Source organism: Pseudomonas sp. S3E17, assembly GCF_024168685.1.
GTDB classification, from domain to species: Bacteria; Pseudomonadota; Gammaproteobacteria; order Pseudomonadales; family Pseudomonadaceae; genus Aquipseudomonas; species Aquipseudomonas marginalis.
In genome coordinates, this window is sequence record NZ_JALJWE010000001.1 from 4004591 (window position 1) to 4061225 (window position 56635).

At 55.6% G+C, this 56635-nt stretch carries 59 protein-coding genes, 6 tRNA genes and 3 rRNA genes (2 of these 68 cut by a window edge); 5 read left to right on the forward strand and 63 right to left on the reverse strand.

Annotation, left to right across the window (positions count from 1 at the left end; all coding sequences use genetic code 11):
• From J3D60_RS17945 to J3D60_RS17955, 3 genes are all read right to left on the reverse strand, one after another.
• Nucleotides 1–126, reverse strand: the start of a protein-coding gene (locus tag J3D60_RS17945) for a S9 family peptidase (RefSeq protein ID WP_027605173.1). 630 nt of this gene lie to the left of the window's left edge; 126 of the gene's 756 nt are visible here — the first part of the coding sequence; the start codon lies at nt 124–126; the stop codon falls past the left edge of the window.
• Nucleotides 116–1225: a DUF3182 family protein gene (locus tag J3D60_RS17950; protein ID WP_253492238.1), complete on the reverse strand. Its 1110-nt coding sequence runs from the start codon at nt 1223–1225 to the stop codon at nt 116–118. Before J3D60_RS17950 ends, J3D60_RS17945 begins: the two co-directional genes overlap by 11 nt.
• Nucleotides 1226–1396: 171 nt before the next feature.
• Nucleotides 1397–2356: a GlxA family transcriptional regulator gene (locus J3D60_RS17955; protein WP_253492240.1), complete on the reverse strand. Its 960-nt coding sequence runs from the start codon at nt 2354–2356 to the stop codon at nt 1397–1399.
• 96 nt (nt 2357–2452) lie between these two features.
• On the opposite strand from J3D60_RS17955, the gene J3D60_RS17960 reads away from it, so the two are divergent.
• Complete coding sequence (locus tag J3D60_RS17960) at nt 2453–3016, forward strand: cysteine hydrolase family protein (protein ID WP_253492243.1); 564 nt, start codon at nt 2453–2455, stop codon at nt 3014–3016.
• Nucleotides 3017–3037: 21 nt separating this feature from the next.
• Here J3D60_RS17960 and tam read toward each other — a convergent pair whose 3' ends face one another.
• Nucleotides 3038–3799 (reverse strand): trans-aconitate 2-methyltransferase, encoded by a 762-nt coding sequence (gene tam / locus J3D60_RS17965; protein ID WP_253492246.1) that lies wholly within the window; start codon nt 3797–3799, stop codon nt 3038–3040.
• A gap of 343 nt (nt 3800–4142) precedes the next feature.
• Between tam and J3D60_RS17970 the strand changes: the two genes are divergently transcribed.
• Nucleotides 4143–4967, forward strand: a complete 825-nt coding sequence (locus J3D60_RS17970) for an alpha/beta fold hydrolase (protein WP_065942261.1) — start codon at nt 4143–4145, stop codon at nt 4965–4967.
• An 81-nt stretch (nt 4968–5048) separates the two neighbouring features.
• On the opposite strand, the gene J3D60_RS17975 is transcribed toward J3D60_RS17970, so the two are convergent.
• On the reverse strand, nt 5049–5564 hold the full coding sequence (locus J3D60_RS17975; protein WP_003232445.1) for a single-stranded DNA-binding protein: 516 nt from the start codon (nt 5562–5564) through the stop codon (nt 5049–5051).
• Between the two features lie 9 nt (nt 5565–5573).
• Nucleotides 5574–6968: an MFS transporter gene (locus J3D60_RS17980; RefSeq protein WP_015886131.1), complete on the reverse strand. Its 1395-nt coding sequence runs from the start codon at nt 6966–6968 to the stop codon at nt 5574–5576.
• A 178-nt stretch (nt 6969–7146) separates the two neighbouring features.
• On the opposite strand from J3D60_RS17980, the gene uvrA reads away from it, so the two are divergent.
• Complete coding sequence (gene uvrA / locus J3D60_RS17985) at nt 7147–9981, forward strand: excinuclease ABC subunit UvrA (RefSeq protein WP_253492249.1); 2835 nt, start codon at nt 7147–7149, stop codon at nt 9979–9981.
• A 63-nt stretch (nt 9982–10044) separates the two neighbouring features.
• Here uvrA and bfr read toward each other — a convergent pair whose 3' ends face one another.
• The 55 genes from bfr to tyrS form a co-directional block, all read right to left on the reverse strand.
• Nucleotides 10045–10509 carry a bacterioferritin gene (gene bfr, locus J3D60_RS17990; protein WP_017525959.1) on the reverse strand — a complete coding sequence of 155 codons (465 nt, stop codon included), beginning with the start codon at nt 10507–10509 and terminating at the stop codon, nt 10045–10047.
• A gap of 155 nt (nt 10510–10664) precedes the next feature.
• Nucleotides 10665–12113 (reverse strand): catalase, encoded by a 1449-nt coding sequence (locus tag J3D60_RS17995; protein ID WP_253492251.1) that lies wholly within the window; start codon nt 12111–12113, stop codon nt 10665–10667.
• Nucleotides 12114–12358: 245 nt separating this feature from the next.
• Nucleotides 12359–12745, reverse strand: coding sequence for a 50S ribosomal protein L17 (gene rplQ, locus J3D60_RS18000; protein ID WP_003176402.1), 387 nt, complete (start codon nt 12743–12745; stop codon nt 12359–12361).
• Between the two features lie 41 nt (nt 12746–12786).
• Nucleotides 12787–13788, reverse strand: coding sequence for a DNA-directed RNA polymerase subunit alpha (gene rpoA, locus J3D60_RS18005; RefSeq protein WP_003176403.1), 1002 nt, complete (start codon nt 13786–13788; stop codon nt 12787–12789).
• Between the two features lie 22 nt (nt 13789–13810).
• On the reverse strand, nt 13811–14431 hold the full coding sequence (gene rpsD / locus J3D60_RS18010) for a 30S ribosomal protein S4 (protein WP_003176404.1): 621 nt from the start codon (nt 14429–14431) through the stop codon (nt 13811–13813).
• 18 nt (nt 14432–14449) lie between these two features.
• On the reverse strand, nt 14450–14839 hold the full coding sequence (rpsK, locus tag J3D60_RS18015) for a 30S ribosomal protein S11 (protein ID WP_002555466.1): 390 nt from the start codon (nt 14837–14839) through the stop codon (nt 14450–14452).
• Nucleotides 14840–14869: 30 nt separating this feature from the next.
• Entirely contained in the window at nt 14870–15226 is a 357-nt protein-coding gene (gene rpsM / locus J3D60_RS18020) for a 30S ribosomal protein S13 (protein ID WP_024077676.1), read from the reverse strand.
• 129 nt (nt 15227–15355) lie between these two features.
• Nucleotides 15356–15472 (reverse strand): 50S ribosomal protein L36, encoded by a 117-nt coding sequence (gene rpmJ / locus J3D60_RS18025; RefSeq protein ID WP_002555468.1) that lies wholly within the window; start codon nt 15470–15472, stop codon nt 15356–15358.
• Nucleotides 15473–15499: 27 nt separating this feature from the next.
• The gene (gene secY / locus J3D60_RS18030) at nt 15500–16828 is read right to left on the reverse strand and encodes a preprotein translocase subunit SecY (RefSeq protein WP_003194637.1); all 1329 of its coding nucleotides are present in this window, start codon (nt 16826–16828) and stop codon (nt 15500–15502) included.
• Nucleotides 16829–17266: a 50S ribosomal protein L15 gene (gene rplO / locus J3D60_RS18035; RefSeq protein WP_003176407.1), complete on the reverse strand. Its 438-nt coding sequence runs from the start codon at nt 17264–17266 to the stop codon at nt 16829–16831.
• Nucleotides 17267–17269: 3 nt separating this feature from the next.
• Nucleotides 17270–17446: a 50S ribosomal protein L30 gene (gene rpmD, locus J3D60_RS18040; protein WP_003176408.1), complete on the reverse strand. Its 177-nt coding sequence runs from the start codon at nt 17444–17446 to the stop codon at nt 17270–17272.
• Nucleotides 17447–17448: 2 nt separating this feature from the next.
• Nucleotides 17449–17949, reverse strand: coding sequence for a 30S ribosomal protein S5 (rpsE, locus tag J3D60_RS18045; protein ID WP_003186035.1), 501 nt, complete (start codon nt 17947–17949; stop codon nt 17449–17451).
• A 3-nt stretch (nt 17950–17952) separates the two neighbouring features.
• The gene (gene rplR / locus J3D60_RS18050) at nt 17953–18303 is read right to left on the reverse strand and encodes a 50S ribosomal protein L18 (protein ID WP_003186037.1); all 351 of its coding nucleotides are present in this window, start codon (nt 18301–18303) and stop codon (nt 17953–17955) included.
• Nucleotides 18304–18313: 10 nt separating this feature from the next.
• Nucleotides 18314–18847: a 50S ribosomal protein L6 gene (rplF, locus tag J3D60_RS18055; RefSeq protein WP_003176412.1), complete on the reverse strand. Its 534-nt coding sequence runs from the start codon at nt 18845–18847 to the stop codon at nt 18314–18316.
• A 12-nt stretch (nt 18848–18859) separates the two neighbouring features.
• A complete protein-coding gene (gene rpsH / locus J3D60_RS18060) occupies nt 18860–19252 on the reverse strand; it encodes a 30S ribosomal protein S8 (RefSeq protein ID WP_003176413.1) in 393 nt (130 codons plus the stop codon).
• Nucleotides 19253–19458: 206 nt separating this feature from the next.
• Nucleotides 19459–19764 (reverse strand): 30S ribosomal protein S14, encoded by a 306-nt coding sequence (rpsN, locus tag J3D60_RS18065; RefSeq protein ID WP_003176414.1) that lies wholly within the window; start codon nt 19762–19764, stop codon nt 19459–19461.
• Nucleotides 19765–19777: 13 nt separating this feature from the next.
• The gene (rplE, locus tag J3D60_RS18070; protein WP_003194642.1) at nt 19778–20317 is read right to left on the reverse strand and encodes a 50S ribosomal protein L5; all 540 of its coding nucleotides are present in this window, start codon (nt 20315–20317) and stop codon (nt 19778–19780) included.
• 22 nt (nt 20318–20339) lie between these two features.
• A complete protein-coding gene (gene rplX / locus J3D60_RS18075; RefSeq protein ID WP_003176416.1) occupies nt 20340–20654 on the reverse strand; it encodes a 50S ribosomal protein L24 in 315 nt (104 codons plus the stop codon).
• 11 nt (nt 20655–20665) lie between these two features.
• Nucleotides 20666–21034 (reverse strand): 50S ribosomal protein L14, encoded by a 369-nt coding sequence (gene rplN / locus J3D60_RS18080; protein ID WP_002555479.1) that lies wholly within the window; start codon nt 21032–21034, stop codon nt 20666–20668.
• A 23-nt stretch (nt 21035–21057) separates the two neighbouring features.
• Nucleotides 21058–21324 (reverse strand): 30S ribosomal protein S17, encoded by a 267-nt coding sequence (gene rpsQ, locus J3D60_RS18085; protein ID WP_003176419.1) that lies wholly within the window; start codon nt 21322–21324, stop codon nt 21058–21060.
• A 2-nt stretch (nt 21325–21326) separates the two neighbouring features.
• A complete protein-coding gene (gene rpmC, locus J3D60_RS18090; RefSeq protein ID WP_002555481.1) occupies nt 21327–21518 on the reverse strand; it encodes a 50S ribosomal protein L29 in 192 nt (63 codons plus the stop codon).
• A complete protein-coding gene (gene rplP / locus J3D60_RS18095; protein ID WP_003232424.1) occupies nt 21518–21931 on the reverse strand; it encodes a 50S ribosomal protein L16 in 414 nt (137 codons plus the stop codon). The genes rpmC and rplP overlap by 1 nt, the downstream gene beginning before the upstream one ends.
• Nucleotides 21932–21943: 12 nt before the next feature.
• The gene (rpsC, locus tag J3D60_RS18100; RefSeq protein ID WP_003176422.1) at nt 21944–22630 is read right to left on the reverse strand and encodes a 30S ribosomal protein S3; all 687 of its coding nucleotides are present in this window, start codon (nt 22628–22630) and stop codon (nt 21944–21946) included.
• A gap of 13 nt (nt 22631–22643) precedes the next feature.
• Nucleotides 22644–22976, reverse strand: coding sequence for a 50S ribosomal protein L22 (gene rplV / locus J3D60_RS18105; protein WP_003103908.1), 333 nt, complete (start codon nt 22974–22976; stop codon nt 22644–22646).
• Between the two features lie 11 nt (nt 22977–22987).
• A complete protein-coding gene (gene rpsS, locus J3D60_RS18110) occupies nt 22988–23263 on the reverse strand; it encodes a 30S ribosomal protein S19 (protein WP_003232420.1) in 276 nt (91 codons plus the stop codon).
• A 16-nt stretch (nt 23264–23279) separates the two neighbouring features.
• Nucleotides 23280–24104, reverse strand: a complete 825-nt coding sequence (gene rplB / locus J3D60_RS18115) for a 50S ribosomal protein L2 (RefSeq protein ID WP_003210080.1) — start codon at nt 24102–24104, stop codon at nt 23280–23282.
• A gap of 14 nt (nt 24105–24118) precedes the next feature.
• Nucleotides 24119–24418, reverse strand: coding sequence for a 50S ribosomal protein L23 (gene rplW, locus J3D60_RS18120; RefSeq protein WP_002555488.1), 300 nt, complete (start codon nt 24416–24418; stop codon nt 24119–24121).
• On the reverse strand, nt 24415–25017 hold the full coding sequence (gene rplD, locus J3D60_RS18125; protein WP_003176424.1) for a 50S ribosomal protein L4: 603 nt from the start codon (nt 25015–25017) through the stop codon (nt 24415–24417). Before rplD ends, rplW begins: the two co-directional genes overlap by 4 nt.
• Nucleotides 25018–25029: 12 nt before the next feature.
• Entirely contained in the window at nt 25030–25665 is a 636-nt protein-coding gene (gene rplC, locus J3D60_RS18130) for a 50S ribosomal protein L3 (RefSeq protein ID WP_007253310.1), read from the reverse strand.
• Nucleotides 25666–25746: 81 nt separating this feature from the next.
• Nucleotides 25747–26058 (reverse strand): 30S ribosomal protein S10, encoded by a 312-nt coding sequence (gene rpsJ / locus J3D60_RS18135; RefSeq protein WP_003186070.1) that lies wholly within the window; start codon nt 26056–26058, stop codon nt 25747–25749.
• A gap of 157 nt (nt 26059–26215) precedes the next feature.
• Complete coding sequence (gene tuf, locus J3D60_RS18140; protein WP_027605166.1) at nt 26216–27409, reverse strand: elongation factor Tu; 1194 nt, start codon at nt 27407–27409, stop codon at nt 26216–26218.
• 30 nt (nt 27410–27439) lie between these two features.
• On the reverse strand, nt 27440–29545 hold the full coding sequence (gene fusA, locus J3D60_RS18145) for an elongation factor G (protein WP_003210087.1): 2106 nt from the start codon (nt 29543–29545) through the stop codon (nt 27440–27442).
• Between the two features lie 30 nt (nt 29546–29575).
• The gene (rpsG, locus tag J3D60_RS18150) at nt 29576–30046 is read right to left on the reverse strand and encodes a 30S ribosomal protein S7 (protein WP_002555493.1); all 471 of its coding nucleotides are present in this window, start codon (nt 30044–30046) and stop codon (nt 29576–29578) included.
• Nucleotides 30047–30164: 118 nt separating this feature from the next.
• The gene (gene rpsL / locus J3D60_RS18155; RefSeq protein ID WP_002555494.1) at nt 30165–30536 is read right to left on the reverse strand and encodes a 30S ribosomal protein S12; all 372 of its coding nucleotides are present in this window, start codon (nt 30534–30536) and stop codon (nt 30165–30167) included.
• Between the two features lie 216 nt (nt 30537–30752).
• Nucleotides 30753–34952, reverse strand: coding sequence for a DNA-directed RNA polymerase subunit beta' (gene rpoC, locus J3D60_RS18160; protein WP_065942264.1), 4200 nt, complete (start codon nt 34950–34952; stop codon nt 30753–30755).
• A gap of 64 nt (nt 34953–35016) precedes the next feature.
• Nucleotides 35017–39090, reverse strand: coding sequence for a DNA-directed RNA polymerase subunit beta (gene rpoB, locus J3D60_RS18165; protein ID WP_027605164.1), 4074 nt, complete (start codon nt 39088–39090; stop codon nt 35017–35019).
• Nucleotides 39091–39309: 219 nt separating this feature from the next.
• Nucleotides 39310–39675, reverse strand: a complete 366-nt coding sequence (rplL, locus tag J3D60_RS18170; protein ID WP_027605163.1) for a 50S ribosomal protein L7/L12 — start codon at nt 39673–39675, stop codon at nt 39310–39312.
• A gap of 78 nt (nt 39676–39753) precedes the next feature.
• Nucleotides 39754–40254 (reverse strand): 50S ribosomal protein L10, encoded by a 501-nt coding sequence (gene rplJ / locus J3D60_RS18175; RefSeq protein ID WP_003176433.1) that lies wholly within the window; start codon nt 40252–40254, stop codon nt 39754–39756.
• A 199-nt stretch (nt 40255–40453) separates the two neighbouring features.
• Nucleotides 40454–41149 (reverse strand): 50S ribosomal protein L1, encoded by a 696-nt coding sequence (rplA, locus tag J3D60_RS18180; protein ID WP_003176434.1) that lies wholly within the window; start codon nt 41147–41149, stop codon nt 40454–40456.
• Complete coding sequence (rplK, locus tag J3D60_RS18185) at nt 41149–41580, reverse strand: 50S ribosomal protein L11 (RefSeq protein ID WP_003176435.1); 432 nt, start codon at nt 41578–41580, stop codon at nt 41149–41151. The genes rplA and rplK overlap by 1 nt, the downstream gene beginning before the upstream one ends.
• Nucleotides 41581–41697: 117 nt before the next feature.
• Nucleotides 41698–42231: a transcription termination/antitermination protein NusG gene (gene nusG / locus J3D60_RS18190; RefSeq protein WP_003176436.1), complete on the reverse strand. Its 534-nt coding sequence runs from the start codon at nt 42229–42231 to the stop codon at nt 41698–41700.
• Nucleotides 42232–42240: 9 nt separating this feature from the next.
• A complete protein-coding gene (gene secE, locus J3D60_RS18195; protein ID WP_027605162.1) occupies nt 42241–42609 on the reverse strand; it encodes a preprotein translocase subunit SecE in 369 nt (122 codons plus the stop codon).
• Between the two features lie 45 nt (nt 42610–42654).
• Nucleotides 42655–42730: transfer RNA gene (locus J3D60_RS18200), tRNA-Trp, on the reverse strand.
• A 159-nt stretch (nt 42731–42889) separates the two neighbouring features.
• Nucleotides 42890–42965, reverse strand: a tRNA-Thr gene (locus J3D60_RS18205).
• Between the two features lie 26 nt (nt 42966–42991).
• Nucleotides 42992–43065, reverse strand: a tRNA-Gly gene (locus J3D60_RS18210).
• Between the two features lie 23 nt (nt 43066–43088).
• Nucleotides 43089–43173, reverse strand: a tRNA-Tyr gene (locus tag J3D60_RS18215).
• Between the two features lie 142 nt (nt 43174–43315).
• Nucleotides 43316–43762 (reverse strand): hypothetical protein, encoded by a 447-nt coding sequence (locus J3D60_RS18220; RefSeq protein WP_253492253.1) that lies wholly within the window; start codon nt 43760–43762, stop codon nt 43316–43318.
• Nucleotides 43763–43769: 7 nt separating this feature from the next.
• On the reverse strand, nt 43770–44519 hold the full coding sequence (locus tag J3D60_RS18225) for a pantothenate kinase (protein ID WP_065942265.1): 750 nt from the start codon (nt 44517–44519) through the stop codon (nt 43770–43772).
• On the reverse strand, nt 44509–45468 hold the full coding sequence (gene birA / locus J3D60_RS18230; protein WP_253492255.1) for a bifunctional biotin--[acetyl-CoA-carboxylase] ligase/biotin operon repressor BirA: 960 nt from the start codon (nt 45466–45468) through the stop codon (nt 44509–44511). The genes J3D60_RS18225 and birA overlap by 11 nt, the downstream gene beginning before the upstream one ends.
• 166 nt (nt 45469–45634) lie before the next feature.
• A 5S ribosomal RNA gene (rrf, locus tag J3D60_RS18235) occupies nt 45635–45750 on the reverse strand.
• A 152-nt stretch (nt 45751–45902) separates the two neighbouring features.
• Nucleotides 45903–48794 (reverse strand): 23S ribosomal RNA (locus J3D60_RS18240).
• A gap of 249 nt (nt 48795–49043) precedes the next feature.
• Nucleotides 49044–49119: transfer RNA gene (locus tag J3D60_RS18245), tRNA-Ala, on the reverse strand.
• 30 nt (nt 49120–49149) lie between these two features.
• A tRNA-Ile gene (locus J3D60_RS18250) sits at nt 49150–49226 on the reverse strand.
• 82 nt (nt 49227–49308) lie between these two features.
• Nucleotides 49309–50845: ribosomal RNA gene (locus tag J3D60_RS18255) — 16S ribosomal RNA — on the reverse strand.
• Together the 16S, 23S and 5S rRNA genes with 2 tRNA genes alongside form the textbook arrangement of a ribosomal RNA operon.
• A 552-nt stretch (nt 50846–51397) precedes the next feature.
• Complete coding sequence (tyrS, locus tag J3D60_RS18260) at nt 51398–52597, reverse strand: tyrosine--tRNA ligase (protein WP_027605883.1); 1200 nt, start codon at nt 52595–52597, stop codon at nt 51398–51400.
• A gap of 208 nt (nt 52598–52805) precedes the next feature.
• Between tyrS and J3D60_RS18265 the strand changes: the two genes are divergently transcribed.
• On the forward strand, nt 52806–54224 hold the full coding sequence (locus tag J3D60_RS18265; protein WP_115485693.1) for a peptidoglycan DD-metalloendopeptidase family protein: 1419 nt from the start codon (nt 52806–52808) through the stop codon (nt 54222–54224).
• Nucleotides 54225–54227: 3 nt separating this feature from the next.
• Entirely contained in the window at nt 54228–55319 is a 1092-nt protein-coding gene (locus J3D60_RS18270; RefSeq protein ID WP_253492257.1) for an anhydro-N-acetylmuramic acid kinase, read from the forward strand.
• A 91-nt stretch (nt 55320–55410) separates the two neighbouring features.
• Here J3D60_RS18270 and erpA read toward each other — a convergent pair whose 3' ends face one another.
• Nucleotides 55411–55761: an iron-sulfur cluster insertion protein ErpA gene (gene erpA, locus J3D60_RS18275; protein WP_003176443.1), complete on the reverse strand. Its 351-nt coding sequence runs from the start codon at nt 55759–55761 to the stop codon at nt 55411–55413.
• Between the two features lie 165 nt (nt 55762–55926).
• Nucleotides 55927–56635, reverse strand: the 3' portion of a protein-coding gene (argC, locus tag J3D60_RS18280; RefSeq protein ID WP_253492259.1) for an N-acetyl-gamma-glutamyl-phosphate reductase. 326 nt of this gene lie beyond the right edge of the window; the window shows 709 of its 1035 coding nt (coding positions 327–1035); the start codon falls outside the window, past its right edge — the gene reads right to left on this strand; it ends in the stop codon at nt 55927–55929.

Genomic DNA, 56635 nt, shown 5'->3' on the forward strand with positions numbered 1-56635 from the left:
CTCCTGGCTACCGCCCCAGCCGTGCACGAATAACACCCCCGGCACCTTCGATTTGGGGCTGAGGAACGTGCCGCTCATCTGTTCGTCGTCGATGTCGATCGCAATGCTTTCGCTTCTAGCCGTCATAAGATTTAACCGTCACGTACTTGAGAAGAAAGTCGCTGTTTTCCGCCGGGCCTCGGTACACCTCGATAGCATCCGCGGGCAGCGCCTGGTCCACGTAGGTTTCTACCGAAGACACCTGAATGGCCTTGAGGCCCGGGTGGTTGATAAAGCTCTGCAGCGCCGCGACTTCCGCGCTGCTGGCGCCACCCATGCGCCAGGATTGTTCAAGCACACCACTGCGCCGCTGGCCGTCGCTGTCCAGGCCCTGGGCGATATCGTAGTTGCGCCGGGACGCGTAGAAACCCGGGTAAGCCTCATCGGCGGCCGCGTCGAAGACCTGGGCTTGCTCGATGGCTTGGCGCACGTCGCCGGGCAGCTCGAGCTTGAGCAAATCGTCATAACCGCCAGGCACCACCAGCAGGTTGGAGCCACCGTAGACCTCCTCGCCCTGTCCGTCCTGGGTCAGGTATTGCTCGCCGCAGTAGCTGATGACGTGATCGCCGATAAAACTCTGGCCCACACTATGGGTGACCACATCGTGCAGGTCTTGTTCCAGCACCACGCCTTCGCTGAACATCCGGGCCGCTTCGGGGCGCGCCAGCACGACCTCGAACTCATCCAGGCTGTGGATAACTTCCTGGCCGCGCCCGGCGCAGGCATGCACCGGCTTCAGGCGGATCGGCCCGCTGTAGAGCAGGCGTTTGGCGGCTTCCCGTGCATCGTTGAGCGCAAATACGCTCAGGCCGTCCAGCACAACGTCGCGCACGCGCTCGCAGAACAACGGCGACCAGCCTTCGGGGGCTGCGGCGTCCGGGCCCAGCAGGCCGTGACTGATGGCTTTGGTGCCGATGAAGTCATGCTCCACATAACCGCCCCACAGGTCTTCGGGGCCCTTGATATCAAGGGCCCGCGCCTGCGCAGGGCCAATCAGTGTTTGCGTGGGAAGCAGGTAACGTTCACGGCCGGCGTGTTTACGTGGATCGTAATCACCGCCGTACTTGAGCCCGAGGATTTGCGCCAGCCAGCGCGCAAGGGCTCGGTTGGTTTCGACTTCATGCCGGGGAGCGCCTTCTCGCGTGGAGTGAGCGACTACCCATTTCTTGCGTTGAGTCGGGGTCATGCATCCCCCTTGGCCATCCCGCCATGTGTGTGGGTGGAAGGTTGCAGGGATCAGGCCAAGGCAGGTTCAAAAGTGAGGGGTTTGAAATCAATCACTTGCGCAAAAAGCGATAGCAGTTGGCCTGTATTATTCTGCACGACACCCCCTTGACCGTGGGGCGTTCTGCACGATTCACACGCCAAAACGGCTGCGGTAATCACTGGGTGCCAAACCGGTGATCTTCTTGAAGGTGGCGCGAAACGCACCAGGGTCCTGATACCCCACGGTCCAGGCGATGTGGTCGATGGTGGCGGTGGTGAACTCCAGCATTTGCCGCGCCTTGCCGACGCGCAAATGCTGGCAGTATTCGGTGGGTTTCAACCCCGTGGCACTGCGAAAACGCCGTAGGAACGTACGCTCTTCCAGCCCCGCCTCTTGCGCCATGGCGGCCACGGACACATCCACCGCGCCACTGGCTTGCAACCAATGCTGGACCTTGAGGATGGCCGCATCGCCATGGCTGAGGATCGGCGCAAAGTTGCTGCCGCACTGGCTGGCACTGTCGCTGTGCTCGATCACCAGGAAACGCGCAGTAGCGGCGGCGACGCTGGGGCCCATCAGGCGGTCGACCAGGCGCAGGCCCAGTTCGGACCAGGCCATCAGCCCGGCGGTGGTGATCAGGTCGCCGTCATCGACGATCGGTTTATCCGCCTCAAGGCGTACGGCCGGATAACGGGTCGCGAAGGATTTGGCTGAGGACCAATGGGTGGTGGCGCTGCGCCCGTCCAACAGACCGCTGCGCGCCAGCAGGATCGAACCGATGCACACGCCACCGAGCACGGTGCCCGCAGCGTGTTGCTGGCGAATCCACTCGAGCAGTGCGGGCGGCGCCTGGTCTTCGGTGAACTCGCCGATTGAAGGCGGCACCAGCACCGCCATCATCGGTTGCTCAGGCCCTGGGTGGCTGTCGAATACCCGCGTGGGTGTGCCATCGCCATCCATCTGCCAGTGGCTCACCCGCAGCAACGGCAGCTGTGCGGATTGATGCTCGGCGGCGATCCGGTTGGCGACACCGAACAGATCGGTCAGCCCATGCACCGCTGCCAACTGCGCACCGTGGTAGATCAACACGCCCAGCTCAACAACCGCCATTGTCAGTTTTCCCCCTGTTATTGTCGGTGCAGCCAATCCCCCGCTGCGGCGCCAGCTAACATACTGGCCCCATCAACCCATCACGAGGCAATACCCATGGCCAAGCAAGCGCTCATCCTAATCGATATCCAGAACGACTACTTCCCTCAAGGCAAGTGGCCGCTCGATGGCGTGGAAGCTGCCGCGGACAAGGCTGCGCAGGTGCTCCAGGCGTTTCGCCAGAACGGGGATGCAGTGATTCATGTGCGCCATGAGTTCACATCCGAGGATGCACCGTTTTTCACGCCGAACTCTGAGGGTGCCTATTTGCACCCCAAGGTGCTGAACGAGGGCAGCGAGCCGGTGGTGCTTAAACATTTCGTGAATGCGTTCCGCGAAACCCCTCTACGCGCCCTGCTGGAGCAGCGCAGCATCACCGAACTGGTGGTGGTCGGCAGCATGAGCCATATGTGCATCGATGCGGTGGTGCGGGCCGCAGCGGACCTGGGCTACAAGGTCACGGTGATTCATGACGCGTGCGCCACCCGCGACCTGGAATTCAACGGGCAGGTGATTCCGGCGGCGCAGGTGCATAGCGCGTATATGGCGTCGTTGGCATTTGGCTACGCGGGCGTAGTGTCGGCGGATGAGTATTTGAAGGCGCAAGCAGCAGCGGCGTAAGCGCTGCTTGCTTCTGTGCCGTCAGCGGGTCGCGATGATAAAGAGGCGCGGGAAGGGCAGTAATACGGTGCCATCACCTAGTGCTGGATAAGCCTGTGTAATCCGCGCCTGGTATTCCTGTAGGAAGGCGGCTTTTTCGCTATCGCTCAGTGGCGCAAGAAAGGGTCGCAAGCCCGAGCCCTTGAACCACTCCACCACAGCGGCATGATCCGCCAGCGGGTGCTGGTACGTGGTGTGCCACACATCCACGGTACTGCAGTGTTGGCTCAGCAACTCGTAGTAGTAGCTCACCGAGTGGCGCTCATTGTGTTGGAACGCGCCGATCTTTGCCGCCCATGGGCCATCTGCCGCCACTTCGCGCGCCAGCCGGTGGGCGGGTTCATTGAGGTTGTCCGGGGTTTGTACGGCGAGCGTGCCGCCAGGCGCCAGCTGGTCGACCAGATGCGGATAGAGCGTGGAATGGTTTGGCAGCCATTGCAGCGAGGCGTTGGCGAGGATCACGTCGAATGTCTGCGACGGACTCCAGGCACCGATGTCCGCCAGCTCAAAGTTCAGCGCGGGCAGGCGTTTGCGGGCGTCGACCAGCATATCGTCGGAACTGTCCAGGCCAGTGACCTGCGCCTCTGGGAAACGCTCGGCCAATACTTGCGTGGAATTGCCGGGACCGCACCCCAGATCGACAGCAGTGCGCACATCGACATTGGGAATGGCCGCGACCAGATCACGCACAGGGCGCGTGCGCTGTCGTTCGAACATCGTGTACTGCTTGGCGGACCAGGTCATCACAGATTTCCTTCTTTTGAGAGGTTGGCCACAGCCTAAATCTTGTTAGTCATGAGAACAAATTCCAGGATTGCTGGCCTTCCCTGCCTGGAAAGTGTGGGGCACGAGAAACCTGCCATGGCGTCGACCACTATGCCCCTCAGTGGCGTTTAACTGTTGCAGGACGACCATCCGAAGACGGTTTTTTCCCGCAGTGCCGCTCGAAAAACCGAGCTAAACTCATTTTTGCCCCGTGCAGACTCGGCATCAAGGGGGCGTTAATGAAAATGCCAGCGTAGTGTCCACGGACGATTTTTCTGGCCATCACCAGCCAAATTCATCCGCATGTCCATGGAGCTATGCCATGTCTTATCTGAAAACTCGCGAAGGCAATGATCTTTATTACAAGGACTGGGGCAGCGGTCAGCCCGTTGTGTTCTGTCACGGGTGGCCACTGAGCAGCGACAGCTGGGAGTCGCAGATGCTGCATTTCGCCAATAACGGTTTTCGCGCCATTGCGCATGATCGCCGTGGGCATGGCCGTTCAAGCCAGCCCTGGGACGGCAACGACATGGACCATTACGCAGATGATTTGGCGGAGCTGATCGAACACCTGGATCTGACAGAGGTGATCCTTTTCGGATTTTCTACCGGCGGCGGCGAAGTCGCGCGGTATATCGCTCGCCATGGCACTGCGCGCGTGGCCAAGGCGGGTTTGATTTGCGCCGTTACGCCACTGATGCTCAAAACCGTCAGCAACCCCCAAGGGACACCCATTGAAGTTTTCGACGGCATGCGAGCCGACTCCATCGCCAACCGCTCGCAGCTCTACCTTGATCTGGCCAGCGGCCCATTTTTCGGATTCAACCGGGAGGGCGTCGAACCCTCTCAGGGCTTGATCAATTCATTCTGGATGCAGGGTGTCATGGGGGGGCATAAAAATACTTTTGATAGCATCAAAGCGTTTTCGGAAACCGACTTCCGAGAGGACTTGAAGCACTTCAATATGCCCACGCTCATCATCCACGGCAGCGACGATCAAATCGTGCCGATACAGGCTTCTGCGTTGCAGACTAACTTCTTGATCCCGCACTCCGAACTGCTGATCTACTCGCGCGCGCCTCATGGTTTGACGGACACTCACAAGCAGCGAGTCAACACAGATATGCTGGCCTTCGCCCTGCGTTAGGCGCCGTCAATACAAAAAAACCGCGCGGCCTTGTCGGCAGCGCGGTTTTTTTCAGCTTGCAGCGAATAGCTTTGGCACGGCTCAGAACGGGATATCGTCATCAAAGCTGTCGAAATCTGGAGCTGGCTGCGGCGCGGCCTGTTGTGGCGCTGGGCGCGACTCACGCTGTGGCTGCTGGCTTGGCTGTGGACGCGACTGCTGTGGGCGCGGTGCCGAGTTGGACATGCCACCCTGGCCTTGTTGGTCGCCCTGTGGACGGCCGCCCAGCAGTTGCATGGTGCCTTGCATGTCGACCACGATTTCAGTGGTGTAACGTTTGATGCCGTCTTTTTCCCACTCGCGGGTTTGCAGCTTGCCTTCGATGTAGACCTGCGAACCTTTGCGCAGGTACTCACCGGCGATCTCTGCCACCTTGCCGAACATCGACACACGGTGCCACTCGGTTTTCTCGACCTTCTGGCCGGTTTGCTTGTCGGTCCACTGTTCGCTGGTCGCCAGACTCAGGTTGGTCACGGCGTTACCGTTAGGCAAGTAGCGAACTTCGGGATCCTGGCCGCATGTACCGACCAATATGACTTTGTTAACCCCACGGGCCATAACGTTCTCCTATGCTGGGCGCGCTGTCGGCACTGGGTTGACCAGTTGCTCGAGCGTCGCGCGATCCAATAATTCGGTGTCCAATTTGATGTAAATGGCCGCCTCTTCCGCGACCACGACGGCATCCGTTACCCCTACGACGGCCTTCAGGCGCTCTACCAGGCCGCTTTCACGGATCGCCTCAGGCGATAGCGGCAAACGCAGACTTGTGACGTAGGGAGGTTCGCGCATGGTAACAGCAAAGGCCAACCAAAGTGCAGCCAGCCCGGCGCATCCGAGGAACACAACCGACAGACCGCCATGCTGGAACATCCAGCCGCCCATGATGCCGCCCAACGCCGAGCCCAGGAACTGGCTGGTGGAATACACCCCCATCGCCGTGCCTTTGCCACCGGCCGGTGAAACTTTACTGATCAGCGAAGGCAACGAAGCCTCCAGCAGGTTGAACGCGGTGAAGAACACCACCGTACCGATAACCAGCGCCCGTAGGCTGTCGCCGAACTGCCAGAAGAATAGTTCAGTGAGCATCAATGTCGCGACGGCGCCCAGCAAAACTCGTTTCATTTTGCGTTTCTTCTCGCCATAGATGATGAACGGGATCATGGCGAAGAACGAAATCAGCAGTGCGGTGAGGTAGACCCACCAGTGCTGTTCCTTGGGCAGCCCGGCTTTTTCCACAAGCGCCAGGGGCAAGGCGACGAAGCTGCACATCAGCATTGCGTGTAATACAAAGATACCTAAATCCAGGCGCAACAGATCCGGGTGCTTGAGCGTCGGCAACAGTGCCTTGCGTGCGACGCCCGACTCACGGTGCTGCAACGTACCAGTGGAGCGCGGCACCATAAAGGCCACGATCACGATCCCGAACAACGCCATGCCGCCGGTGGCAAGGAACAGGCCGTGCAAGCCAAAGGCACGCGTCAGCAACGGGCCCACGACCATGGCCACGGCGAACGACAGACCGATGGTCATGCCGATCATGGCCATGGCCTTGGTGCGGTGTTGCTCACGGGTCAGGTCGGACAGCAGCGCCATGACGGCAGCGGAAATCGCCCCGGCACCTTGCAGGATGCGTCCGGCGATCACGCCCCAGATCGAATCGGATTGTGCCGCGAGCACGCTGCCGAGGGCGAAGACAATCAGCCCGAGGTAAATCACCGGGCGCCGGCCAATGCGGTCGGAAATGATTCCGAACGGGATCTGAAAAATCGCCTGGGTCAGGCCATAGGCACCAATCGCCAGGCCGATCAGTGCGGGGGTCGCGCCTGCCAGATCCATTCCATAGGTCGCCAGTACCGGCAACACCATGAACATGCCAAGCATACGGAACGCGAACACCAGGGCCAGACCGCTTGCTGCTCGGGTCTCGCCGCTACTCATGCGTTCGCTGTGGGGATCGTGCATGGAAAAACCTCGTGTGAACCGGCGGCGATTCTACCAGTCCCATCGATTGAGAGGGTATATGCGGCGCTTTGCCGCGCAGCTTTCATGTAAGGCTGCACCCGGCACTTTGACAGTGTATATTCATCCAGTCTTTAGCCGTATACTCCTGCATTATTTACGCCCGCCGTGCGAGGCCATCTTGGACAAGATCCTGATTCGTGGGGCTAGAACCCACAACCTGAAGAACATCGACCTGACCCTGCCCCGGGACAAACTGATCGTCATCACCGGCTTGTCCGGCTCCGGCAAATCGTCCCTGGCGTTCGACACGCTGTATGCCGAAGGTCAGCGTCGCTATGTGGAATCGCTGTCGGCCTATGCCCGGCAGTTCCTGTCGATGATGGAAAAGCCCGACGTCGACACCATTGAAGGCCTGTCGCCGGCGATTTCCATCGAGCAGAAGTCGACCTCCCATAACCCACGCTCCACCGTGGGCACCATCACCGAAATCTACGACTACCTGCGCCTGCTCTACGCGCGGGTGGGTATCCCCCGCTGCCCGGACCACGACATTCCGCTGGAAGCCCAGACCGTCAGCCAGATGGTCGACCTGGTGCTGGCCCAACCGGAAGGTGCCAAGCTGATGCTGCTGGCGCCGGTGATTCGCGAGCGCAAGGGCGAACATCTCTCTGTATTCGAAGAGCTGCGTGCTCAAGGTTTCGTACGTGCGCGTATCAACGGCAAGCTGTATGAGCTGGACGAAGCGCCGAAACTCGACAAGCAGAAGAAGCACTCTATTGATGTAGTGGTCGATCGCTTCAAGGTGCGGTCCGACCTGCAGCAGCGTCTGGCGGAATCGTTCGAGACCGCGTTGAAGCTGGCGGATGGCATTGCCCTGGTGGCGCCGATGGATGACGAGCCGGGTGAAGAGATCATCTTCTCCGCGCGCTTTGCCTGCCCGATCTGTGGCCACGCCATCAGCGAGCTGGAGCCCAAGCTGTTCTCCTTCAACAACCCGGCCGGTGCCTGCCCGACCTGCGATGGCCTGGGCGTGAAGCAATTCTTCGACATCAAGCGCCTGGTCAACGGCGACCTGACATTGGCGGAGGGCGCGATACGCGGCTGGGACAGGCGTAACGTCTACTACTTCCAGATGCTCGGGTCGTTGGCGTCCCATTACAAGTTCAGCCTTGAAGTACCTTTCAACCAACTGCCGGCAGACCAGCAGAAAGTCATCCTCAATGGCAGCGGCTCGCAGAACGTCGACTTCAAGTACCTGAATGACCGTGGCGACATCGTCAAGCGCTCCCACCCGTTCGAAGGCATCGTGCCGAACCTGGAGCGGCGCTACCGCGAGACTGAATCGGCGAGTGTGCGCGAGGAACTGGCGAAATTCCTCAGCACCCAACCTTGCCCGGATTGCCGGGGCACTCGCCTGCGTCGTGAGGCGCGGCATGTATGGGTGGGTGAGAAGACGCTGCCGGCGGTGACCAACCTGCCGATCGGCGATGCCTGTGAATACTTTGGTGTACTGAAGCTCACCGGGCGCCGTGGGGAAATTGCCGACAAGATCCTCAAGGAGATCCGCGAGCGCCTGCAGTTCCTGGTTAACGTTGGCCTGGACTATCTGTCGCTGGATCGCAGCGCGGACACGTTGTCCGGTGGTGAGGCGCAGCGAATTCGCCTGGCCAGCCAGATTGGTGCCGGCCTGGTGGGAGTGTTGTATATCCTCGATGAACCGTCGATTGGCTTGCACCAGCGGGATAACGATCGTCTGCTGGGCACGCTGAAACATCTGCGGGATATCGGCAATACGGTGATCGTGGTCGAGCACGATGAAGATGCGATTCGCCTGGCGGACTATGTGGTCGATATTGGCCCAGGCGCCGGCGTGCATGGAGGACATATTGTCGCCGAGGGCACGCCTGCCGAGGTAATGGCACATCCCGACTCGTTGACCGGCAAGTACCTGTCCGGTCGCGTGAAGATCGCAGTGCCAACCAAGCGTACACCGCGCAACAAGAAGATGGCGTTGCACCTCAAGGGCGCGCGCGGCAACAATTTGCGCAATGTTGACCTGGAAATCCCACTGGGCCTGCTGACCTGCGTGACCGGTGTTTCCGGCTCAGGCAAGTCGACGCTGATCAACAACACGCTGTTCCCCTTGAGTGCCACCGCCTTGAACGGCGCCACCACCCTGGAAGCCGCCGCGCACGACAGCATCAAGGGCCTGGAACACCTGGACAAGGTGGTCGATATCGACCAAAGCCCGATTGGCCGCACACCGCGCTCCAACCCCGCGACCTACACCGGGCTGTTCACGCCTATTCGTGAGCTGTTTGCTGGCGTGCCGGAATCCCGTTCACGGGGCTACGGGCCAGGCCGCTTCTCGTTCAACGTCAAGGGCGGTCGCTGTGAAGCGTGCCAGGGCGATGGCCTGATCAAGGTGGAGATGCACTTCCTGCCGGACATCTACGTGCCGTGCGATGTATGCAAGAGCAAGCGCTACAACCGTGAAACCCTGGAAATCAAGTACAAGGGCAAGAACATCCACGAGACCCTGGAGATGACCATCGAGGAAGCGCGGGTGTTCTTTGATGCGGTTCCGGCGCTTGCGCGCAAGCTGCAGACGCTGATGGATGTGGGTCTGTCGTATATCAAGCTGGGGCAGTCGGCGACCACGCTGTCCGGTGGTGAGGCGCAGCGGGTTAAGCTGTCTCGCGAGCTGTCCAAACGCGATACGGGCAAGACCTTGTATATCCTGGACGAACCGACAACTGGCTTGCACTTTGCGGATATTCAGCAATTGCTGGATGTGTTGCACCGCTTGCGTGATCACGGCAACACCGTGGTGGTGATCGAGCACAACCTGGATGTGATCAAGACGGCCGACTGGCTGGTGGATTTAGGGCCGGAAGGCGGATCCAAGGGCGGCCAGATCATTGCGGTGGGTACGCCGGAGCAGGTCTCCGAGATGCCGCAATCGCATACGGGTTACTACTTGAAACCATTGCTGGCGCGCGATCGGGCCTGATTTATCAGGCTCAATAAAAAGCCCCTGTCACTGCTGAAGTGACAGGGGCTTTTTTGTAGGAAATCAGAACTGCGATTGCAGGTAGTTTTCCAGGCCAATCAGCTTGATCAAGCCCAACTGCTTTTCCAGCCAGTAGGTGTGATCTTCTTCGGTATCGTTCAACTGCACACGCAGGATTTCCCGCGTGACGAAGTCGCTGTGCTGTTCACAGAGCTCGATGCCCTTGCAGAGAGCGGCACGCACCTTGTATTCAAGACGAAGATCGGCTGCAAGCATGTCAGGTACGCTGGTGCCCACATCCAGATCGTCGGGACGCATACGTGGCGTGCCTTCGAGCATCAGGATACGGCGCATCAGTGCATCGGCGTGCTGCGCCTCTTCTTCCATTTCGTGGTTGATACGCTCGTAGAGCTCGGTAAAACCCCAGTCTTCGTACATGCGCGAGTGGATGAAATATTGATCACGAGCTGCCAGTTCGCCCGTCAGCAACGTGTTGAGGTAATCGATTACGTCGGGGTGACCTTGCATCGCCCTACATCTCCCTGCTTGAAAGTCTGTAGTTTGAACCATGCTGACTCGGAGGTCACGGGACTAACGGCAGAAAAGTGAAGATTTCCGCAGAAAAGTAGCTGAAATAACGCAAAAACCGCCCAAATGAGGGCGGTTCTGCTTATCGTTTAGAGTCAGTTCAGCGATACACCCAGTGCCTTTGCGATTGCGTCTCCATAAGCAGGATCTGCCTTATAGAAGTGCTGCAGTTGACGCTGGACCACATCACTGGAGACACCGCTCATTGCGCCGGCGATGTTATTGGTGAGCAGTGCTTTCTGCTCATCATTCATCAGGCGGAACAGCGCACCTGCGTGGCTGTAGTAGTCGGTATCTTCACGGTGATCGTAACGATCAGCCGCACCGCTCAAGGGCAATGCAGGCTCGGCGTACTGTGGCGCTTGCTTCGGAGCTTCGGCGTAGCTGTTCGGTTCGTAGTTCGGTGTCGCCCCACCATTGCTGCCAAACGCCATCGAGCCATCACGCTGGTAGCTGTTGACCGGACTGCGCGGAGCATTCACCGGCAATTGCTGGTGGTTGGTACCCACACGGTAGCGGTGAGCATCTGCGTAAGCGAAAACACGACCTTGGAGCATACGGTCTGGCGACAGGCCAACGCCTGGAACCATGTTGCTTGGGCCAAATGCAGCCTGCTCTACTTCAGCGAAGTAGTTCTGCGGGTTGCGGTTAAGTTCCAGCTCACCCACTTCAATCAACGGGAATTCTTTCTGCGACCAGGTTTTCGTCACATCAAACGGATTCTCGTAATGGGCGTTCGCCTGGGACTCGGTCATGATCTGGATGCAGACCCGCCATTTCGGGAAGTCACCACGCTCAATTGCACCAAACAGATCACGCTGGGCGTAATCAGGATCACTACCGGCCAGGCGGGCCGCTTCAGCCGGTGCCAGGTTCTTGATACCTTGCTTGGTTTTGTAGTGCCACTTCACCCAATGACGCTCGCCCTTGGCGTTGATCAGACTATAGGTGTGGCTGCCGAAGCCGTGCATGTGGCGATAGCCGTCAGGAATACCACGATCCGAAAACAGAATCGTAACTTGGTGCAGCGCTTCTGGGGAGTGGGACCAGAAGTCCCACATCATCTGCGCGCTTTTCAGATTGCTTTGCGGCAGGCGTTTCTGGGTGTGGATAAAGTCCGGGAATTTCAGGGGGTCACGGATGAAGAATACCGGCGTGTTGTTACCCACAATGTCCCAGTTGCCTTCTTCGGTGTAGAACTTCAAGGCGAAACCACGAGGATCACGCTCTGTGTCCGCTGACCCGCGCTCACCACCCACGGTTGAGAAACGCAGGAATGTAGGGGTTTGCTTACCAACAGACTCGAACAATTTGGCGCTGGTGTACTGCGTGATGTCCCGGGTAACCGTGAAAGTACCGTAAGCACCTGACCCCTTGGCGTGCACGCGACGCTCAGGGATATTTTCACGGTTAAAATGGGCAAGCTTCTCGATCAGGTGAAAATCGTCGAGCAGCAACGGACCACGGGGGCCGGCGGAACGGGAATTTTGATTGTCGGCAACGGGGGCACCGCTGGCGGTGGTAAGGATTTTATTCTGGCTCATGCTCAATTTTCCTCAGGTCAGACTTGGAACTGCCGGCTAATCGGCCTGGAGGAAGTATTGCCGATCAAGATGACACCATCAAATTCATTAAATCATGGCCTTTGATAGAGAATAACTAATCAACCACCAGCACAAATAATTGGGAGCTTAGGAAAGTCGGCAGCGACCTGAAAAATATAGATCGCTTTTGCTACGCCCACAAAAAACCGGGCACTGGGCCCGGTTCTTCGTTACAGCTTGTCGTCTTACTCGGCGCTTACAGCTTCGCCGGCAGTAGCACGATCAACCAACTCGACGTACGCCATAGGCGCGTTGTCGCCAGCGCGGAAACCGCACTTGAGGATGCGCAGGTAGCCACCCTCACGGGTAGCGTAACGCTTGCCCAGGTCGTTGAAGAGCTTACCAACGATAGCTTTCGAACGAGTACGGTCGAAAGCCAGACGGCGGTTAGCCAGGCTGTCTGTCTTGGCCAAAGTGATCAGCGGCTCAGCAACGCGACGCAGTTCTTTAGCTTTCGGCAGTGTAGTTTTGATCAGCTCGTGCTCGAACAGCGACACCGCCATGTTTTGAAACATGGCCTTGCGGTGCGAGCTGGTACGGCTCAGGTGACGACCACTTTTACGATGACGCATGGTTCATTCCTTACCAAACTCACGTTCGGTGATTACGACGATCAGGCAGTCGCCTTGTCGTCCTTCTTAAGACTTGCAGGCGGCCAGTTGTCGAGGCGCATGCCGAGGGACAGACCGCGGGAGGCCAGAACGTCCTTGATTTCAGTCAAGGATTTCTTGCCCAGGTTCGGAGTCTTCAACAGTTCTACTTCGGTACGCTGAATCAGGTCGCCGATGTAGTAAATGTTTTCCGCCTTAAGGCAGTTAGCCGAACGTACAGTCAGTTCCAGATCGTCAACCGGGCGAAGCAGGATCGGATCGATCTCGTCTTCCTGCTCGATTACCACTGGTTCACTGTCACCTTTGAGGTCGACGAACGCAGCCAACTGCTGTTGCAGAATGGTTGCAGCGCGGCGGATAGCCTCTTCAGGATCCAGAGTACCGTTGGTTTCCAGATCAATAACCAGCTTGTCCAGGTTAGTACGCTGCTCGACACGGGCGTTTTCCACCACGTATGCGATACGGCGAACCGGGCTGAACGAAGAGTCAAGCTGCAAGCGACCAATGCTGCGGCTTTCGTCTTCATCGCTCTGACGCGAGTCGGCCGGTTCATAACCACGACCACGAGCTACGGTGAGCTTCATGTTCAGGGCGCCGTTAGACGCCAGGTTAGCGATTACGTGATCGGGGTTAACGATCTCGACATCATGATCCAGCTGAATATCGGCAGCGGTAACCACCCCCGAACCCTTCTTCGACAAGGTCAGCGTAACTTCGTCACGGCCGTGCAGCTTGATAGCCAGACCTTTAAGGTTCAACAGGATTTCAATTACGTCTTCCTGTACACCTTCGATGGCGCTGTACTCGTGGAGCACACCGTCAATCTCGGCCTCGACTACTGCACAGCCGGGCATTGAGGACAACAGGATGCGGCGCAGCGCGTTGCCCAGGGTGTGGCCAAAACCACGCTCGAGAGGCTCGAGAGTGATCTTGGCGCGGGTTGGACTGACAACCTGCACATCAATGTGGCGGGGTGTCAGGAACTCATTTACCGAAATCTGCATGGATGCACCTATTTTCTAGCCCTTACTTGGAGTAGAGCTCGACAATCAGGCTTTCGTTGATGTCGGCGGACAGATCACTGCGAGCAGGAACGTTCTTGAAAACGCCCGACTTCTTCTCAGTGTCTACTTCTACCCATTCTACGCGGCCACGTTGGGCACACAGATCGAGAGCTTGGACAATGCGAAGTTGGTTTTTTGCTTTCTCGCGAACTGCGACCACGTCACCAGCACGAACCTGGTAGGACGGAACGTTTACGGTCTGACCGTTAACGCTGATCGACTTGTGCGATACCAGCTGACGGGATTCGGCACGAGTCGAACCAAAGCCCATACGGTATACAACGTTGTCCAGACGGCATTCGAGCAGTTGCAGCAGGTTTTCACCGGTTGCACCTTTCTTGCCAGCAGCTTCTTTGTAGTAGCCGCTGAACTGACGCTCGAGAACGCCGTAGATACGACGGACCTTCTGCTTTTCACGCAGTTGGGTGCCGTAATCGGACTGGCGACCGCGGCGTTGGCCGTGGATACCAGGTGCTGCTTCAATGTTGCACTTCGATTCGATCGCGCGCACGCCGCTCTTCAGGAAGAGATCGGTGCCTTCGCGACGAGCGAGTTTGCATTTTGGACCAATGTAACGAGCCATTCTTTACAATCTCCTGGATTACACGCGGCGCTTCTTCGGCGGACGGCACCCGTTGTGCGGGATTGGCGTCACGTCGGTGATGCTGGCGATCTTATAGCCACAGCCGTTCAAAGCACGGACAGCAGACTCACGACCTGGACCTGGACCTTTGACGTTAACGTCGAGGTTTTTCAGGCCATATTCCAGCGCAGCTTGACCAGCACGTTCAGCAGCTACTTGAGCAGCAAACGGCGTGGACTTGCGGGAACCGCGGAAACCCGAACCACCGGAGGTAGCCCAAGAAAGCGCGTTACCTTGACGGTCGGTGATGGTCACGATGGTGTTGTTAAAAGATGCATGGATGTGGGCGATGCCATCAACCACTGTCTTTTTAACTTTTTTACGAGGACGAGCAGCAGGTTTTGCCATGATAATTTTCCTGTCGATTCGCTGGGGCGATTACTTGCGGATCGGCTTACGCGGACCTTTACGGGTACGCGCGTTAGTCTTGGTACGCTGACCGCGCACTGGAAGACCACGACGATGACGCAGACCGCGATAGCAACCGAGGTCCATCAAACGCTTGATTTTCATGTTGATTTCGCGACGCAGGTCACCTTCAGTGGTGAACTTCGCCACTTCGCCACGCAGCAATTCAATCTGCTCGTCGCTCAGATCCTTGATCTTAGCGGCTGGGTTTACCCCAGCAACTGCGCAAATTTTCTGCGCAGTAGTGCGACCAACACCATAGATGTAGGTCAGCGAGATAACAGTGTGCTTGTTATCTGGAATGTTAACGCCTGCAATACGGGCCATTCAGTGGGACTCCAATTGACAGCTACCTACGCCCCGGAAGCCAAGAAATAGGGCGCGAGATAATATCGCTGTAATAACAAATAATCAACCCGGCAGCGCACTAGCTGCCGGGCTTCAAGCGGATCACACTCAGCCTTGGCGCTGTTTGTGACGCGGTTCCGCGCTGCAAATTACTCGAACAACACCTTCGCGGCGAATAATCTTGCAGTTACGGCACAGCTTTTTCACCGATGCACGAACTTTCATCACCAACTCCTCGAACCTTATGGGTACTCAGCGCAACATGCCGCTGCCGTAACCCTTCAGGTTGGCTTTCTTCATCAGGGATTCGTACTGGTGCGAAACGAGGTGCGATTGTACTTGGGACATGAAGTCCATCACAACCACGACCACGATCAGCAACGAGGTCCCGCCAAGGTAGAACGGAACGTTTGCTGCAACCACCAGGAACTGGGGCAACAAGCACACGGCCGTCATATATAGAGCACCGAACAGGGTCAAACGAGTCAGAACGCCATCAATGTAGCGTGCCGACTGCTCACCTGGACGAATACCCGGAATAAAGGCACCGGACTTCTTCAGGTTTTCCGCTACGTCTTTCGGATTGAACATCAACGCCGTATAGAAGAAGCAGAAGAAAATAATCCCTGCACTAAACAGCAGAATATTCAACGGCTGACCAGGAGCGATCGACTGAGAGAGGTCCTGCAGCCAGCCCATATTTTCAGACTGACCAAACCAGGTACCCAACGAAGCCGGAAACAGCAAAATGCTGCTCGCGAAAATTGCCGGAATAACACCGGCCATATTCACTTTCAGCGGCAAGTGGCTGGTCTGCGCAGCAAAAACCTTACGGCCCTGCTGACGCTTGGCGTAGTGAACAGCAATACGACGCTGGCCACGCTCAATGAACACCACAAAACCGATAATCGCTACTGCCAGCAAACCGATGGCAACCAGGGCGAAAATATTGATATCACCCTGACGTGCAGACTCGAAAGACTGCCCGATTGCTCTCGGAAGACCGGCGACGATACCTGCGAAAATCAACATCGAGATACCGTTACCAACACCACGCTCAGTAATCTGCTCACCCAGCCACATCATGAACATCGCACCAGCCACAAACGTGGATACCGCGACGAAATGGAAGCCAAAGTCACCAGTGAACGCAACGCCCTGCCCTGCCAGGCCAACGGACATGCCGATAGCCTGGACCAGGGCGAGGACGACAGTGCCGTAGCGGGTGTACTGGCTAATCTTGCGACGGCCAGCTTCACCTTCCTTCTTCAACTGCTCCAACTGCGGGCTGACGGCGGTCATCAGTTGCATGATGATCGATGCCGAGATGTACGGCATGATCCCCAGTGCAAAAATGCTCATCCGTTCCAGCGCGCCGCCGGAAAACATGTTGAACAAGCTAAGAATGGTCCCCTCATTCTGTCGAAACAGGTCTGCGAGTCGGTCCGGGTTGATACCTGGAACCGGGATGTGTGCGCCTATTCGGTAGACGATAATCGCCAGGAACAGAAAACGCAGACGAGCCCAAAGTTCAGACATACCGCCTTTGCCGAGCGCTGAGAGAGCACCTTGCTTAGCCATTTATTCCTCGAACTTGCCGCCAGCTGCTTCGATAGCCGAACGCGCACCTTTGGTGGCGCCGATTCCCTTGCCGATAGTGACAGCGCGAGTCACTTCACCGGACAGCATGATTTTCACACGCTGTACGTTGACGTTGATCACGTTGGCATCTTTCAGGGTCTGCACAGTAACGATGTCGCCTTCCACTTTAGCCAGTTCGGACAGACGCACTTCTGCGCGGTCCATGGCCTTCAGGGAAACGAAGCCGAACTTAGGCAGGCGACGATGCAGCGGCTGTTGACCGCCTTCAAAGCCTGGAGCAATGGTGCCACCGGAGCGGGAGGTTTGACCTTTGTGGCCACGGCCACCAGTCTTACCCAAACCGCTACCGATACCACGGCCCGGACGATGCTTTTCGCGACGGGAACCCGGCGCTGGACTCAGATCATTGAGTTTCATCGATTAACCCTCGACACGCAGCATGTAGTAAGCCTTGTTGATCATCCCGCGATTCTCGGGAGTATCCTGGACTTCTACAGTGTGACCGATGCGACGCAGACCCAAACCCTTAACGCACAATTTGTGGTTAGGGATGCGGCCGGTCATGCTTTTGATCAGCGTTACTTTAACGGTAGCCATGATCAGAAGATCTCCTTGACGCTTTTGCCACGCTTGGCGGCAATGGATTCAGGAGATTGCATAGCTTTCAAACCCTTGAAAGTGGCGTGAACCACGTTTACCGGGTTAGTCGAGCCATAGCACTTGGCCAGAACGTTCTGAACGCCAGCAACCTCGAGGACAGCACGCATAGCGCCGCCAGCGATGATACCGGTACCTTCAGAAGCAGGCTGCATGTACACCTTCGAAGCACCGTGAGCGGACTTCATTGCGTACTGCAGCGTGGTGCCGTTCAGATCAACTTGGATCATGTTGCGACGAGCAGCTTCCATTGCCTTCTGGATCGCAGCAGGCACTTCACGTGACTTGCCACGGCCGAAGCCAACGCGCCCTTTACCATCACCCACCACGGTCAACGCGGTGAAAGTGAAGATACGGCCGCCTTTAACGGTTTTGGCTACGCGGTTAACTTGAACCAGCTTCTCAATGTAGCCTTCGTCGCGCTTTTGGTCGTTATTTGACATAACTTAGAACTCCAGCCCAGCTTCACGAGCAGCATCAGCCAGCGCTTTAACGCGGCCGTGGTACTTGAAGCCAGAGCGGTCGAAAGCCACTTGCGAGACGCCAGCGGCCTTAGCACGCGTAGCGACCAGCTGGCCAACCTTTGTGGCCGCGTCGATGTTGCCAGTGGCACCATCACGCAGTTCTTTATCCAAAGTCGAGGCGCTGGCCAGGACTTTGTTGCCGTCGGCCGAGATGACCTGGGCGTAGATGTGCTGCGACGAGCGGAACACGCAGAGACGCACGACTTCGAGTTCGTGCATTTTCAGGCGTGCTTTGCGAGCGCGACGCAGTCGAGTAACTTTTTTGTCGGTCATTTGCTATGCCCTACTTCTTCTTGGCTTCTTTACGACGGACGACTTCGTCCGCGTAGCGCACACCTTTGCCTTTGTACGGCTCTGGTGGACGGAAGTCGCGGATCTCAGCAGCCACTTGACCTACCAGTTGCTTATCGATGCCCTTGATCAGGATATCGGTCTGGCTAGGAGTCTCAGCGGTGATGCCTTCCGGCAGTTCGTAATCCACTGGGTGCGAGAAGCCAAGGGCCAGGTTCAAAACCGTGCCTTTTGCTTGCGCTTTGTAACCAACACCGACCAGCTGGAGCTTACGCTCGAAGCCTTGGCTTACGCCTTGGACCATGTTGTTTACCAACGCACGCGTGGTACCAGCCATTGCGCGAGTTTGTTGATCGCCATTGCGAGCAGCGAAACGCAGCTCACCAGCTTCTTCAACGATCTCAACGGACGAATGGATATTCAGTTCAAGAGTGCCCTTGGCACCCTTCACCGAAAGCTGTTGGCCTGCGAATTTGACTTCGACACCGGCTGGCAGCTTAACGGGGTTCTTAGCGACGCGAGACATGCTTATCCCCCCTTAGAACACAGTGCAAAGAACTTCGCCGCCGACACCGGCAGCGCGCGCAGCACGATCCGTCATCACACCTTTGTTGGTGGAGACGATAGACACGCCCAGACCGCCACGAACTTTCGGCAGATCTTCAGCGGACTTGTACTGACGCAGGCCTGGACGGCTAACGCGCTTCACTTCCTCGATGACCGAACGGCCTTCGAAGTACTTCAGCTCGATGGACAGCAGTGGTTTGATTTCGCTGCTGATCTGATAACCCGCAATGTAGCCTTCGTCTTTCAGGACTTTGGCAACAGCAACCTTCAACTTGGAAGATGGCATGCTTACGACGGACTTTTCAGCCATCTGGGCATTACGGATACGAGTTAGCATGTCCGCTAACGGGTCCTGCATACTCATGGGCTAGACGCTCCTAATACAAAAAAATTAGCCTTGCGGCTACATATGTCGCTGAGAACTTCCGGGTAAAAAACACGGGCTCAGGCGAGCCGCGTATTTTAGACACACTCCGGAAATGAAACAAGCCCCAAAAGGGGCTTGTTCCAGATTCAAGGTCACCGGCGGTCCGTATCTTTCGATTCAGACCACCTGGACGCTGAAAGTACTTACCAGCTGGCTTTAACCAGACCTGGTACGTCACCACGCATTGCCGCTTCACGCAGTTTGTTACGGCCGAGGCCGAACTTGCGGTAAACGCCGTGTGGACGACCGGTCAGGCGGCAGCGGTTACGCATGCGCGAAGCGCTTGCGTCACGTGGCTGCTTCTGCAGGGCAACTGTAGCTTCCCAACGCGCTTCTGGACTTGCGTTCAGATCAACGATGATTGCTTTCAGTGCTGCACGCTTCTTGGCGTACTTGGCAACCGTGAGCTGACGCTTCAGCTCGCGGTTTTTCATGCTCATCTTGGCCATGGTCCTACTCCAATCAGTTGCGGAACGGGAATTTGAAAGCACGCAACAGGGCGCGACCTTCATCATCGTTCTTGGCAGTGGTGGTCAGGGTGATGTCCAGACCGCGGAGAGCATCGATCTTGTCGTAGTCGATTTCCGGGAAGATGATCTGCTCTTTCACGCCCATGCTGTAGTTACCACGACCATCGAAGGACTTGGCATTCAGGCCGCGGAAGTCGCGAACCCGAGGCAGGGAGATCGACAGCAGACGATCAAGGAATTCGTACATACGCTCACGGCGCAGAGTCACTTTGACGCCGATCGGCCAACCTTCACGGACTTTAAAGCCAGCGATGGATTTGCGAGCGTAGGTCACAACGACTTTCTGGCCGGTGATCTTTTCCAGGTCAGCAACAGCGTGCTCGATGACTTTTTTGTCACCGATCGCTTCGCCCAGACCCATGTTCAGGGTGATTTTGGTAACGCGCGGAACTTCCATCACATTCCCAAGCTTAAGTTCTTCCTTAAGCTTAGGGGCGATTTCCTTCCGGTAAATCTCTTGTAGTCGTGCCATGGTCTAATCTACCTAGCAGTGTTCAAGCATCAACCGCTTTTTGGGTCGACTTGAAGACACGAATTTTCTTACCGTCTTCTACTTTGAAACCAACGCGGTCAGCCTTGTTGGTTTCGCCGTTGAAGATGGCGACGTTAGAAGCGTCCAGCGGAGCTTCTTTCTCGACGATACCGCCCTGCACGCCCGACATCGGGTTAGGCTTGGTATGACGCTTGACCAGGTTCAGACCACCGATAACCAGACGGTTATTAGCGAGAACCTTAAGCACCTTACCGCGCTTACCTTTGTCTTTGCCGGCGATCACGATGATCTCGTCGTCACGACGAATCTTTTGCATGTCGGATCTCCTTACAGCACTTCTGGGGCGAGCGAGACGATCTTCATGAACTTCTCAGTACGAAGTTCACGGGTCACTGGCCCAAAGATACGGGTGCCGATCGGCTCTTGCTTGTTGTTCAGAAGAACAGCAGCGTTGCCATCAAAGCGGATAATGGAGCCATCTGCACGACGTACGCCGTGACGAGTGCGGACTACAACAGCAGTCATCACTTGGCCTTTTTTCACTTTACCGCGAGGAATTGCTTCCTTGACGGTAACCTTGATGATGTCACCGATACCAGCGTAACGACGATGGGAGCCACCCAGCACCTTGATGCACATAACACGGCGAGCGCCGCTGTTATCGGCCACATCGAGCATGGATTGAGTCTGAATCATATAATTTCTCCGACCCCTAGTCCTTAGACTTCCACAGCGCGTTCGAGAACATCAACCAATGCCCAAGACTTGGTCTTGGCCAGCGGACGAGTTTCACGAATAGTGACTTTGTCGCCGATGTGGCACTGGTTGGTTTCGTCGTGCGCGTGCAGCTTAGTCGAACGCTTAACATATTTACCGTAGATCGGGTGCTTAACACGACGCTCGATCAAAACGGTGATGGTTTTGTCCATCTTGTCGCTGACAACACGGCCAGTCAGCGTACGGACAGTCTTTTCGGCTTCAGCCATGATCACTTACCTGCCTGCTGGTTGAGCACAGTCTTCACGCGAGCGATGTCACGCTTAACTTGCGAGAGCAGATGAGACTGCCCCAACTGGCCAGTTGCTTTCTGCATACGCAGATTGAACTGGTCGCGCAGCAGGCCGAGCAGTTGCTCGTTCAGCTGCTGTGCGGATTTTTCACGAAGTTCATTCGCTTTCATCACATCACCGTCCGTTTAACAAAGGCGGTGGCGAGCGGCAGCTTTGCAGCAGCCAGGGCAAAAGCCTCACGCGCCAGCTCTTCAGTTACACCCTCGATTTCATACAGGACCTTGCCTGGCTGAATCTGGGCTACCCAGTATTCCACGTTACCCTTACCTTTACCCATCCGAACCTCGAGAGGCTTTTTGGAGATCGGCTTGTCCGGGAATACACGGATCCAGATCTTGCCGCCACGTTTAACGTGACGGGTCAGTGCACGACGCGCTGACTCGATCTGACGAGCGGTGAGACGACCACGAGCTACAGACTTCAGCGCGAACTCGCCGAAGCTGACTTTGCTACCGCGCTGAGCCAGACCACGGTTGTGGCCTGTCATCTGCTTGCGGAACTTCGTACGCTTAGGTTGCAACATTTGGCGTACCCCTTACTTAGCAGCTTTTTTACGAGGCGCTGGTGCTTGTGGTTTCAGTTCTTCTTGGCGACCACCAATTACTTCGCCTTTGAAGATCCAAACCTTTACACCGATCACACCGTAAGTGGTGTGAGCTTCGTAGTTGGCATAGTCGATGTCGGCACGCAGGGTGTGCAGTGGCACACGACCTTCGCGATACCATTCAGTACGTGCGATTTCAGCACCGCCGAGACGACCGCTCACTTGGATTTTGATGCCTTTGGCACCAATGCGCATGGCGTTCTGTACGGCGCGCTTCATAGCGCGACGGAACATTACGCGACGCTCCAGCTGCTGAGCTACGCTCTGCGCAACCAGCATACCGTCGAGCTCCGGCTTGCGGATCTCTTCGATATTGATGTGCACAGGCACACCCATTTGCTTGGTCAGGTCCTGACGCAGTTTCTCAACATCTTCACCTTTCTTCCCGATAACGATACCTGGACGAGCGGTGTGGATGGTGATACGTGCAGTTTGCGCCGGACGATGGATATCGATACGGCTTACGGACGCGCTTTTTAGTTTGTCTTGGAGATACTCACGCACCTTCAGATCAGCGAACAAATAGTCCGCATAAGTCCGACCGTCTGCGTACCAGACGGAGGTGTGCTCCTTGACGATTCCCAGGCGAATGCCAATGGGATGTACTTTCTGACCCATCTCTTCGACTCCGTTACTTGTCAGCAACCTTGACAGTGATATGGCAAGACCGCTTGACGATGCGATCAGCACGGCCTTTGGCACGTGGCATGATGCGCTTCAGCGAACGCCCTTCGTTGACGAAAACGGTGCTGACCTTCAGGTCATCAACGTCTGCGCCTTCGTTATGCTCGGCGTTGGCTACGGCCGACTCCAGCACTTTCTTCATGATCTCGGCGGCTTTCTTACTGCTGAAAGCCAACAGGTTGAGCGCTTCGCCCACCTTCTTCCCGCGGATCTGGTCGGCGACCAAGCGGGCTTTCTGGGCGGAGATTCGAGCGCCCGACAACTTAGCGGCTACTTCCATTTCCTTACCCCTTAACGCTTGGCTTTCTTGTCTGCCACGTGCCCACGATAAGTGCGGGTACCGGCAAACTCGCCTAGTTTGTGGCCGACCATGTCTTCGTTAACGAGAACTGGGACGTGCAGACGACCGTTGTGTACAGCGATGGTCAGACCGACCATTTGTGGCAGGATCATCGAACGACGCGACCAGGTCTTAACTGGTTTGCGATCGTTCTTTTCCGCCGCCACTTCGATCTTCTTCAGTAGGTGAAGATCAATAAAAGGACCTTTTTTCAGAGAACGTGGCACTGTCGTATCCCTCTATTTACTTGCGACGACGGACGATCATTTTGTCGGTACGCTTATTACCACGAGTCTTCGCGCCCTTAGTCGGGAAGCCCCATGGCGATACCGGATGACGACCACCAGAGGTACGACCTTCACCACCACCGTGTGGGTGGTCAACCGGGTTCATGGCAACACCACGAACGGTTGGGCGAACGCCACGCCAGCGTTTGGCACCAGCTTTACCCAGCGAACGCAGGCTGTGCTCGGAGTTCGAGACTTCACCCAGGGTCGCGCGGCATTCAGCCAGCACTTTACGCATCTCACCAGAACGCAGACGCAGGGTCACGTAGACACCTTCACGAGCGATCAGCTGAGCCGAAGCACCAGCGGAACGAGCGATTTGCGCGCCTTTACCTGGCTTCAATTCGATGCCGTGTACGGTGCTACCAACTGGAATGTTACGCAGCTGCAGAGCGTTGCCCGGCTTGATCGGCGCCAAGGCACCTGCGATCAGCTGGTCGCCAGCACTCACGCCTTTAGGCGCGATGATGTAGCGACGCTCGCCATCTGCGTACAGCAGCAGAGCGATGTGAGCAGTACGGTTTGGATCGTATTCGATACGCTCGACAGTGGCAGCGATGCCATCTTTGTCGTTGCGACGGAAGTCGACCAGACGATAATGCTGCTTATGGCCACCACCAATGTGACGAGTGGTAATACGACCATTGTTGTTACGACCACCAGTCTTCGATTTCTTCTCGAGCAGCGGTGCGTGAGGAGCGCCTTTATGCAGCTCCTGGTTGACCACCTTGACCACAAAACGGCGGCCAGGGGAAGTCGGTTTGCATTTAACGATTGCCATGATGCACCCCTTCCTTACTCAGCACTGCTGCTGAAATCGAGATCTTGGCCTGGCTGAAGGGAGATAACTGCCTTCTTCCAGTCATTACGCTTGCCCAGACCGCGAGCAGTGCGCTTGCTCTTACCCAGAACATTCAGGGTAGTAACACGCTCAACTTTCACGCTGAACAGGCTTTCGACGGCCTTCTTGATTTCCAGCTTGGTTGCGTCAGTTGCAACCTTGAAAACGAACTGGCCTTTCTTGTCAGCCAGAACCGTAGCCTTTTCGGAAACGTGCGGGCCAAGCAGAACTTTAAATACGCGTTCCTGGTTCATCCCAGCAGCTCCTCGAATTTCTTCACGGCCGACACGGTGATCAACACCTTGTCGTATGCGATCAGACTAACTGGATCGGAACCTTGCACGTCACGTACATCAACGTGTGGCAGGTTACGAGCAGCCAGGTACAGGTTCTGATCAACAGCTTCAGACACGATCAAAACGTCGGTCAGGCTCATGTTGTTCAGTTTGCCCAGCAGATCTTTGGTTTTTGGACTTTCAACAGCGAAGTCCTGAACCACGACCAGGCGATCAGTACGCACGAGTTCAGCAAGGATGGAGCGCAGTGCTGCGCGATACATCTTCTTGTTGAGCTTCTGAGAGTGATCCTGCGGACGAGCTGCGAAAGTGGTACCGCCGCCGCGCCAGATTGGGCTACGGATAGTACCGGCACGAGCACGGCCAGTACCTTTCTGACGCCAAGGGCGCTTACCGCCACCACGAACGTCGGAACGGGTCTTTTGCTGCTTGCTACCTTGACGGCCGCCGGCCATGTAGGCCACGACTGCTTGGTGAACCAGCGTCTCGTTGAATTCGCCGCCAAATGTCAGTTCGGAAACTTCGATCGCTTGAGCGTCATTTACATTTAATTGCATGTCAGCTTCCCCTTAACCGCGAGCCTTGGCCGCTGGACGTACAACCAGGTTGCCGCCAGTAGCGCCAGGAACAGCACCCTTGACCAACAACAGATTGCGTTCAGCGTCGACGCGCACTACTTCGAGGGACTGCACGGTCACGCGCTCAGCGCCCATATGACCGGACATTTTTTTGCCCTTGAATACACGACCAGGAGTCTGGCACTGGCCAATAGAGCCCGGGACGCGGTGGGAAACGGAGTTACCGTGAGTGTTGTCTTGACCACGGAAATTCCAACGCTTGATCGTACCCTGGAAGCCTTTACCTTTGGACTGACCGGTTACATCAACCAGTTGACCAGCAGCGAAGATTTCAGCGTTGATCAGATCGCCAGCCTGGTAGTCGCCTTCTTCAAGACGGAACTCCATGACAGTACGACCAGCTGCAACGTTTGCTTTAGCGAAGTGACCTGCTTGAGCAGCAGTCACACGCGAAGCGCGACGCTCGCCGACAGTGACTTGCACTGCACGATAGCCATCGGTTTCTTCAGTTTTGAACTGGGTGACGCGATTCGGCTCGATCTCAATGACCGTAACCGGAATGGAGACACCTTCTTCGGTGAAAATACGGGTCATACCGCATTTACGACCGACTACACCAATAGTCATGTTGTAAACCTCATGAGTGTACGGGGCTTTCACCCGCTATGGCCGCCCATTTCAGAGCGTTACACGACTAAGACCCAAGTCTTAGCCGAGGCTGATCTGTACTTCCACACCGGCCGCCAGATCGAGCTTCATAAGAGCATCAACGGTTTTATCCGTTGGCTGGACGATGTCCAGTACGCGCTTATGAGTACGGATCTCGTACTGGTCACGCGCGTCTTTGTTGACGTGCGGGGAGACCAGAACGGTGAACCGCTCTTTACGGGTAGGCAGTGGAATTGGACCACGCACTTGAGCACCAGTACGTTTCGCGGTTTCCACGATTTCCTGGGTGGATTGGTCGATCAGGCGATGGTCAAAAGCCTTCAACCTGATACGGATTTGCTGATTTTGCATTGGATTTCAGACTCCGGCTGCTATTCCCAGCGAGCGCAATACGCCCGTTAAAAGGAGGCGCAATTCTATAGACGCCCTAGATAGGTGTCAACCCAATAAAAAAGCCCCCGCTGAGCGGGGGCTTTTCAAAGCATCAAAGCTATCTCAGAAGAGACGCTTACTCGATGATTTTAGCTACAACACCAGCACCAACGGTACGGCCGCCTTCACGGATAGCGAAGCGCAGACCGTCTTCCATTGCGATGGTCTTGATCAGGGTAACTTCCATTTGGATGTTATCGCCTGGCATTACCATTTCAACGCCTTCTGGCAGCTGGCAGTTACCAGTCACGTCAGTAGTACGGAAGTAGAACTGTGGACGGTAGCCTTTGAAGAACGGAGTGTGACGACCGCCTTCTTCCTTGCTCAGAACGTAAACTTCTGCGGTGAACTTGGTGTGCGGCTTAACCGAACCTGGCTTAACCAGAACCTGACCACGCTCAACGTCGTCACGCTTGGTACCACGCAGCAGAACGCCGCAGTTCTCGCCAGCACGACCTTCGTCGAGCAGCTTGCGGAACATTTCAACACCAGTGCAGACAGTGTTGGTAGTGTCACGCAGACCAACGATTTCCAGCGCATCTTGAACGCGAACGATACCGCGCTCGATACGACCAGTCACAACAGTACCACGACCGGAGATCGAGAATACGTCTTCGATTGGCATCAGGAATGGCTTGTCGGTCAGACGAACTGGTTCTGGGATGTAGCTGTCCAGGGTTTCAACCAGTTTACGAACGGCAGTGGTGCCCATTTCGTTATCGTCTTTGCCTTCCAGCGCCATACGAGCAGAACCGATGATGATCGGAGTGTCGTCGCCTGGGAAGTCGTAAGTGCTCAGCAGATCGCGCACTTCCATCTCAACCAGTTCCAGCAGCTCAGCGTCGTCTACCAGGTCAGCCTTGTTCAGGAAAACCACGATGTACGGAACGCCTACTTGACGGGACAGCAGGATGTGCTCACGGGTTTGTGGCATCGGACCATCAGCGGCCGAGCAAACCAGGATCGCGCCGTCCATCTGGGCAGCACCAGTGATCATGTTCTTCACATAGTCAGCGTGACCTGGGCAGTCAACGTGAGCGTAGTGACGGATCTTCGAGTTGTACTCGACGTGCGCGGTGTTGATGGTGATACCACGAGCTTTTTCTTCTGGAGCGCTGTCGATCTTATCGAAATCAACGACTGCCGAACCGAAAACCTCGGAGCAGACGCGAGTCAGAGCTGCGGTCAGAGTGGTTTTACCGTGGTCAACGTGACCGATAGTGCCAACGTTGACGTGCGGTAGGGAACGATCAAATTTTTCTTTAGCCACGACAATTAACTCCTTGCCTAAAGGACTGAATCAGCCTTGTTTTTTGGATACAGTTTCAGCGATGTGCGCCGGAGCTGTGTTGTATTTTTTGAATTCCATAGAGTAGCTTGCGCGACCCTGGGACATGGAGCGAACGTCGGTCGCATAACCGAACATCTCACCCAACGGAACCTCGGCGCGAATCACTTTGCCGGAAACCGTGTCTTCCATACCCAAGATCATGCCGCGACGACGGTTAAGGTCGCCCATGACATCACCCATATAGTCTTCAGGTGTAACAACTTCTACCGCCATGATTGGCTCAAGCAACTCACCACCGCCCTTCTGGGCCAGTTGCTTGGTTGCCATGGAAGCAGCCACCTTAAACGCCATCTCGTTGGAGTCGACGTCGTGGTAAGAACCGTCAAAAACGGTTGCTTTCAGGCCGATCAGCGGATAGCCGGCAACAACACCGTTCTTCATCTGCTCTTCGATACCCTTCTGGATAGCAGGGATGTATTCCTTAGGAACAACACCACCCACTACTTCGTTCACGAATTGCAGACCTTCCTGACCTTCGTCAGCAGGAGCAAAACGGATCCAGCAGTGACCGAACTGACCACGACCGCCGGATTGACGAACGAACTTGCCTTCGATTTCGCAGTTCTTCGTGATGCGCTCACGATAGGAAACCTGAGGCTTACCGATGTTGGCTTCAACGTTGAACTCACGGCGCATCCGGTCAACCAGGATGTCCAGGTGCAACTCGCCCATGCCAGAGATGATCGTTTGACCAGTCTCTTCATCAGTTTTGACGCGGAAAGATGGATCTTCCTGAGCAAGCTTGCCCAGAGCGATACCCATTTTTTCCTGGTCATCCTTGGTCTTAGGCTCTACGGCAACCGAAATAACCGGCTCCGGGAAGTCCATGCGAACCAGGATGATTGGCTTGGCAGCGTCGCACAAAGTCTCACCAGTGGTGACGTCCTTCATGCCGATCAAGGCCGCGATGTCACCAGCGCGCACTTCCTTGATCTCTTCACGGGCGTTTGCGTGCATTTGCACCATACGACCCACACGCTCTTTCTTGCCTTTGACCGAGTTGATCACGCCGTCGCCGGAGGCCAACACGCCCGAATAAACGCGGACGAAGGTCAGAGTACCCACGAATGGGTCGGTAGCGATCTTGAACGCCAGAGCCGAGAACGGCTCGCTGTCGTCAGCATGACGCTCCATCTCTTCTTCCTCGTTATCAGGGTTGGTACCCTTGATAGCAGGAATGTCGGTAGGAGCAGGCAGGTAGTCGATCACGGCGTCGAGAACGAGGGGAACACCCTTGTTCTTGAAGGAAGAACCGCAAACAGCCAAGACGATCTCACCAGCGATAGTACGCTGACGCAGAGCAGCCTTGATTTCCACGTTGGTGAGTTCTTCACCTTCGAGGTACTTGTTCATCAGCTCTTCGCTGGCTTCGGCGGCAGCCTCAACCATGTTGTTGCGCCACTCGTCAGCCAGTTCCTGCAATTCTGCAGGGATAGGCTTGCGAACAGGAACCATACCTTTGTCAGCGTCATTCCAGTAGACCGCTTCCATGTTGATCAGATCGATCTGACCCTGGAAGTTGTCTTCGGAACCGATAGCCAATTGGATTGGCACCGGAGTATGACCCAGACGCTGCTTGATCTGACCGATCACGCGCAGGAAGTTGGCACCAGCACGGTCCATCTTGTTTACGTAAACAAGACGTGGAACGCCGTATTTGTTGGCTTGACGCCATACGGTTTCCGACTGAGGCTCGACACCCGAGGTACCGCAGAACACAACGACAGCGCCGTCGAGTACGCGCAGGGAACGCTCAACTTCAATAGTGAAGTCTACGTGGCCTGGGGTATCGATAACGTTGAAGCGGTGCTCATCTTTGTACTGCTTCTCGGAACCCTTCCAGAAGGCGGTAATAGCAGCAGAAGTAATGGTAATACCACGCTCCTGCTCCTGAACCATCCAGTCTGTGGTCGCGGCGCCATCATGCACCTCGCCCATTTTGTGACTTTTGCCGGTGTAAAACAGTACGCGCTCGGTGGTGGTGGTTTTACCAGCATCCACGTGAGCAACGATACCGATGTTACGGTAGCGGCTAATCGGAGTAGTACGAGCCATAAAGCCCTCGCAAAATTAGTGAAGCTAAGATTAGAAGCGGTAGTGCGAGAAAGCTTTGTTAGCTTCAGCCATACGGTGCACGTCTTCACGCTTCTTAACAGCAGCACCTTTACCTTCAGCAGCGTCCAACAGTTCGCCGGCCAAACGCAGAGCCATAGACTTCTCGCCGCGCTTACGGGCGAAGTCTACCAACCAGCGCATTGCCAGAGCGTTACGACGGGACGGACGAACTTCGACCGGAACCTGGTAAGTAGCACCGCCTACACGGCGCGACTTCACTTCGACCAGCGGAGCGATGGCGTCGAGAGCTTTCTCGAAGATTTCCAGGGGGTCGCTGTTCTTGCGTTCTTTAACCTTCTCCAGCGCGCCATAAACGATACGCTCGGCAACGGCTTTCTTGCCGCTTTCCATCACGTGGTTCATGAACTTGGCCAGAATTTGGCTTCCGTATTTTGGATCGTCAAGCACTTCGCGCTTGGCTGCTACGCGTCTTCTTGGCATGGATAAGCCCTCAAACGGTCTTCAGGTTCGCTCGGAATCGGTGCCCTTTCGGGACGCCTCCGACCTTACTCTTATCGACTCAGAAAATAAGATGATTCAGTTTTACAAAAAGCCGCTACTACTTAGGCTTCTTGGTACCGTACTTCGAACGACCCTGGTTACGACCTTTAACGCCGGAAGTATCCAAGGAGCCGCGTACGGTGTGATAACGAACACCTGGCAAGTCTTTTACACGACCGCCGCGGATCAGTACCACGCTGTGCTCTTGCAGGTTGTGGCCTTCACCGCCGATGTACGAGGAAACCTCGAAACCGTTGGTCAGGCGCACACGGCATACTTTACGCAGTGCCGAGTTAGGTTTTTTCGGCGTGGTGGTATACACACGGGTGCATACGCCACGACGTTGCGGGCAGTTCTGCAGCGCAGGCACGTCGGATTTCTCGACGATACGCTTACGCGGCTGACGTACCAGCTGGTTGATAGTTGCCATCTACTAGCTCCACTGTTGTCTTGCGACGCTATTGTCTTGCAAGAAAAGCAAAATGGCAGGAACGAATTCCCGCCAAATTTAGGGGTACAAGAGTCTAAAGAGGATCTTGCCCCCAGTCAAGGCAAGGCCCCGACCTCCCCTCCCGTCGAACCCGGGCAAAACTGCCTTGATCCGACGAATGGGACTGCCAGGGCCCAGACTTATTTACCGCAGAACTCAGTTACCGCTTGAGTTCAGTGCTTCGGTCAGTGCAGCTTCCACTTCACTGGCGCTTACGCGCAACGGCTTGTCAGCATCACGGCGACGCTTACGCTCGCTGTGATAGGCCAAACCGGTACCAGCCGGGATCAGACGACCCACGACCACGTTCTCTTTCAGGCCGCGCAGGTAATCGCGCTTGCCGGTTACCGCTGCTTCGGTCAGTACGCGAGTGGTCTCCTGGAAGGAGGCCGCCGAGATGAACGACTCAGTGGACAACGACGCCTTGGTGATACCCAGCAATACACGAGTGAACTTGGAAACGAATTTCTCTTCGCCAGCCAGACGCTCGTTTTCCACCAGCACGTGAGTCAGTTCCATCTGGTCGCCCTTGATGAAACTGGAATCGCCGGATTCAGCGATCTCAACTTTACGCAGCATCTGACGCAGGATGGTCTCGATGTGCTTATCGTTGATCTTCACGCCTTGCAGGCGGTAAACGTCCTGGATCTCGTTGACGATGTACTTGGCCAGCGCACTCACACCCAGCAGACGCAGGATGTCGTGTGGATCGCTCGGGCCGTCGGAGATCACTTCGCCGCGGTTTACCTGTTCGCCTTCAAACACGTTCAGGTGACGCCACTTTGGAATCAGCTCTTCGTACGGATCGGTACCGTCGTTCGGGGTAATGACCAGACGGCGCTTGCCCTTGGTTTCTTTACCGAACGCGATGGTGCCGCTGACTTCTGCCAGAATCGACGCTTCTTTCGGACGACGAGCTTCGAACAAGTCGGCAACACGCGGCAAACCACCGGTGATGTCGCGGGTCTTCGAAGTTTCTTGCGGGATACGCGCGATAACATCACCGATCGCGATCTTCGCACCATCCGCTACACCGACCAGGGCGTTGGCTGGCAGGAAGTACTGAGCGATTACGTCAGTGCCTGGCAGCAACAGATCCTTGCCGTTGTCGTCGACCATCTTCACAGCAGGACGGATGTCCTTACCGGCAGCAGGACGATCTTTCGCGTCGAGTACTTCAATGTTGGTCATACCGGTCAATTCGTCAGTCTGACGCTTGATCGTGATGCCTTCTTCCATGCCCACGTAGGTCACGGTACCTTTCATTTCGGTAACGATTGGGTGAGTGTGCGGATCCCACTTGGCCACGATTGCGCCAGCGTCGACCTTGTCACCCTCTTTAACCGAAATCACAGCACCGTACGGCAGCTTGTAGCGCTCACGCTCACGACCGTAGTCATCAGCGATTGCCAGCTCACCGGAACGGGACACAGCAACCAGGTGACCATCCACTCGCTCAACGTGCTTCAGGTTGTGCAGGCGGACAGTACCGCCATTCTTCACCTGAACGCTGTCGGCTGCGGAGGTCCGGCTTGCCGCACCACCAATGTGGAACGTACGCATGGTCAGCTGGGTACCCGGCTCACCGATGGACTGGGCGGCAATAACGCCGACCGCTTCACCGATGTTCACCTGGTGGCCACGAGCCAAGTCACGACCGTAGCACTTGGCGCAAATGCCGTAGCGGGTTTCGCAGCTGATCGGCGAGCGAACGATCACTTCATCGATGCTGTTGAGTTCGATGAACTCGACCCACTTCTCATCAACCAGAGTGCCGGCAGGAACAATAACTTCCTCGGTACCTGGCTTGAATACGTCACGGGCAATAACACGACCCAATACGCGCTCACCCAGCGGCTCTACAACGTCACCGCCTTCAATGTGCGGAGTCATCAGCAGGCCGTGCTCGGTGCCGCAGTCGATCTCGGTGACAACCAGATCTTGCGCAACGTCTACCAGACGACGCGTCAGGTAACCGGAGTTAGCCGTTTTCAACGCGGTATCCGCCAGACCTTTACGAGCACCGTGAGTGGAGATGAAGTACTGGAGTACGCTCAAACCTTCACGGAAGTTCGCAGTAATCGGCGTTTCGATGATGGAGCCGTCCGGCTTGGCCATCAGGCCACGCATACCGGCGAGCTGACGGATCTGCGCAGCAGAACCCCGTGCGCCCGAGTCAGCCATCATGTACATCGAGTTGAAGGACTCTTGGTCAACTTCGTCGCCGTGACGGTCGATGACTTTCTCTTTCGAGAGGTTGGCCATCATCGCCTTGGACACTTCGTCGTTGGCCTTGGACCAAAGGTCGATCACTTTGTTGTACTTCTCGCCCTGTGTTACCAGGCCCGAGGCGTACTGGCTTTCGATCTCTTTCACTTCATCAGTAGCAGCACTGATGATGCGGGCTTTTTCATCAGGGATAACGAAGTCGTTAACACCGATGGAAACGCCGGAAATGGTCGAATAGGCAAAACCGGTGTACATCAACTGGTCAGCGAAGATCACGGTCTCTTTCAGGCCAACCACGCGATAGCATTGGTTGATCAGCTTGGAGATCGCCTTTTTCTTCATCGGCAGGTTGACGACGTCGTACGACAGGCCTTTTGGCACAACCTGGTACAACAGCGCACGACCAACGGTGGTGTCGACAATACGGGTGCCGCTCACGCTGCCGCCATCACGGTCGTTGACAGTTTCGTTGATACGCACTTTGACCTTGGCGTGCAGTGCGGCTTCGCCGGCACGGAACACACGGTCAACTTCCTGCAGGTCAGCGAACACACGACCTTCGCCTTTGGCGTTGATCGCCTCACGGGTCATGTAGTACAGACCCAATACAACGTCCTGCGACGGAACGATGATTGGCTCACCGTTGGCTGGCGACAGAATGTTGTTGGTCGACATCATCAACGCACGCGCTTCCAACTGGGCTTCCAGTGTCAGCGGTACGTGCACGGCCATTTGGTCGCCGTCGAAGTCGGCGTTGTACGCAGCACAGACCAGAGGGTGCAGCTGGATAGCCTTACCTTCGATCAGTACCGGTTCAAACGCCTGGATACCCAGACGGTGAAGGGTCGGTGCACGGTTGAGGAGAACCGGGTGTTCGCGAATCACTTCAGCGAGAACGTCCCAAACCTCTGGCAGCTCGCGCTCGACCATTTTCTTGGCCGCTTTGATGGTGGTCGCGAGACCGCGCATTTCCAGCTTGCCGAAGATGAATGGCTTGAACAGCTCAAGTGCCATCTTCTTAGGCAGACCGCACTGGTGCAGACGCAGGGTCGGGCCTACGGTAATTACCGAACGACCAGAGTAGTCAACACGCTTACCGAGCAAGTTCTGACGGAAACGACCTTGCTTACCCTTGATCATGTCAGCCAAGGATTTCAGAGGACGCTTGTTGGAACCGGTGATAGCGCGGCCACGACGACCGTTGTCGAGCAGTGCATCGACAGCTTCCTGCAACATACGCTTTTCGTTGCGCACGATGATGTCCGGAGCGGACAGATCGAGCAGGCGCTTCAAGCGGTTGTTACGGTTGATCACACGGCGGTACAGGTCGTTGAGGTCGGAAGTCGCGAAGCGACCGCCATCCAACGGTACCAGCGGACGCAGATCCGGCGGCAGAACCGGCAGAACAGTCAGCACCATCCACTCTGGCAGGTTGCCGGAACCCTGGAAGGCTTCCATCAACTTCAGACGCTTGGACAGTTTCTTGATCTTGGTTTCGGAGTTGGTTTGCGGAATTTCTTCGCGCAGACGACCAATCTCGTGCTCCAGGTCGATAGCGTGCAGCAGTTCGCGGACAGCTTCGGCACCCATGCGGGCATCGAAATCATCACCGAACTCTTCCAACGCCTCGAAGTACTGCTCGTCGTTCAGCAGCTGACCTTTTTCAAGGGTAGTCATGCCTGGATCGATAACGACATAGCTCTCGAAGTAGAGAACGCGTTCGATATCACGCAGGGTCATGTCCATCAGCAAGCCGATACGGGACGGCAGCGATTTCAGGAACCAGATGTGGGCAACCGGCGAAGCCAGCTCGATGTGCGCCATGCGCTCACGACGAACCTTGGCCAGTGCAACTTCAACGCCACACTTTTCGCAGATCACACCACGGTGCTTCAAGCGCTTGTACTTACCGCACAGGCACTCGTAATCCTTTACCGGGCCAAAGATCTTGGCGCAGAACAGGCCGTCACGCTCAGGTTTGAACGTACGGTAGTTGATGGTTTCCGGCTTTTTAACTTCACCGAACGACCACGAACGGATCATCTCAGGCGATGCCAATCCAATACGGATGGCGTCGAACTCTTCGACTTGACCCTGGTTTTTCAGCAAATTCAGTAGGTCTTTCAAGGCCTTTCCTCCTGGCGGAGCAGAGAGCGGGCTAAACAGCCCCGCTCTCGATTCGCGTCACGTGTTATTCGGTTTCCAGATCGATATCGATGCCGAGGGAACGAATTTCTTTGATCAACACGTTGAAGGACTCGGGCATGCCCGGCTCCATACGGTGATCGCCATCCACGATGTTTTTGTACATCTTGGTACGACCGTTCACATCGTCCGACTTCACTGTGAGCATTTCTTGCAGAGTGTAAGCAGCACCGTATGCTTCCAGTGCCCAGACCTCCATCTCCCCGAAACGCTGACCACCGAACTGAGCCTTACCACCCAGCGGCTGCTGGGTAACCAGGCTGTACGAACCGGTAGAACGAGCGTGCATCTTGTCGTCTACCAAGTGGTTCAGCTTCAGCATGTACATGTAGCCAACAGTAACCGGGCGCTCGAACTTGTTGCCGGTACGGCCGTCGAACAGCTGCATCTGGCCGCTTTCTGGCAGGTCTGCCAGTTTCAGCATGGCCTTGATTTCGCTTTCCTTGGCACCGTCGAACACCGGGGTAGCCATTGGAACGCCACCGCGCAGGTTCTTCGCCAGATCCAGGATTTCCTGGTCGGAGAAGGTATCCAGCTCTTCCTTACGACCGCCGATCTCGTTGTAGATCTCGTGCAGGAACTTACGCAGGTCAGCAACCTTGCGCTGCTCTTCGATCATACGATTGATCTTCTCGCCCAGACCTTTAGCCGCTAGGCCAAGGTGGGTTTCAAGGATCTGACCAACGTTCATACGCGAAGGTACGCCCAATGGGTTGAGGACGACGTCGACCGGGGTGCCATTGGCATCGTGCGGCATGTCTTCAACCGGCATGATCACGGAGACCACACCTTTGTTACCGTGACGACCGGCCATCTTGTCGCCCGGCTGGATGCGGCGACGGATTGCCAGGTAAACCTTGACGATTTTCAGCACGCCTGGAGCCAGGTCATCGCCCTGCTGCAGTTTGCGCTTCTTGTCTTCGAACTTGTCGTCCAGCAGACGGCGACGATCCACGATATAGGCCTGAGCCTTCTCGAGCTGCTCATTAAGAGCATCTTCAGCCATGCGCAGTTTGAACCACTGGCCGTGCTCAAGACCGTCGAGGATTTCGTCGGTGATGTCCTGACCTTTCTTCAGGCCTGCGCCGCCTTCAGCCTTGTGGCCTACCAGGGCGGAACGCAGACGTTCGAAGGTCGCGCCTTCAACGATACGGAACTCTTCGTTGAGGTCCTTGCGGATCTCGTCGAGCTGGGTCTTCTCGATGGACAGCGCACGCGCATCACGCTCGACGCCGTCACGGGTGAAGACCTGTACGTCGATGACAGTACCCTTGGTACCGGTAGGTACACGCAGGGAGGTGTCTTTAACGTCGCTGGCTTTTTCACCGAAGATGGCACGCAGCAGCTTCTCTTCCGGAGTCAGTTGGGTCTCGCCTTTCGGAGTGACCTTACCAACCAGGATGTCGCCCGCACCCACTTCAGCGCCTACATAAACGATACCGGCTTCGTCCAGCTTGTTCAGTGCAGCTTCGCCCACGTTCGGGATGTCTGCAGTGATTTCCTCTGGCCCAAGCTTGGTGTCACGCGCCACACAGGTCAGTTCCTGAATGTGGATCGTGGTGAAGCGATCTTCTTGAACCACACGCTCGGACAGGCAGATGGAGTCTTCGAAGTTGAAGCCGTTCCATGCCATGAACGCGATGCGCATGTTCTGACCCAGAGCCAGCTCACCCATGTCGGTGGACGGACCGTCAGCCATGATGTCGCTACGCTGAACGCGATCACCCTTGCGCACCAGCGGACGCTGGTTGATGCAAGTGTTCTGGTTCGAGCGGGTGTATTTGGTCAGGTTGTAGATGTCGACACCGGCTTCACCGGTTTCAACTTCGTCATCAGCAACACGAACCACGATACGGCTGGCATCAACGGAGTCGATCACGCCGCCACGACGAGCCACGACGCAAACGCCGGAGTCACGGGCTACGTTACGCTCCATGCCGGTACCTACCAGCGGCTTGTCGGCACGCAGGGTCGGTACAGCTTGACGCTGCATGTTGGAACCCATCAACGCACGGTTGGCGTCATCGTGTTCCAGGAACGGGATCAGCGACGCGGCGACCGAAACTACCTGCTTCGGCGATACGTCCATCAAGGTGACGTCTTCCGGCGCCTTGACGGTGAACTCGTTCAGGTGACGAACAGCTACCAGCTCGTCGATCAGGACTTTCTTGTCGTTCATCGTGGCCGAAGCCTGAGCGATCACGTGATCAGCTTCTTCGATGGCAGACAGGAACACGATCTCGTCGGTGACCAGAGCGTCTTTCACCACACGGTACGGGCTCTCAAGGAAGCCGTACTGGTTAGTGCGCGCATAGGCGGCCAGGGAGTTGATCAGACCGATGTTCGGGCCTTCCGGCGTTTCGATTGGGCATACACGACCGTAGTGAGTCGGGTGTACGTCACGCACTTCAAAGCCAGCACGCTCACGGGTCAGACCGCCCGGGCCCAGTGCGGAAACACGGCGCTTGTGGGTGATCTCGGAAAGCGGGTTGTTCTGGTCCATGAACTGCGAGAGCTGGCTGGAACCGAAGAACTCTTTCACCGCCGCAGCCACTGGCTTGGCGTTGATCAGGTCTTGCGGCATCAGGCCTTCGCTTTCAGCCATCGACAGACGTTCTTTGACCGCACGCTCAACACGCACCAGGCCAACGCGGAACTGGTTCTCGGCCATTTCGCCTACGCAGCGAACACGACGGTTACCCAGGTGGTCGATGTCATCGACGATGCCTTTGCCGTTACGGATGTCGACCAGAGTCTTCAAGACCGCAACGATGTCTTCCTTGCACAGCACACCCGAACCTTCGATCTCGGTGCGACCGATACGACGGTTGAACTTCATCCGGCCGACCGCAGACAGGTCGTAGCGCTCAGGACTGAAGAACAGGTTGTTGAACAGGGTTTCTGCGGCGTCTTTGGTTGGTGGCTCGCCAGGACGCATCATGCGATAGATTTCTACCAGCGCTTCCAATTGGTTGCTGGTGGAGTCGATCTTCAGGGTGTCGGAGACGAACGGACCGCAGTCGATATCGTTGGTGTACAGGGTCTCGATGCGAACAACCTGCGCCTTGGCGATTTTCGCCAGGATCTCGGTGTTCAGCTCGGTGTTGCACTCAGCCAGGATTTCGCCTGTAGCCGGGTGAACGATGACCTTCGCGGTAGTACGGCCCAGGACATAGTCCAGGGGAACTTCCAGCTCTTTGATACCCGCTTTTTCGATCTGGTTGATGTGGCGCGCAGTGATACGACGGCCAGCCTCAACGATGACCTTGCCCTTTTCATCCTGAATGTCCAGGACAGCAATTTCACCACGCAGACGCGAAGCGATCAGCTCCAGCTTGAGGGTTTCATCCTTCAGGCTGAATACGTTGGTGGTGTAGAACGCATCCAGGACTTGCTCAGTGGTGTAGCCGAGCGCGCGCAGCAGTACCGAGGCCGGCAGCTTGCGACGACGGTCGATACGCACGAACACGCAGTCTTTCGGATCGAACTCGAAGTCCAACCACGAACCGCGGTACGGAATGATCCGCGCGGAGTACAGGAGCTTGCCGGAGCTGTGCGTCTTGCCGCGGTCGTGGTCGAAGAACACGCCCGGGGAACGGTGCAGCTGGGAAACGATAACGCGCTCGGTACCGTTGATAACGAAGGTACCGTTCTCAGTCATCAATGGGATTTCGCCCATGTAGACTTCTTGCTCTTTGATGTCCTTGATCGCTTTGTTCGACGACTCTTTGTCGAAAATGATCAGACGGACTTTTACCCGCAAAGGTACGGCGTACGTAACACCGCGCAACACGCATTCTTTGACATCAAATGCCGGTTCGCCCAGGCGATAACCGACGTACTCCAGCGCAGCATTGCCGGAGTAGCTGATGATCGGGAAAACGGATTTGAAGGCCGCATGCAGGCCCACGTCGCGGAACTGATCTTTGGTCGCTCCCGCCTGCAAGAATTCACGATACGAATCCAGCTGGATAGCCAGAAGGTACGGGACATCCATGACGTCCGGCAACTTGCTAAAGTCCTTGCGGATACGTTTTTTCTCAGTATATGAGTAAGCCATCAGCGTTCCCCAGCTTGGTCACCTGCTTGTTTGGCCCTCCCGACGGGAGCAGCCAGAAAATCTTGCAAACCCCATGGTTTGCACCACCGCATCGGGTGGCTACAGCGCGTTAATGGCGGCGACCGAGTCGACAGCCAAGAACGGAAAAAGGCCGGTGGCAAGAGCCACCAGCCATCAGCCTTCAGCTTAACGCTTGGGCTGGAGACGCAAGGTCGATGCTTACTTCAGCTCGACTTTAGCGCCTGCTTCTTCCAGAGTAGCTTTGGCTTTGTCAGCTGCTTCTTTGGCAACAGCTTCCAGAACCATGGCAGGAGCGCCGTCAACTACAGCCTTGGCTTCTTTCAGGCCCAGACCGGTCAGTTCACGTACTGCCTTGATCACGTTTACTTTCTTCTCGCCAGCTTCGGTCAGCATGACGTTGAATTCGGTTTGCTCTTCAACAACGGCAGCAGCAGCAGCTGGGCCAGCGGAAGCAGCGGCAGCGGAAACGCCGAATTTTTCTTCGAAAGCTTTGATCAGCTCAACAACCTGCAGAACCGACATTTCAGCTACGGCGTTGAGGATATCGTCTTGGGAGATAGACATTGCTGTATTTCCTGAATTGGGGGACGGCCTACGCGGCCATCGAAATAAACAAAAATACGCGAGAGAAGTTGCTCAGCCTTAGGCCGCGGCAGCTTCTTTTTGCTCGCGAACTGCAGCCAGAGTACGAGCCAGCTTGCTGGTAGCGCCTTGAATCACGCTCATCAGCTGCGAAATGGCTTCGTTGCGGGTCGGCAGTGTTGCCAGTACGTCGATTTGGTTAGCTGCGAGGAACTTGCCCTCGAACGCAGCTGCCTTGATCTCGAACTTATCCTGACTCTTAGCGAACTCTTTGAACAAACGGGCAGCAGCGCCTGGATGATCCTTGGAGAAGGCAATCAGAGTCGGGCCAGTGAACACGTCGTTGAGGACACTGTATTCAGTGTCAGCAACGGCGCGCTTGAGCAGGGTGTTACGTACAACACGTACGTATACGCCAGCTTCACGAGCCTCTTTACGGAGTCCGGTCATAGCGCCTACTGTCACACCACGGGCATCAGCCACGACAGCGGACAGAGCAGCTTTGGCAGCCTCGTTGACTTCAGCGACGATGGCCTTCTTGTCTTCGAGATTAATTGCCACGGGTTTAACTCCTGCTTGTTACCGTTTCATCTGGCCGGAGCCGGATGTCGTTTTGGTGTCTGATTCGGTAAGGAACCGGGAGCACCATCTGCGTAGGCTTGTTGGTTTAAGACTTGCGTCGCCTACGGTCTTGGATAGCCCCCGCCAGGCAGGGACCCCAATCTTTCAATTGGCGCAATCGCTTACGCCAATTTGTGTCTTATACGTCCAGCGAGCCTTGGTCGATGACCAGGCCTGGGCCCATGGTGGTGCTCAGGGTAACGCGCTTGACGTAGATACCTTTCGAGGAAGCTGGCTTGATACGCTTCAGATCGGCGATCAGGGCTTCAACGTTTTCCTTCAGCTTGACGGCGTCGAAGCCGACCTTGCCAACGGAGGTGTGAATGATGCCGTTTTTGTCGGTGCGATAACGAACCTGACCAGCCTTGGCGTTTTTAACCGCGGTAGCTACGTCTGGCGTTACGGTGCCGACCTTAGGGTTAGGCATCAGGCCACGTGGACCCAGGATCTGACCCAATTGACCCACAACACGCATTGCATCCGGGGAAGCAATAACTACGTCGTAGTTCAGGTCCCCGCCTTTCATTTCGGCAGCCAGGTCGTCCATACCAACGCGGTCAGCGCCGGCGGCCAGAGCAGCTTCAGCTGCAGGGCCTTGGGTGAAGACAGCTACACGAACAGTCTTACCAGTACCGTGTGGCAGCACAGTAGCGCTACGAACGACCTGGTCAGATTTACGTGGGTCAACACCCAGGTTTACAGCAACGTCAACGGACTCGCTGAACTTGACAGTCGACAGCTCGGTCAGCAGAGCAGCAGCGTCTACAAAATTGTAGGACTTGCCCGCTTCGATTTTGCCGGCGATAGCCTTTTGGCGCTTGGTCAGCTTAGCCATTACACACCCTCCACGTTAAGGCCCATGCTACGAGCAGAACCGGCGATGGTACGCACGGCTGCATCCATATCAGCTGCAGTCAGATCCGCGTTTTTGGTTTTCGCGATTTCTTCCAGCTGAGCACGAGTTACGGTGCCAACCTTAACGGTGTTAGGACGAGCGGAACCGCTAGTCAGACCAGCAGCCTTCTTCAGCAGAACCGAAGCCGGGGTCGACTTGGTTTCGAAAGTGAAGCTACGGTCGCTGTATACAGTGATGATCACTGGAGTCGGCAGACCTGGCTCAAGACCCTGAGTACGGGCGTTGAAAGCCTTGCAGAATTCCATGATGTTCACGCCGTGCTGACCCAGGGCTGGACCAACAGGTGGGCTTGGGTTGGCCTGAGCGGCCTTCACTTGCAGCTTGATGTAAGCGGTAATCTTCTTGGCCATGAGGCACTCCAATTACGGGTTCAAGCGCCTCGAAAGGCTCCCCGGTTACTTGCGCGTTTATCCCAGTGACGACAAAACCCCACAGCCTAAGGCTGCGGGGTTGGGATGCTTACTCAGCTAGACCTTCTCGACCTGGCTGAATTCCAACTCTACCGGAGTAGAGCGACCGAAAATGAGCACCGCGACCTGGATCCGGCTCTTTTCGTAGTTAACCTCTTCGACGGTCCCGTTGAAATCAGCAAACGGACCATCTGTGACACGAACAACCTCACCCGGCTCGAACAACGTCTTCGGCTTGGGCTTGTCGCTACCGTCGGCGACACGACGCAGAATTGCTTCTGCCTCTTTGTCAGTGATCGGAGCAGGCTTATCAGCAGTACCGCCGATAAAACCCATAACACGAGGAGTGTCCTTGACCAAGTGCCAAGTACCTTCGTTCATGTCCATCTGTACCAGCACGTAGCCAGGAAAGAACTTGCGCTCACTCTTGCGCTTCTGACCATTCCGCATTTCAACCACTTCTTCAGTGGGAACCAGAATTTCGCCGAAGCCATCTTCCATGCCTGCCAGCTTTACGCGCTCCAGCAAAGAGCGCATAACATGCTTCTCGTAACCCGAGTAAGCATGCACAACGTACCAACGCTTAGCCACGGGACACCCTTAGCCAACAATCAAGGAAACAAGCCAGCCGAGCAGGGAATCAAGCCCCCACAACAGCAACGCCATAACCAGAACAACAGCCACAACAATCAACGTGGTCTGCGTGGTTTCTTGGCGAGTTGGCCAAACGACTTTACGAATCTCGGTGCGAGCTTCCTTCACCAGGACCGCGAAAGACTTGCCTTTGGCAGTCTGCAGGCCTACAAAGGCAGCTACAGCAGCAAGGGCGAGCAAAACGAGAACGCGGTACAGGATCGGCGAAGCAGAATAGTACTGGTTGCCAACAACGCCCACGACCACCAAAGCGACCACAGCGAGCCACTTGACGAGATCGAAACGAGAGCTTTGAGCTTCAGCCTTAGGAGTCATCTATGAAGATCCTGTGAAAAGAAAGCCAGACACACCACGTGAATCTGGCAGGTCAGGAGGGAATCGAACCCCCAACCTACGGTTTTGGAGACCGTCGCTCTGCCAATTGAGCTACTGACCTAAAACAAAATCAGGCCGACCACTATGCAGACCCGAAAAAGACTTTACAACAACCAACCCCCAAAGACTTGAAATCACTCAACAACAAGCGATCTGAACACCATCAAGCCGAGCCAGCCGTTAAAACAAAGGCAGATATTTTCATATCTGCCTTGTTATATGGAGCTCTTGAGCGGATTTGAACCGCTGACCTCACCCTTACCAAGGGTGTGCTCTACCAACTGAGCTACAAGAGCGAAACACAATGCACAACCTGCAAACTTGGAGCGGGTAGCGGGAATCGAACCCGCATCATCAGCTTGGAAGGCTGAGGTTCTACCACTAAACTATACCCGCGGAGCTTGCAGCTCACGCTAAAATGGTGGAGGGGGAAGGATTCGAACCTTCGAAGTCGTAGACGTCAGATTTACAGTCTGATCCCTTTGGCCGCTCGGGAACCCCTCCTAAGCGAGCCGGCATTCTACATCACGCCGGCCTTCTGTCAAGCATTTTCTCATTAAAAATATGAGGTTAGCTGCATTGACCTTCGCTTCGCGCCTTAGACCTTAAAGGTCTTCACTGCGGAGCGGGCGCCATTCTATGCAAACTATTCGAGAGTTGCAATGCCTTCGCACAGCATTATTTTGTGTTTTAACTCATTGAATTCCTTAGCAAGGTTTTCAAAGGGTAGGTCGTCAGCCAGGCGTCGGCTTTCCGGGGCAACTCGAAGCCAGTAACCTTGCGCATCAGGAGCACTCAGCAGCTGCACCTTAACCTTTATATCCAGGCTAGTGAGGCGCTGCTCAAGGAATTGCGCCTGTCGCTGGTCGGCAAAGCCACCAATGTATAAGCAAGTATTTTGCGCATCAGATGCCTTAGCCCGATCCTTGCGCACTACAGCGTCGGAAGACTCGCTCAGCAGGCGAATATCCTGCTGCGTATTCCGATAGAGGCTCAGAGGGGTCACGTCTTTAGCACGCAACGGCGTCTCTTGCTGATGCCATATGTAGTAGAAGGCGTTCAGGATCAATAAAAGCAAAAACAGCCAACGCATAAACACCTCAAGATAAAGGGCACGCCATTGCCAGACCTACGAAAATCAAATCAGGAACGAGTCGAGCCTGAGGCACCGCATCCCTCACCAAATCAGCATCGCCCCCCGTCAGGAATACAGTGAAGTTATCCCCCCAATAACTTCGGGCCAGCTCAAGCTGGGTCAGCACAAACCCTCTGAGCATCAACGTACAGCCACGCTCTACAGCCTCTACGGTCGTATGCCCTGGCGATAGGCGCTCCAAGGCTCTTTCAGCAGCTGCATCGTCGTAACGTATCTTGCGCGTATGCGTGCGCAGCTGATTGCGCATGAGGGGCATACCAGGACAGATGAAGCCACCTAAATGCTCACCATCACCGGCAACAAAATCTGCAGTAGCAGCCGTGCCGAAATCAAGCACCAGGCATGCGCCCGAGGCCAATTTGAAGCCGCCCAGCATTGCTAACCAGCGATCAAGACCAAGACGCTCGAAATCTTCGTAACCGTTGCGCACCCCAGCCATTTCTCGCGCAGAAACAGCACAGGAAACCGCAACGCCAAAGGCCTCCACCAGCGCATCAACCAGATTTTTTGTTTCGTCCAGAGCACGAACACTCACCAACCGGCAATGTGTCAGTAACACACCAGGCAGCACTGACAGGCTTTCAATCAATGCAACATCCGAACTAGCGACACCTTCTGCAGATGCCGTCGCCCGATCCAAATCAAGTACGCGCCACTTGATGAAGCTATTCCCACAGTCGAGCTCAAGAATCATCACGCAACCTCAGGCTTAACTCACCACCACTGTATGTTTTCTCAACACCACCGACACTTAAACGTAGTGCCCCCTGACCGTCGATACCCAGCACCACCCCATCGATACGGTTGGCACCCGCTATGAGTGACACCGCCTTTCCCTGCCAGGCATGACCTTTTTCCCACTCATCCCGAAGCGATGAAAAACCTAGCGCCCTGTGTCGATCCAAGTAGCTTTGCAACTGCAAGCACAGGCGTGCCACCAGAGAGTTACGATCAACTGGAGACCCCGTCTCCAACTGCACTGACGTCCATTGCTGATCAACCTCTTCAGACTTCTGCATATTCACGTTAATACCGATGCCGAGGACAACGTGGCAAATATCCGCAGGATCCCCTACGAGCTCCAGTAAAATCCCGGCAATCTTCTTCTGCCCCACCAGGACGTCGTTTGGCCACTTCAAAGCCGCACCCCGCACTCCAGACTCTCGCAGTGCCTGCATGACCGCTAAGCCAACCACGAGGCTCAGGCCTTCCAGCTGTCGAGGACCATTCTCGATACGCAATAAGAGGCTGTAATACACATTCTGAGCAAATGGGCTGACCCACTTTCGACCACGTCGCCCTCTTCCCGCCGTTTGCTGCTCCGCAAGCACCAGGTACGGCGTCGCACGCTCAACCTCAACAAGGCGCAGAGCCTCGGCATTTGTCGAGTCGATGGAGTCGTAGATATGGATAGGCCACGCGAGGGAAGACGTATGCAGTGCAATCTGCTCGGAACTCAAGAAAACCAGCGGCGAAGCTAATTGATATCCCCTCCCACGAACCTTGTGGACCGGCAGATTCAATTCGGCCTCAAGATGCTGGAGCTGCTTCCAGACTGCACTGCGACTAACGCCCAGGGCTGCGCCAAGTGCTTCTCCGGAATGGAATCGGCCATCTTTTAGAAGTTCTAACAACGTCAGCATGCAAGTATCGCCTCACAATGAGGCACGCATGATAGCCATGCGCAGGGTCATTGCATAGAAAGGCCGGACTTTAGCATTGAAGCCCCTCCCGAGGCGCCTCTTCGCACTTTTCGACCGCCCAAAACAAAACCCCATCTGCTCTCGCAAATGGGGTTTCGGAATTTAATCTTGACGATGACCTACTCTCACATGGGGAAACCCCACACTACCATCGGCGATGCATCGTTTCACTGCTGAGTTCGGGATGGGATCAGGTGGTTCCAATGCTCTATGGTCGTCAAGAAATTCGGGTACTGAGTCGTGGCCAGCGGGCCTCGCTTCAGCAAATTGGGTATGTGACAGCTGTCGGTGTTTTGTGAAATCTCGAACTTTCGGTTCATTGCGTCTTCACACACCGCAATCTGGCCTTTCGACGCAAATTGCTTGGGTGTTATATGGTCAAGCCTCACGGGCAATTAGTATTGGTTAGCTCAACGCCTCACAGCGCTTACACACCCAACCTATCAACGTCGTAGTCTTCGACGGCCCTTCAGGGGACTCAAGGTCCCAGTGAGATCTCATCTTGAGGCTAGTTTCCCGCTTAGATGCTTTCAGCGGTTATCTATTCCGAACATAGCTACCCGGCAATGCCACTGGCGTGACAACCGGAACACCAGAGGTTCGTCCACTCCGGTCCTCTCGTACTAGGAGCAGCCCCTCTCAAATCTCAAACGTCCACGGCAGATAGGGACCGAACTGTCTCACGACGTTCTAAACCCAGCTCGCGTACCACTTTAAATGGCGAACAGCCATACCCTTGGGACCGGCTTCAGCCCCAGGATGTGATGAGCCGACATCGAGGTGCCAAACACCGCCGTCGATATGAACTCTTGGGCGGTATCAGCCTGTTATCCCCGGAGTACCTTTTATCCGTTGAGCGATGGCCCTTCCATACAGAACCACCGGATCACTAAGACCTACTTTCGTACCTGCTCGACGTGTCTGTCTCGCAGTCAAGCGCGCTTTTGCCTTTATACTCTACGACCGATTTCCGACCGGTCTGAGCGCACCTTCGTACTCCTCCGTTACTCTTTAGGAGGAGACCGCCCCAGTCAAACTACCCACCATACACTGTCCTCGATCCGGATAACGGACCTGAGTTAGAACCTCAAAGTTGCCAGGGTGGTATTTCAAGGTTGGCTCCACGCAGACTGGCGTCCACGCTTCAAAGCCTCCCACCTATCCTACACAAGCAAATTCAAAGTCCAGTGCAAAGCTATAGTAAAGGTTCACGGGGTCTTTCCGTCTAGCCGCGGATACACTGCATCTTCACAGCGATTTCAATTTCACTGAGTCTCGGGTGGAGACAGCGCCGCCATCGTTACGCCATTCGTGCAGGTCGGAACTTACCCGACAAGGAATTTCGCTACCTTAGGACCGTTATAGTTACGGCCGCCGTTTACCGGGGCTTCGATCAAGAGCTTCGCGTTAGCTAACCCCATCAATTAACCTTCCGGCACCGGGCAGGCGTCACACCCTATACGTCCACTTTCGTGTTTGCAGAGTGCTGTGTTTTTAATAAACAGTCGCAGCGGCCTGGTATCTTCGACCGGCATGAGCTTACGGAGCAAGTCCTTCACCCTCACCGGCGCACCTTCTCCCGAAGTTACGGTGCCATTTTGCCTAGTTCCTTCACCCGAGTTCTCTCAAGCGCCTTGGTATTCTCTACCCAACCACCTGTGTCGGTTTGGGGTACGGTTCCTGGTTACCTGAAGCTTAGAAGCTTTTCTTGGAAGCATGGCATCAACCACTTCGTTACCTAAAAGGTAACTCGTCATCAGCTCTCGGCCTTAAGATCCCGGATTTACCTAAGATCTCAGCCTACCACCTTAAACTTGGACAACCAACGCCAAGCTGGCCTAGCCTTCTCCGTCCCTCCATCGCAATAACCAGAAGTACAGGAATATTAACCTGTTTTCCATCGACTACGCTTTTCAGCCTCGCCTTAGGGACCGACTAACCCTGCGTCGATTAACGTTGCGCAGGAAACCTTGGTCTTTCGGCGTGGGTGTTTTTCACACCCATTATCGTTACTCATGTCAGCATTCGCACTTCTGATACCTCCAGCAAGCTTCTCAACTCACCTTCACAGGCTTACAGAACGCTCCTCTACCGCATCACTTACGTGATACCCGTAGCTTCGGTGTATGGTTTGAGCCCCGTTACATCTTCCGCGCAGGCCGACTCGACTAGTGAGCTATTACGCTTTCTTTAAAGGGTGGCTGCTTCTAAGCCAACCTCCTAGCTGTCTAAGCCTTCCCACATCGTTTCCCACTTAACCATAACTTTGGGACCTTAGCTGACGGTCTGGGTTGTTTCCCTTTTCACGACGGACGTTAGCACCCGCCGTGTGTCTCCCATGCTCGGCACTTGTAGGTATTCGGAGTTTGCATCGGTTTGGTAAGTCGGGATGACCCCCTAGCCGAAACAGTGCTCTACCCCCTACAGTGATACATGAGGCGCTACCTAAATAGCTTTCGAGGAGAACCAGCTATCTCCGAGCTTGATTAGCCTTTCACTCCGATCCACAGGTCATCCGCTAACTTTTCAACGGTAGTCGGTTCGGTCCTCCAGTTAGTGTTACCCAACCTTCAACCTGCCCATGGATAGATCGCCCGGTTTCGGGTCTATTCCCAGCGACTAGACGCCCTATTAAGACTCGCTTTCGCTACGCCTCCCCTATTCGGTTAAGCTCGCCACTGAAAATAAGTCGCTGACCCATTATACAAAAGGTACGCAGTCACCCAACAAAGTGGGCTCCCACTGCTTGTACGCATACGGTTTCAGGATCTATTTCACTCCCCTCTCCGGGGTTCTTTTCGCCTTTCCCTCACGGTACTAGTTCACTATCGGTCAGTCAGTAGTATTTAGCCTTGGAGGATGGTCCCCCCATATTCAGACAAAGTTTCTCGTGCTCCGTCCTACTCGATTTCATGACTAAGAGATTTTCGCGTACAGGGCTATCACCCACTATGGCCGCACTTTCCAGAGCGTTCCGCTAATCTCAAAGCCACTTAAGGGCTAGTCCCCGTTCGCTCGCCACTACTAAGGGAATCTCGGTTGATTTCTTTTCCTCAGGGTACTTAGATGTTTCAGTTCCCCTGGTTCGCCTCTTGCACCTATGTATTCAGTACAAGATAACCATCTTATGATGGCTGGGTTCCCCCATTCAGACATCTCCGGATCAAAGTCTGTTTGCCGACTCCCCGAAGCTTTTCGCAGGCTACCACGTCTTTCATCGCCTCTGACTGCCAAGGCATCCACCGTATGCGCTTCTTCACTTGACCATATAACCCCAAGCAATCTGGTTATACTGTGAAGACGACATTCGCCGAAAATTCGATCATACTCAATTAAGAGCCACTCACAAATTTTACCTTAGCCTGATCCGTTACCAGTGAAAGTAACGTTCAGTCTATCTTTCTATCACATACCCAAATTTTTAAAGAACGATCTAATCAAAGACTAGAAATCAACATTCACCATCATACTGATGGAATGCTCATTTCTAAGCTTTCATAACGCAGAAGCAGTAGTGGTGGAGCCAAACGGGATCGAACCGTTGACCTCCTGCGTGCAAGGCAGGCGCTCTCCCAGCTGAGCTATGGCCCCGTATTTCTACAGGCGTTTCCCACACAAAATTGGTGGGTCTGGGCAGATTCGAACTGCCGACCTCACCCTTATCAGGGGTGCGCTCTAACCAACTGAGCTACAGACCCAATTTCGGGCTGCTTCTTATCGTCTTCTTCAATGAATCAAGCAATTCGTGTGGGAACTTATGGAGCAGCTGATGTCGTCGATTAAGGAGGTGATCCAGCCGCAGGTTCCCCTACGGCTACCTTGTTACGACTTCACCCCAGTCATGAATCACACCGTGGTAACCGTCCTCCCGAAGGTTAGACTAGCTACTTCTGGTGCAACCCACTCCCATGGTGTGACGGGCGGTGTGTACAAGGCCCGGGAACGTATTCACCGCGACATTCTGATTCGCGATTACTAGCGATTCCGACTTCACGCAGTCGAGTTGCAGACTGCGATCCGGACTACGATCGGTTTTCTGGGATTAGCTCCACCTCGCGGCTTGGCAACCCTCTGTACCGACCATTGTAGCACGTGTGTAGCCCAGGCCGTAAGGGCCATGATGACTTGACGTCATCCCCACCTTCCTCCGGTTTGTCACCGGCAGTCTCCTTAGAGTGCCCACCATGACGTGCTGGTAACTAAGGACAAGGGTTGCGCTCGTTACGGGACTTAACCCAACATCTCACGACACGAGCTGACGACAGCCATGCAGCACCTGTCTCAATGTTCCCGAAGGCACCAATCCATCTCTGGAAAGTTCATTGGATGTCAAGGCCTGGTAAGGTTCTTCGCGTTGCTTCGAATTAAACCACATGCTCCACCGCTTGTGCGGGCCCCCGTCAATTCATTTGAGTTTTAACCTTGCGGCCGTACTCCCCAGGCGGTCAACTTAATGCGTTAGCTGCGCCACTAAGAGCTCAAGGCTCCCAACGGCTAGTTGACATCGTTTACGGCGTGGACTACCAGGGTATCTAATCCTGTTTGCTCCCCACGCTTTCGCACCTCAGTGTCAGTATCAGTCCAGGTGGTCGCCTTCGCCACTGGTGTTCCTTCCTATATCTACGCATTTCACCGCTACACAGGAAATTCCACCACCCTCTACCATACTCTAGTCAGTCAGTTTTGAATGCAGTTCCCAGGTTGAGCCCGGGGATTTCACATCCAACTTAACAAACCACCTACGCGCGCTTTACGCCCAGTAATTCCGATTAACGCTTGCACCCTCTGTATTACCGCGGCTGCTGGCACAGAGTTAGCCGGTGCTTATTCTGTCGGTAACGTCAAAACCACCACGTATTAGGTAATGGCCCTTCCTCCCAACTTAAAGTGCTTTACAATCCGAAGACCTTCTTCACACACGCGGCATGGCTGGATCAGGCTTTCGCCCATTGTCCAATATTCCCCACTGCTGCCTCCCGTAGGAGTCTGGACCGTGTCTCAGTTCCAGTGTGACTGATCATCCTCTCAGACCAGTTACGGATCGTCGCCTTGGTGAGCCATTACCCCACCAACTAGCTAATCCGACCTAGGCTCATCTGATAGCGCAAGGCCCGAAGGTCCCCTGCTTTCTCCCGTAGGACGTATGCGGTATTAGCGTCCGTTTCCGAACGTTATCCCCCACTACCAGGCAGATTCCTAGGCATTACTCACCCGTCCGCCGCTCTCAAGAGAAGCAAGCTTCTCTCTACCGCTCGACTTGCATGTGTTAGGCCTGCCGCCAGCGTTCAATCTGAGCCATGATCAAACTCTTCAGTTCAAACATCTTTGGGTTTTTAAGAAACCCTAAACTTGGCTCAGCAATCGTTGGTTATTCTTTGATTTCTCGCGGAGTAACTTGTGATGCTGATAATCTTGTTGACTATCAGTCTGACTCCACAAGCACCCACACGAATTGCTTGATTCAGTTGTTAAAGAGCGGTTGGTTAAGAGCTTTCGTCTCAACCGAGGCGCGCATTCTACAGCAGCCTCATTTGCTGTCAAGTGATTATTTTCAGAAGCTTTCGAAGATTTCTTCAACAACTTCAACCACTTGCGCTTGCGATCTCTCGTCAGCGGGAGGCGAATTCTACAGCGTTACACGCTGCTGTCAACACCTCTTTTTCTCCACTTTCGACCGAGAAGATCGAATCGTTAATAGCGTCAAACAACACGACTCTACCAACTCCTTCTGGGCTTCGATGAACTGAAGCAAACCGCTGCCTTATCCTGCATAACTCATTGTTTACCAAGGAGTTTTACGTTTCGACTGCGCCGGAAGTGGGGCGAATTATAGACAGATACAATTCGCCGTCAACACTTAATTTCAGGTTTATTCGGATTTGAGCGTAATACGCGCAAATGCCTTCTTCCCCGCCTGACAAACGTGGGTAGCACCCAGCTCATATATAAAGGTGCGATCCACCACCTCACCATCTATACGCACACCGCCAGACCCCAGAAGGTCACGCGCGACCGCCGAGTTTTTCACCAGGCCCGCCTTATTAAGGACTGCCGCAATCGGCATGGCCTCAGTAGCCGTCAATTCAATCTCAGGTAGATCATCCGGCAGCTCGCCGTCCCTCATGCGATTACCTGCCGCACGGTGAGCACTGGCCGCTGCCTCTTCACCATGGAAACGCGCAACGATCTCTTCCGCCAGCTTGATCTTCACGTCACGCGGATTGGCGCCCGCCTCTACATCCGCACGCAGCGCATCGATCTCATCCATCGAGCGGAAACTCAACAGTTCGAAGTAGCGCCACATCAAGGCATCCGGGATAGAGACCAGCTTGCCGTACATCACACCCGGAGCTTCCTGGATGCCGACATAGTTGCCCAGAGACTTGGACATTTTCTTGACGCCATCCAATCCTTCCAACAACGGCATGGTCAGGATGCACTGAGCTTCCTGACCATAAGCACGCTGCAACTCACGCCCCATCAGCAGGTTGAATTTCTGGTCGGTACCACCCAACTCAACATCCGCGCGCAGCGCTACCGAGTCATAACCCTGAACCAGCGGATACAGGAACTCATGAATCGCGATCGGCTGATTGGTTGAATAGCGCTTATCGAAGTCATCACGCTCAAGCATGCGCGCCACGGTGTATTGGGAAGTAAGGCGAATGAAGTCCGCCGGCCCCATCTGATCCATCCAGGTAGAGTTAAACGCCACCTCGGTCTTGGCCGGATCAAGAATCTTGAATACCTGGGTCTTATAGGTCTCGGCATTATCGAGAACCTGCTCACGGGTCAGTGGCGGGCGCGTCGCACTTTTACCGCTCGGATCGCCGATCATCCCGGTGAAATCACCTATAAGGAAGATCACCTGATGCCCCAACTCCTGGAACTGACGCAGCTTATTAATAAGCACGGTATGACCCAGGTGCAGGTCCGGCGCCGTTGGATCGAAGCCAGCCTTAATACGCAGGGGTTGGCCACGCTTGAGCTTTTCGATCAGCTCGGCCTCGACCAACAGTTCTTCCGCACCACGTTTTATCAGCGCTAGCTGCTCTTCAACCGACTTCATAACAGACCCGCAAGGCTCAGATTCAAAAGGGAACCAACCATACAAGATCAGGGACTAATTACAAGTTTTGCCCTGCGCACGGACACCGTTCAGCAAGCCCAGCGTTCGCGAGCTTGCGCCACAGATGATTTGGTTATATTTTATACAGTTATTTCATCTTCATCATGTCATTCATCTTTTCCATTTCATCTTCAAAGTCAAATTACCTATGACCACTGAACCGTCTAAAGCGCCGCCGCTTTACCCGAAGACCCACCTGCTCGCAGCAAGTGGTATCGCCGCCCTTCTCAGCCTGGCACTCCTGGTATTCCCTTCCAGTGACGTAGAAGCCAAACGAACATCTCTGAGCCTTGACTTGGAGAGTCCAGTTGAACAACTGACACAAGATCAAGACGCTTCCGACGCCCAACAAGCCACAAATGCTCCCACTGAATCGCCGTTTGCCCAGATCGAAAACACGCCGGAAGATACCCAGCAAGCCGTTCAAGAACAGAAAAAGCCCGTAGTAGACGCTGCCAAGAACCCTCAACACCGCGAAGTGATCGTGGCGAAAGGCGATACGCTTTCGACCTTGTTCGAGAAGGTAGGCCTTCCCGCAGCCACCGTTAACGATGTACTGGCCAGCGATAAACAAGCCAAGCAATTCACCCAGCTCAAACACGGCCAGAAACTGGAATTCGAACTGACACCAGACGGTCAGCTGAACAACCTGCACACCAGCGTCAGTGACCTCGAGAGCATCTCCCTGACCAAGGGCGCCAAAGGCTTTGCCTTCAACCGCATCACCACCAAGCCAGTCATGCGCTCTGCCTACGTGCACGGCGTGATCAACAGCTCACTGTCGCAATCTGCCGCACGCGCCGGCTTGTCCCATAGCATGACCATGGACATGGCCAGCGTGTTTGGCTACGACATCGACTTCGCCCAGGACATCCGCCAGGGTGATGAATTCGACGTGATCTACGAGCAGAAAGTTGCCAACGGCAAAGTGGTCGGCACCGGCAACATTCTCTCCGCACGCTTCACCAACCGTGGCAAGACCTACACCGCCGTGCGTTACACCAACAAGCAAGGCAACAGCAGCTACTACACCGCCGACGGCAACAGCATGCGCAAGGCCTTTATCCGCACCCCGGTGGATTTCGCTCGTATTAGCTCGCGTTTCTCCATGGGTCGCAAGCATCCAATTCTGAACAAAATCCGCGCCCACAAAGGCGTCGACTATGCCGCACCACGCGGTACGCCTATCAAGGCGGCCGGCGATGGCAAAGTTCTGCTCGCAGGGCGCCGCGGTGGCTACGGCAACACGGTGATCATCCAGCACGGCAACACCTACCGCACCCTGTATGGCCATATGCAAGGTTTCGCCAAGGGTGTGAAAACCGGCGGCAACGTGAAGCAAGGCCAAGTAATCGGTTATATCGGCACCACTGGCCTGTCCACCGGCCCGCACTTGCACTATGAGTTCCAGGTCAATGGTGTGCACGTCGACCCATTGGGACAGAAGCTGCCGATGGCCGACCCGATCGCCAAGGCCGAGCGCGCACGCTTTATGCAACAAAGCCAGCCGTTGATGGCGCGCATGGACCAGGAGCGCTCCACCCTGCTTGCTTCGGCGAAGCGTTAAGGTATGCCGTTCTATATAGGTGTAATGTCCGGGACCAGCCTCGATGGCCTGGACATCGCTCTGATCGAACAAGATTCGGCGGTCAATCTGATCGCCACCCACTACACACCGATGCCGGACACCCTGCGCGCAGAGCTGTTAAGCCTGTGCGCCAGCGGCCCGGATGAGATTGCCCGCTCAGCGATAGCCCAGCAGCATTGGGTCACACTCGCCGCCCACGGCATTCACACATTGCTCGATCAGTACAACCTCAAGCCTCAAGACATACGTGCGATCGGCAGCCATGGCCAGACCATCCGTCATGAACCCGCCCGAGGCTTTACCGTGCAGATCGGCAACCCGGCATTGCTTGCGGAGCTGACGGGCATCAGCGTAGTCAGCGACTTCCGCAGCCGCGACGTTGCCGCTGGCGGCCAGGGCGCGCCTCTGGTGCCCGCCTTTCATGAGGCGTTGTTTGGCGAAAGCACCGGCAACCGTGCAGTATTGAATATTGGGGGCTTCAGCAATCTCAGCCTGATCGAAACCGGCAAGCCCGTAGCCGGCTTCGACTGCGGCCCAGGCAATGTGCTGCTGGACGCCTGGATTCAACAGCAGCGCGGCGAACACTTTGACCGTGATGGGCAGTGGGCGGGTAGTGGCAAGGTCGAGCCTCAACTACTCACGGCCATACTCAGCGATCCATTCTTCCTGACCAAAGGCCCGAAAAGCACCGGCCGTGAAGTGTTCAACCTCGAGTGGCTGCACCGGCATCTTGGCCGCCTGCCCGCCTTTGAACCCCAGGACGTACAGGCCAGCCTGCTGGAACTGACCGTCCTGACCATCGTCGAGGCCCTGCAAACCGCGCAGCCCGAGACAGAAACGTTACTCGTTTGTGGCGGCGGCGCCCATAACACCACAATGATGAATCGTCTGGCCGCGTTGTTGCCATCCACTCAAGTCAGCAGCACCGCCACCCACGGCGTAGACCCGGACTGGGTCGAAGCCATGGCCTTCGCCTGGCTGGCTCACTGCTGCCTGGAAGGCATTGCCGCCAACCGACCCAGTGTCACCGGCGCACGCGGGCTAAGGGTACTTGGCGCGATCTACCCCGCCTGACGAACACCTCGCCAGAATCGCAGACAGCAAAACGCCGCTTGGCCGATCAAAGCCAAGCGGCGTTTTTATTCGTTGTAGATCAGGCTGTCGATCAGATCGAGAACGAAGAGCCGCAACCACAGGTGGTGGTCGCGTTAGGGTTCTTGATCACGAAACGCGAACCCTCCAGACCCTCCTGGTAATCCACCTCGGCGCCTGCCAAGTATTGGAAACTCATCGGGTCCACGACCAGGCTCACGCCCTCGCGCTCAACAATGGTGTCATCGTCCGCCACATCTTCATCGAAGGTGAAACCGTACTGAAACCCTGAACAACCGCCGCCCGTAACGAATACGCGCAGCTTCAAGCGATCATTACCCTCTTCATCGACCAGGCTCTTCACCTTGTGCGCAGCACCGTGGGTAAATTGCAAAGCCGTGGGGGTGAAGGATTCAACGCTCATGCTGATAATCTCCCGGCGTAGCGCCGCCATATGCGTAATGGCAGGCATTATCCGCTTCTCCTAGAAAAGCGGTCAACTATTGTTACGGTATATCAATCTGCATCGCCGCCATTAGAAACACAAAAGGCCCGATCAACGGGCCTTTTGCACACTCTGCCAATCGTCTTAAGGCAGCATGCCGGCGTGGGACAGACCCAGCTTTTCATCCAGGCCAAACAGGATGTTCATGTTCTGCACCGCCTGGCCCGACGCACCCTTGACGAGGTTATCGATCACCGACAACACCACCACCAGGTCACCATCCTGCGGACGATGCACTGCAATCCGGCACACGTTGGCGCCTCGCACGCTGCGGGTTTCCGGATGGCTGCCAGCAGGCATTACATCGACGAACGGCTCGTTGGCATAACGCTTTTCAAACAACGCCTGCAGGTCTACCGAACGATCGACCACGGTGGCGTACAACGTGGAATGAATGCCACGAATCATCGGCGTCAGGTGTGGCACAAAGGTCAGGCCTACGTCTTGGCCGGCAGCGCGCCGCAGCCCCTGACGAATCTCCGGCAGATGGCGATGCCCTTTTACTGCGTAAGCCTTCATGCTTTCCGAAGTCTCGGAGTACAGGGAACCTACCGCTGCTCCACGACCGGCGCCGCTGACACCCGACTTACAGTCTGCGATCAGGCGCGAAGCATCCGCCAGCCCGGCCTCGAGCAACGGCAGAAAGCCCAGTTGCGTCGCCGTCGGATAGCAACCCGGCACGGCGATCAGGCGCGCCTGCTTGATCTGCTCACGATTGACTTCCGGCAGGCCGTACACGGCCTCCTCCAACAGTTCCGGTGCACCGTGAGGCTGGCCGTACCACTTGGCCCAT

Coding starts and splice junctions, on each gene's coding strand:
- J3D60_RS17950 (WP_253492238.1), bottom strand. CDS start 1,225: ATGACCCCGACTCAACGCAAGAAATGGGTAGTCGCTCACTCCACGCGA.
- J3D60_RS17955 (WP_253492240.1), bottom strand. CDS start 2,356: ATGGCGGTTGTTGAGCTGGGCGTGTTGATCTACCACGGTGCGCAGTTG.
- J3D60_RS17960 (WP_253492243.1), top strand. CDS start 2,453: ATGGCCAAGCAAGCGCTCATCCTAATCGATATCCAGAACGACTACTTC.
- tam (WP_253492246.1), bottom strand. CDS start 3,799: ATGACCTGGTCCGCCAAGCAGTACACGATGTTCGAACGACAGCGCACG.
- J3D60_RS17970 (WP_065942261.1), top strand. CDS start 4,143: ATGTCTTATCTGAAAACTCGCGAAGGCAATGATCTTTATTACAAGGAC.
- J3D60_RS17975 (WP_003232445.1), bottom strand. CDS start 5,564: ATGGCCCGTGGGGTTAACAAAGTCATATTGGTCGGTACATGCGGCCAG.
- J3D60_RS17980 (WP_015886131.1), bottom strand. CDS start 6,968: ATGCACGATCCCCACAGCGAACGCATGAGTAGCGGCGAGACCCGAGCA.
- bfr (WP_017525959.1), bottom strand. CDS start 10,509: ATGCAAGGTCACCCCGACGTAATCGATTACCTCAACACGTTGCTGACG.
- J3D60_RS17995 (WP_253492251.1), bottom strand. CDS start 12,113: ATGAGCCAGAATAAAATCCTTACCACCGCCAGCGGTGCCCCCGTTGCC.
- rplQ (WP_003176402.1), bottom strand. CDS start 12,745: ATGCGTCATCGTAAAAGTGGTCGTCACCTGAGCCGTACCAGCTCGCAC.
- rpoA (WP_003176403.1), bottom strand. CDS start 13,788: ATGCAGATTTCGGTAAATGAGTTCCTGACACCCCGCCACATTGATGTG.
- rpsD (WP_003176404.1), bottom strand. CDS start 14,431: ATGGCTCGTTACATTGGTCCAAAATGCAAACTCGCTCGTCGCGAAGGC.
- rpsK (WP_002555466.1), bottom strand. CDS start 14,839: ATGGCAAAACCTGCTGCTCGTCCTCGTAAAAAAGTTAAAAAGACAGTG.
- rpsM (WP_024077676.1), bottom strand. CDS start 15,226: ATGGCCCGTATTGCAGGCGTTAACATTCCAGATAACAAGCACACTGTT.
- rpmJ (WP_002555468.1), bottom strand. CDS start 15,472: ATGAAAGTTCGTGCATCGGTGAAAAAGCTGTGCCGTAACTGCAAGATT.
- secY (WP_003194637.1), bottom strand. CDS start 16,828: ATGGCTAAGCAAGGTGCTCTCTCAGCGCTCGGCAAAGGCGGTATGTCT.
- rplO (WP_003176407.1), bottom strand. CDS start 17,266: ATGAAACTCAATGATCTGAGTCCAGCGCCGGGTTCCCGTCGCGAAAAG.
- rpmD (WP_003176408.1), bottom strand. CDS start 17,446: ATGGCTACCGTTAAAGTAACGCTGATCAAAAGCATGACCGGCCGCATC.
- rpsE (WP_003186035.1), bottom strand. CDS start 17,949: ATGTCAAATAACGACCAAAAGCGCGACGAAGGCTACATTGAGAAGCTG.
- rplR (WP_003186037.1), bottom strand. CDS start 18,303: ATGACCGACAAAAAAGTTACTCGACTGCGTCGCGCTCGCAAAGCACGC.
- rplF (WP_003176412.1), bottom strand. CDS start 18,847: ATGTCTCGCGTCGCTAAGAACCCCGTTAAGCTGCCAGCCGGTGTCGAA.
- rpsH (WP_003176413.1), bottom strand. CDS start 19,252: ATGAGTATGCAGGACCCGTTAGCGGACATGCTAACTCGTATCCGTAAT.
- rpsN (WP_003176414.1), bottom strand. CDS start 19,764: ATGGCCAAGATGAGCATGAAAAACCGCGAGCTGAAGCGTCAGCTCACG.
- rplE (WP_003194642.1), bottom strand. CDS start 20,317: ATGGCACGACTACAAGAGATTTACCGGAAGGAAATCGCCCCTAAGCTT.
- rplX (WP_003176416.1), bottom strand. CDS start 20,654: ATGCAAAAGATTCGTCGTGACGACGAGATCATCGTGATCGCCGGCAAA.
- rplN (WP_002555479.1), bottom strand. CDS start 21,034: ATGATTCAGACTCAATCCATGCTCGATGTGGCCGATAACAGCGGCGCT.
- rpsQ (WP_003176419.1), bottom strand. CDS start 21,324: ATGGCTGAAGCCGAAAAGACTGTCCGTACGCTGACTGGCCGTGTTGTC.
- rpmC (WP_002555481.1), bottom strand. CDS start 21,518: ATGAAAGCGAATGAACTTCGTGAAAAATCCGCACAGCAGCTGAACGAG.
- rplP (WP_003232424.1), bottom strand. CDS start 21,931: ATGTTGCAACCTAAGCGTACGAAGTTCCGCAAGCAGATGACAGGCCAC.
- rpsC (WP_003176422.1), bottom strand. CDS start 22,630: ATGGGTCAGAAAGTACATCCCATTGGCATTCGCCTGGGAATCGTCAAG.
- rplV (WP_003103908.1), bottom strand. CDS start 22,976: ATGGAAGTAGCCGCTAAGTTGTCGGGCGCTCGAATCTCCGCCCAGAAA.
- rplB (WP_003210080.1), bottom strand. CDS start 24,104: ATGGCAATCGTTAAATGCAAACCGACTTCCCCTGGCCGCCGTTTTGTG.
- rplW (WP_002555488.1), bottom strand. CDS start 24,418: ATGAACCAGGAACGCGTATTTAAAGTTCTGCTTGGCCCGCACGTTTCC.
- rplD (WP_003176424.1), bottom strand. CDS start 25,017: ATGCAATTAAATGTAAATGACGCTCAAGCGATCGAAGTTTCCGAACTG.
- rplC (WP_007253310.1), bottom strand. CDS start 25,665: ATGACTATTGGTGTAGTCGGTCGTAAATGCGGTATGACCCGTATTTTC.
- rpsJ (WP_003186070.1), bottom strand. CDS start 26,058: ATGCAAAATCAGCAAATCCGTATCAGGTTGAAGGCTTTTGACCATCGC.
- fusA (WP_003210087.1), bottom strand. CDS start 29,545: ATGGCTCGTACTACTCCGATTAGCCGCTACCGTAACATCGGTATCGTT.
- rpsG (WP_002555493.1), bottom strand. CDS start 30,046: ATGCCAAGAAGACGCGTAGCAGCCAAGCGCGAAGTGCTTGACGATCCA.
- rpsL (WP_002555494.1), bottom strand. CDS start 30,536: ATGGCAACTATCAACCAGCTGGTACGTCAGCCGCGTAAGCGTATCGTC.
- rpoB (WP_027605164.1), bottom strand. CDS start 39,090: ATGGCTTACTCATATACTGAGAAAAAACGTATCCGCAAGGACTTTAGC.
- rplL (WP_027605163.1), bottom strand. CDS start 39,675: ATGTCTATCTCCCAAGACGATATCCTCAACGCCGTAGCTGAAATGTCG.
- rplA (WP_003176434.1), bottom strand. CDS start 41,149: ATGGCTAAGCTGACCAAGCGCCAAAAGGCTATCGCCGGCAAAATCGAA.
- rplK (WP_003176435.1), bottom strand. CDS start 41,580: ATGGCCAAGAAGATTACCGCTTACATCAAGCTGCAAGTGAAGGCCGCT.
- secE (WP_027605162.1), bottom strand. CDS start 42,609: ATGACTCCTAAGGCTGAAGCTCAAAGCTCTCGTTTCGATCTCGTCAAG.
- J3D60_RS18220 (WP_253492253.1), bottom strand. CDS start 43,762: ATGCGTTGGCTGTTTTTGCTTTTATTGATCCTGAACGCCTTCTACTAC.
- J3D60_RS18225 (WP_065942265.1), bottom strand. CDS start 44,519: ATGATTCTTGAGCTCGACTGTGGGAATAGCTTCATCAAGTGGCGCGTA.
- birA (WP_253492255.1), bottom strand. CDS start 45,468: ATGCTGACGTTGTTAGAACTTCTAAAAGATGGCCGATTCCATTCCGGA.
- tyrS (WP_027605883.1), bottom strand. CDS start 52,597: ATGAAGTCGGTTGAAGAGCAGCTAGCGCTGATAAAACGTGGTGCGGAA.
- J3D60_RS18265 (WP_115485693.1), top strand. CDS start 52,806: ATGACCACTGAACCGTCTAAAGCGCCGCCGCTTTACCCGAAGACCCAC.
- J3D60_RS18270 (WP_253492257.1), top strand. CDS start 54,228: ATGCCGTTCTATATAGGTGTAATGTCCGGGACCAGCCTCGATGGCCTG.
- erpA (WP_003176443.1), bottom strand. CDS start 55,761: ATGAGCGTTGAATCCTTCACCCCCACGGCTTTGCAATTTACCCACGGT.